The organism is Streptomyces sp. NPDC047000 (assembly GCF_040644295.1).
GTDB lineage: Bacteria > Actinomycetota > Actinomycetes > Streptomycetales > Streptomycetaceae > Streptomyces.
In genome coordinates this window covers 1-57,671 of record NZ_JBEYWE010000032.1, presented here as the reverse complement: position 1 = coordinate 57,671, position 57,671 = coordinate 1, and the positions used below count along the sequence as shown (strand labels likewise).

At 73.5% G+C, this 57,671-nt stretch carries 38 protein-coding genes (1 of these 38 running past the window's edge); 17 read left to right on the top strand and 21 right to left on the bottom strand.

What is annotated here, in order from left to right; translation table 11 throughout:
* Positions 1-1,418 carry the 3' portion of a glycoside hydrolase family 78 protein gene (locus ABZ862_RS33210; RefSeq protein WP_360966500.1) on the top strand. The gene continues 1,177 nt to the left of window position 1, outside the view, so only the last 1,418 of its 2,595 coding nucleotides appear in the window; its start codon lies beyond the left edge, outside the window; its stop codon occupies positions 1,416-1,418.
* Between the two features lie 629 nt (positions 1,419-2,047).
* On the top strand, positions 2,048-6,046 hold the full coding sequence (locus ABZ862_RS33205) for an amino acid adenylation domain-containing protein (protein WP_360966498.1): 3,999 nt from the start codon (positions 2,048-2,050) through the stop codon (positions 6,044-6,046).
* Positions 6,047-6,073: 27 nt separating this feature from the next.
* On the opposite strand, the gene ABZ862_RS33200 is transcribed toward ABZ862_RS33205, so the two are convergent.
* From ABZ862_RS33200 to ABZ862_RS33190, 3 genes are all read right to left on the bottom strand, one after another.
* Positions 6,074-6,346: a DUF5302 domain-containing protein gene (locus tag ABZ862_RS33200; protein ID WP_360966495.1), complete on the bottom strand. Its 273-nt coding sequence runs from the start codon at positions 6,344-6,346 to the stop codon at positions 6,074-6,076.
* 70 nt (positions 6,347-6,416) lie between these two features.
* On the bottom strand, positions 6,417-7,826 hold the full coding sequence (locus ABZ862_RS33195; RefSeq protein WP_360966492.1) for a DEAD/DEAH box helicase: 1,410 nt from the start codon (positions 7,824-7,826) through the stop codon (positions 6,417-6,419).
* 151 nt (positions 7,827-7,977) lie between these two features.
* Positions 7,978-8,982, bottom strand: a complete 1,005-nt coding sequence (locus tag ABZ862_RS33190) for an alpha/beta hydrolase (protein ID WP_360966489.1) — start codon at positions 8,980-8,982, stop codon at positions 7,978-7,980.
* Between the two features lie 289 nt (positions 8,983-9,271).
* Here ABZ862_RS33190 and ABZ862_RS33185 point away from each other — a divergent pair, with 289 nt between their 5' ends.
* Entirely contained in the window at positions 9,272-9,748 is a 477-nt protein-coding gene (locus ABZ862_RS33185) for a cupin domain-containing protein (protein WP_360966486.1), read from the top strand.
* On the opposite strand, the gene ABZ862_RS33180 is transcribed toward ABZ862_RS33185, so the two are convergent.
* On the bottom strand, positions 9,745-10,359 hold the full coding sequence (locus ABZ862_RS33180; protein ID WP_360966483.1) for a helix-turn-helix transcriptional regulator: 615 nt from the start codon (positions 10,357-10,359) through the stop codon (positions 9,745-9,747). The genes ABZ862_RS33185 and ABZ862_RS33180 overlap by 4 nt on opposite strands.
* Before the next feature lie 223 nt (positions 10,360-10,582).
* The gene (locus ABZ862_RS33175) at positions 10,583-13,522 is read right to left on the bottom strand and encodes a BTAD domain-containing putative transcriptional regulator (protein WP_360966480.1); all 2,940 of its coding nucleotides are present in this window, start codon (positions 13,520-13,522) and stop codon (positions 10,583-10,585) included.
* Positions 13,523-13,630: 108 nt separating this feature from the next.
* On the opposite strand from ABZ862_RS33175, the gene ABZ862_RS33170 reads away from it, so the two are divergent.
* The 3 genes from ABZ862_RS33170 to ABZ862_RS33160 all read left to right on the top strand — a co-directional run bounded on the left by ABZ862_RS33170 (position 13,631) and on the right by ABZ862_RS33160 (position 18,972).
* On the top strand, positions 13,631-14,656 hold the full coding sequence (locus ABZ862_RS33170; protein WP_360966477.1) for a M28 family peptidase: 1,026 nt from the start codon (positions 13,631-13,633) through the stop codon (positions 14,654-14,656).
* 229 nt (positions 14,657-14,885) lie between these two features.
* Complete coding sequence (locus ABZ862_RS33165; protein ID WP_360966474.1) at positions 14,886-18,029, top strand: BTAD domain-containing putative transcriptional regulator; 3,144 nt, start codon at positions 14,886-14,888, stop codon at positions 18,027-18,029.
* A gap of 124 nt (positions 18,030-18,153) precedes the next feature.
* A complete protein-coding gene (locus tag ABZ862_RS33160; protein ID WP_360966471.1) occupies positions 18,154-18,972 on the top strand; it encodes an alpha/beta fold hydrolase in 819 nt (272 codons plus the stop codon).
* Positions 18,973-19,057: 85 nt separating this feature from the next.
* Here ABZ862_RS33160 and ABZ862_RS33155 read toward each other — a convergent pair whose 3' ends face one another.
* From ABZ862_RS33155 to ABZ862_RS33090, 14 genes are all read right to left on the bottom strand, one after another.
* Positions 19,058-20,422 (bottom strand): FAD-dependent oxidoreductase, encoded by a 1,365-nt coding sequence (locus ABZ862_RS33155; protein WP_360966468.1) that lies wholly within the window; start codon positions 20,420-20,422, stop codon positions 19,058-19,060.
* A 62-nt stretch (positions 20,423-20,484) separates the two neighbouring features.
* Entirely contained in the window at positions 20,485-21,126 is a 642-nt protein-coding gene (locus ABZ862_RS33150) for a hypothetical protein (RefSeq protein WP_360966465.1), read from the bottom strand.
* A gap of 96 nt (positions 21,127-21,222) precedes the next feature.
* Positions 21,223-22,554 (bottom strand): cation:proton antiporter, encoded by a 1,332-nt coding sequence (locus tag ABZ862_RS33145; RefSeq protein WP_360966462.1) that lies wholly within the window; start codon positions 22,552-22,554, stop codon positions 21,223-21,225.
* A gap of 25 nt (positions 22,555-22,579) precedes the next feature.
* Complete coding sequence (locus ABZ862_RS33140; RefSeq protein ID WP_360966459.1) at positions 22,580-23,551, bottom strand: chlorinating enzyme; 972 nt, start codon at positions 23,549-23,551, stop codon at positions 22,580-22,582.
* Positions 23,548-24,408, bottom strand: coding sequence for a thioesterase domain-containing protein (locus ABZ862_RS33135; protein WP_360966456.1), 861 nt, complete (start codon positions 24,406-24,408; stop codon positions 23,548-23,550). Before ABZ862_RS33135 ends, ABZ862_RS33140 begins: the two co-directional genes overlap by 4 nt.
* Positions 24,405-25,190, bottom strand: coding sequence for a thioesterase domain-containing protein (locus tag ABZ862_RS33130; protein WP_360966453.1), 786 nt, complete (start codon positions 25,188-25,190; stop codon positions 24,405-24,407). Before ABZ862_RS33130 ends, ABZ862_RS33135 begins: the two co-directional genes overlap by 4 nt.
* 30 nt (positions 25,191-25,220) lie before the next feature.
* Positions 25,221-26,495, bottom strand: coding sequence for a cytochrome P450 (locus ABZ862_RS33125; protein ID WP_360966450.1), 1,275 nt, complete (start codon positions 26,493-26,495; stop codon positions 25,221-25,223).
* Positions 26,492-28,753, bottom strand: a complete 2,262-nt coding sequence (locus ABZ862_RS33120) for a non-ribosomal peptide synthetase (protein WP_360966447.1) — start codon at positions 28,751-28,753, stop codon at positions 26,492-26,494. Before ABZ862_RS33120 ends, ABZ862_RS33125 begins: the two co-directional genes overlap by 4 nt.
* Positions 28,754-29,007: 254 nt before the next feature.
* Positions 29,008-30,363, bottom strand: coding sequence for a cytochrome P450 (locus tag ABZ862_RS33115; protein WP_360966445.1), 1,356 nt, complete (start codon positions 30,361-30,363; stop codon positions 29,008-29,010).
* A gap of 175 nt (positions 30,364-30,538) precedes the next feature.
* Positions 30,539-31,375 carry a hypothetical protein gene (locus ABZ862_RS33110; protein WP_360966442.1) on the bottom strand — a complete coding sequence of 279 codons (837 nt, stop codon included), beginning with the start codon at positions 31,373-31,375 and terminating at the stop codon, positions 30,539-30,541.
* Between the two features lie 71 nt (positions 31,376-31,446).
* A complete protein-coding gene (locus tag ABZ862_RS33105; protein ID WP_360966439.1) occupies positions 31,447-33,021 on the bottom strand; it encodes a carbamoyltransferase C-terminal domain-containing protein in 1,575 nt (524 codons plus the stop codon).
* The gene (locus tag ABZ862_RS33100) at positions 33,015-33,797 is read right to left on the bottom strand and encodes a thioesterase domain-containing protein (RefSeq protein ID WP_360966437.1); all 783 of its coding nucleotides are present in this window, start codon (positions 33,795-33,797) and stop codon (positions 33,015-33,017) included. Before ABZ862_RS33100 ends, ABZ862_RS33105 begins: the two co-directional genes overlap by 7 nt.
* Positions 33,798-33,857: 60 nt before the next feature.
* Complete coding sequence (locus ABZ862_RS33095) at positions 33,858-35,153, bottom strand: cytochrome P450 (RefSeq protein ID WP_360966434.1); 1,296 nt, start codon at positions 35,151-35,153, stop codon at positions 33,858-33,860.
* Positions 35,150-37,129 (bottom strand): non-ribosomal peptide synthetase, encoded by a 1,980-nt coding sequence (locus tag ABZ862_RS33090; protein WP_360966431.1) that lies wholly within the window; start codon positions 37,127-37,129, stop codon positions 35,150-35,152. Before ABZ862_RS33090 ends, ABZ862_RS33095 begins: the two co-directional genes overlap by 4 nt.
* Positions 37,130-37,499: 370 nt before the next feature.
* On the opposite strand from ABZ862_RS33090, the gene ABZ862_RS33085 reads away from it, so the two are divergent.
* Entirely contained in the window at positions 37,500-38,498 is a 999-nt protein-coding gene (locus ABZ862_RS33085) for a TauD/TfdA family dioxygenase (protein ID WP_360966428.1), read from the top strand.
* A 168-nt stretch (positions 38,499-38,666) separates the two neighbouring features.
* Here ABZ862_RS33085 and ABZ862_RS33080 read toward each other — a convergent pair whose 3' ends face one another.
* Together ABZ862_RS33080 and ABZ862_RS33075 are read right to left on the bottom strand one after the other, a co-directional pair.
* Complete coding sequence (locus tag ABZ862_RS33080; protein WP_360966425.1) at positions 38,667-39,638, bottom strand: D-2-hydroxyacid dehydrogenase; 972 nt, start codon at positions 39,636-39,638, stop codon at positions 38,667-38,669.
* Positions 39,639-39,644: 6 nt separating this feature from the next.
* Positions 39,645-39,854 (bottom strand): MbtH family NRPS accessory protein, encoded by a 210-nt coding sequence (locus tag ABZ862_RS33075; protein ID WP_360966422.1) that lies wholly within the window; start codon positions 39,852-39,854, stop codon positions 39,645-39,647.
* A 263-nt stretch (positions 39,855-40,117) separates the two neighbouring features.
* Here ABZ862_RS33075 and ABZ862_RS33070 point away from each other — a divergent pair, with 263 nt between their 5' ends.
* The 10 genes from ABZ862_RS33070 (at position 40,118) to ABZ862_RS33025 (ending at position 57,521) form a co-directional block, all read left to right on the top strand.
* Entirely contained in the window at positions 40,118-40,756 is a 639-nt protein-coding gene (locus ABZ862_RS33070) for a phosphopantetheine-binding protein (RefSeq protein ID WP_360966419.1), read from the top strand.
* Positions 40,757-40,800: 44 nt separating this feature from the next.
* The gene (gntD, locus tag ABZ862_RS33065) at positions 40,801-41,826 is read left to right on the top strand and encodes a guanitoxin biosynthesis L-enduracididine beta-hydroxylase GntD (protein WP_360966416.1); all 1,026 of its coding nucleotides are present in this window, start codon (positions 40,801-40,803) and stop codon (positions 41,824-41,826) included.
* Positions 41,827-41,875: 49 nt separating this feature from the next.
* Positions 41,876-43,069 carry an alanine--glyoxylate aminotransferase family protein gene (locus tag ABZ862_RS33060; protein WP_360966413.1) on the top strand — a complete coding sequence of 398 codons (1,194 nt, stop codon included), beginning with the start codon at positions 41,876-41,878 and terminating at the stop codon, positions 43,067-43,069.
* Positions 43,070-43,261: 192 nt separating this feature from the next.
* A complete protein-coding gene (gene vioD / locus ABZ862_RS33055) occupies positions 43,262-44,383 on the top strand; it encodes a capreomycidine synthase (RefSeq protein WP_360966410.1) in 1,122 nt (373 codons plus the stop codon).
* The gene (locus tag ABZ862_RS33050) at positions 44,383-48,261 is read left to right on the top strand and encodes a condensation domain-containing protein (RefSeq protein WP_360966407.1); all 3,879 of its coding nucleotides are present in this window, start codon (positions 44,383-44,385) and stop codon (positions 48,259-48,261) included. The genes vioD and ABZ862_RS33050 overlap by 1 nt, the downstream gene beginning before the upstream one ends.
* Positions 48,262-48,298: 37 nt before the next feature.
* Entirely contained in the window at positions 48,299-49,045 is a 747-nt protein-coding gene (locus ABZ862_RS33045) for an alpha/beta fold hydrolase (RefSeq protein WP_360966404.1), read from the top strand.
* 71 nt (positions 49,046-49,116) lie between these two features.
* Positions 49,117-50,928, top strand: coding sequence for a non-ribosomal peptide synthetase (locus ABZ862_RS33040; RefSeq protein ID WP_360966401.1), 1,812 nt, complete (start codon positions 49,117-49,119; stop codon positions 50,926-50,928).
* A 49-nt stretch (positions 50,929-50,977) separates the two neighbouring features.
* On the top strand, positions 50,978-52,660 hold the full coding sequence (locus ABZ862_RS33035) for a PhpK family radical SAM P-methyltransferase (RefSeq protein ID WP_360966398.1): 1,683 nt from the start codon (positions 50,978-50,980) through the stop codon (positions 52,658-52,660).
* 224 nt (positions 52,661-52,884) lie between these two features.
* A complete protein-coding gene (locus ABZ862_RS33030; RefSeq protein ID WP_360966395.1) occupies positions 52,885-56,250 on the top strand; it encodes an amino acid adenylation domain-containing protein in 3,366 nt (1,121 codons plus the stop codon).
* The gene (locus ABZ862_RS33025; RefSeq protein ID WP_360966392.1) at positions 56,247-57,521 is read left to right on the top strand and encodes an MFS transporter; all 1,275 of its coding nucleotides are present in this window, start codon (positions 56,247-56,249) and stop codon (positions 57,519-57,521) included. Before ABZ862_RS33030 ends, ABZ862_RS33025 begins: the two co-directional genes overlap by 4 nt.
* Positions 57,522-57,671: the final 150 nt, after the last annotated feature.

The window sequence follows — 57,671 nt, the reverse complement described above, 5'->3', positions numbered from 1 at the left end:
TCACGCTGCACGGCTTCCGCTACGCCGAGATAACCGGCTGGCCCGGCGAACTGACCGCTGACAGCGTTGTCGCCCGCGTCCACCACACCGACATGCGCCGCACCGGCTGGTTCGAGTGCAGCGACCCCCTGGTCAACCGCCTCCACGAGAACGTCGTCTGGAGCATGCGCGGCAATTTCGTCGACATCCCCACCGATTGTCCCCAGCGTGACGAACGGCTCGGCTGGACGGGCGACATCCAGGTCTTCGCGCCCACCGCGAGCTACCTCTACGACTGCGTGGGCATGCTCGACTCCTGGCTCGCCGACGTCGGTCTGGAACAACTCCCGGACGGCACCGTCCCCTGGTACGTGCCCGTCATCCCCGGCGAACCGATGTGGACCCCCATCCAGCCCGGCGCCGCCTGGGGGGACGTCGCGACCCTCACCCCGTGGACGCTGTACCGGCGCTTCGCCGACCTCGAACTCCTGCGCCGCCACTATCCGACGGCCAGGGCCTGGGTCGATCTGATGACCCGGCTGGCCGGCCCGACCCGGTTGTGGGACACCGGCTTCCAGCTCGGTGACTGGCTCGACCCGGCCGCCCCGCCGGACGATCCCGCCGCCGGCCGCACCGACCGCTACCTCGTGGCCACCGCCTACTTCGCCCACTCCGCCCACCACCTCGCGCTGGCGGCCGGGGAACTGGGGCTGACCCCCGAAGCCGAACGGTACGCCGCGCTGGCGGACGAGGTCCGTACGGCGTTCCGCGACCGCCATGTGCTGCCCTCGGGACGTCTCTCCAGCGACAGTCCCACCGCCTACGCGATCGCCCTCCGCTTCGGTCTGCTCACCGAGCAGCAGCGCCGGCCGGCCGGAGACCGGCTGGCGGAGCTCGTCCTCGCCGACGGCGCCCGCATCGCCACCGGCTTCGTCGGCACCCCGCTGATCTGCGACGCGCTCACCGACACCGGTCACCTCGACATCGCCTACCGCCTGCTCCTGCAGACCGAGTGCCCGTCCTGGCTGTATCCCGTCACCATGGACGCGACCACCGTCTGGGAGCGCTGGGACAGCATGCGGCCGGACGGCACCCTCAATCCGGGCGGCATGACGTCCTTCAACCACTACGCCCTGGGCGCGGTCGCCGACTGGCTCCACCGGGTCGTGGGCGGCATCAGCGAGGACGCCCCCGGCTACCGGCGCATCCTCTTCCGCCCACGCCCCGGCGGAGGGATCACCTGGGCCCGCACCCGCCACGAGACGCCCCACGGCACCGCGGAACTCGGCTGGAACCTGCGCTCCGACCGTCTGCTGGTCGAGGTCACGGTCCCGGAAGGGTGCACAGGCAGCGTCGAGCTGCCCGGATGCCGGCCCGTCTCCGTCGGCCCCGGGCACCACAGCCTCGACACCGCAGAACTGACGGAACAAGCCGCCTGATCCGGGCCGGCCCCGGGACGCGGGGATCCGGACGCGCCGCCGCCTCGGGAGGGAAGGACTGCGGGCCGCACTCCGGGCCCGGCCGGTGAAGCGGCCGTCGGGCAAACAGCGTTCCGCCATCCGACGGTGTGGCGTTGGTCACGGTTGACCACTCAATCGGAGCACATTTAGCATCGACGCAAATGATCCACCGCACGGGCAGCCGATCACAGAGAAGCGTCCGCATCCGCCACTCCGTATCCGTCACTCCGCATATCCCTCACGCACCTTCATGGAGTTGGAGTCCTGACAGACAGATGCCGCATTGCGGAGGCTCGCACGAAATGCCGCCGAATCCGCGGACATCAGGTTCGGAATCCGGGACGGGCCGCTCTCCGCATCCTGTGCACAGCGGCACAGGAAGGGCGCTGAGCAGGCCGGACGACCGATCGCCCCAGCCGGGGTCCCGCCAAAGGACCCGGACCCGCAGACAATTCCACCACATCACACTTTGACCGCAACGCACACATCCCGGACGCCGTCGGCCTGAAAACGCGCGCCGGATCGAGCGCCGGTCCGCGTGGACCACCGATATTCCGGGAGCACCGGAACCGATTCCCGCCGCGTTCCCTCTCCGCGAAGGACAATCCGTGTCTTTACCTCGCATCGCAGTCGGTGATCATTCCGGCGAAGAGACGAAATCCGCCCCTCTGTCGCTGTCACAGGAACGTCTGTGGGTCATGGCGCGCATGGACGGGGACGCCAGCGCCGCCTACAACGAGCCGATGCCCTTCGACATCCGGGGGCCGCTGGACCGGGACCTGCTCGTCAGGGCGCTGCATCGGCTCGCGGCCCGGCACGAGGCTCTGCGCACCCGGCTGGTCCCCTCCGCGGGTTCGGCGCTCCAGGTCGTCGATCCGCCGGACACGGGGTTCCCGGTGACCTTCGAGGATCTGACGGGACTCCCGGACGCGGACGAACGGTTCGCGCGCATCCGGTCGAAGACGGAGGGCACCCCGTTCCGGCTGGGCGAGGAGCCCATGGCACGCGGTTGTCTGATAGCGCTCCGGCCGGACCACCATGTGCTGATCCTGGTGGCGCATCACATCGTCTTCGACGGCTGGTCCCGCTCCCTGCTGCTGCGGGAGCTGGGTCTGGTGTACTCCGCGCTTCAGCGGGGCCAGGACGCCTCGCTGCCCGAACTGACGTGGCAGTACAGCGATTACACCCGCTGGCAGTGGGAGTGGATGGCGGGGGACGAGCACGCCTCGCACGCCGGCTACTGGACCGGCGCACTGGACGGCGCCCCGGCCGTGATCTCCCTGCCCACCGACCGCCCCCGCCCGCCCGAGCAGGACTTCCGCGGCGACCGGCTGCCCGTGACCGTCGACGAGGACCTGACGCGGGCCCTGCGCACGCTCGCCTCGGACAACGATGTCTCCCTCTACGCGACCGTCCTCACCGGCTGGTCCGTGCTGCTGTCGCTGCTCTCCGGGCAGGACGACGTCGTGGTCGGCGTCCCCACGTCGAACCGCCGGCGCGGGGACGTCGAGGGGCTGATCGGCTTCTTCGTCAACACCCTCGCCCTGCGCGCGGACCTCTCCGGCTCGCCCAGCGTCAGGGAGGCCCTGAAGCGGGTGAACCAGCGGATCCGTGACGCCCTCAAGCACGTCGATCTGCCCTTCGAACGGGTCGTCGAACTGGTCAACCCACCGCGGAGTCCCGCCTTCACCGCCCTGTTCCAGACCATGTTCGCCTGGGTCCCCTCCATGCGGAAGGAACTCGAACTTCCCGGTCTGGAGGTCGAGTTGCGGGAGGACGCCGCCCACGTCCCGGCGAAGTTCGACATGGTGCTGGCGCTGGCCGACGAGGGCCGGCAGCTCACCGGGGAGATCGACTACGCGGTGGCGCTCTACGACCGGGCGACGGTCGAACGGTGCGTACGTCAGTTCCTCCGCGTGCTGCGTCTGATGGCCGAGCGGCCCGACGCCCGGATCGCCGACCTGACACTGCTCGACGAGGACGAGCAGCGGGCGCTCCTCGCCGGCTTCAGCACCGGGCCCGCGGTGCCCGACACGGCCTCGGCCGGCCTGCTGGAGCGTTTCGCCGCGCAGGTCCGCGAACGGCCCGGACAGTGTGCGGTGGTGGCCGGGGACGCGGAGCTGGACTACGCGGAGCTCGACCGCCGGGCCAACCGTCTCGCCCATGCGCTGATCGCCCGCGGCGCCGGTCCCGACCGTGTGGTGGGCCTGCACGCCGGACGTACCTCCGAACTGGTCGTCGGCGTGCTCGGGATCCTCAAGTCCAAAGCCGCCTACCTGCCCCTCGACCCCGGCCAGCCCCGGGAGCGGCTCACCGCCATGGTGAGCGACGCCGCACCGGTGCTCGTGCTGACCGACCGGAGCGACACCGCGGACGACGGCGGACAGCCGTGGGAGCACCTGGCGAAGGTGGCTGCGGAGGGGACGCACGACGAGGCGCCGCCCGTCGACGCGGACCCGGCCCGGCTCGCCTACGTGATCTACACCTCGGGATCGACCGGCCGCCCCAAGGGCGTGGCGGTGACGCACGGCAGCGTCGTCAACCTCTTCGACCACTGGCGCGAACTCATGGGGGACGCCCCCGGCGAGGCGTCCTCGGCCTGGTCGAGCATCGGCTTCGACGCGTCGGTGCACGAACTCCTCGTCCCGCTGACCACCGGCGCCGTGCTCCACCTGGTTCCCGACGAACTCCGCGGGGACCCGCGGGCCCTGCTGGACTGGATGCGCGAACGCAAGGTCACCCAGGCGTTCCTGCCCCCGTCCTTCGTCCTGTGGATCGGCGAGGATCCGGCCGCCCGGCTGGCCGGATCGAGCCTGCGCCAGCTCCTCACCGGGGTGGAATCCCTGCCGGAGAGCACCCTGCACCGCATGCGTGAGCTGCTGCCCGGCCTGCGCATCTGCTTCGGTTACGGCCCGACCGAGGCCACGCTCTACGCCACCGCCTACACCGACCCGCAGCCGTACGAGCGGTCCTGCCCCATCGGGCGGCCGCTGCGCGGCACACGCCTGTATCTGCTCGACGACCGGATGCGCCCGGTACCCGTGGGGGTTCCCGGGGAGGTCTACCTCGGCGGAGCGAGTCTGGCCCGCGGCTATCTGAACCGCCCCGACCTCACCGACGAGCTCTTCCTGCCCGACCCGTTCGTCCCCGGTGAACGGGTCTACCGCACCGGCGACCTGGCCCGCTGGCTGCCGGACGGCAACGCCGAGTACGCCGGCCGCCGCGACGACCAGCTCAAGCTGCGCGGCTTCCGGATCGAACCCGGTGAGGTCGAGGCGGCGCTGCTGGCGGTCCCCGGGGTGCGGGAGGCCGTCGTCCTGGCCGACCGCGACACACCCGGTGGCCCCCACCTGGTCGCCGGCGTGGGATGCGACGCCGGGGCCACGCGGACGTCGTACGAGTGGCGGGCGGCCCTCGAGGACCGGCTGCCGGACTACATGATCCCCGCCGTGGTGGCCGAGTTCCCGCGGCTGCCGCTGAACCGCAGCGGCAAGGTGGACCGGACGGAGGTACTGCGCGCCACGGCGGGAGCCCGCGCGGCGCGGGTCAACACGGCCGCCCCTCGCGACCATGTCGAGATGGCGCTGTACCGCGTCTGGAGCGGCGTGCTGCTGCACCAGGACATCGGAATCGGTGACAACTTCTTCGAACTGGGCGGCACGTCGATATCGGCGATCAAGATGGTGTCCGCCGTCCAGGACGAACTCGGCGTCGCGCTGCCCGTCCGGGACGTCATGCTGCACCCCACCATCGAGGCGCTCGCCGAGCGGGTACGCGGCAACGGCGCCGATGCCGCGCAGGCCGCGGAACCCGGCAACCTGGTCGAATTCCGTGCGGGCGACGGCCGGCGGCGCGTGGTGTGCGTCCACCCCGCCGGCGGCACCGCGTTCTGCTACCTGCCGCTGTCCGCCGAACTGGCCGACGGCATCGGCGTGGTGGGGCTCCAGGCGCCCGGCATCAATCCCGGCGAGTCCACCCTGCCCGGGGTCGGGGCGATGGCCGAGGAGTATCTGCGGCTCGTCGCCCCCCGCCCCGACGAGGCACTGGTGCTGTGCGGGCTCTCCTACGGCGGTCTGATCGCGTACGAGATGGGCCGCCGCCTGATGGCGGCCGGACACCGGAAGGTGAGCGTGGTCCTCCTCGACACCCACGGCGCCCAGGACGGCGGGCGGTCCGCCGCGACCGCGCCGGTCGGCATGGAGGAGTTCCGGGAGAAGCTGGTGCGCTTCAACGGCATGTACCCGGGTATCGACGACGACCAGGTGGCCAGGTACCTGAACGTCTACAACCACCACCGCGAGACGGCGGCCGGCTACGCCGTACCCGGATCACCCGCCCGTGTCGTGCTGATGCAGGCGACGGCCGTGGAGGACGAGGAGGAGGACGCCGAGGAGGCCGCCGCCCGGCTGCGGGCGTTCTGGCGGCGTCGCGTCAGCGGCGAATTCGTGGTCGAGCCGGTCGCCTGCGGGCACTGGGACATGCTGGAGAGCGACGAACTGCCCCGTGTCGCCGCCGTCCTCACCGCCGAACTGCACCGGCTGACCTCCGCCCCCGGCGAGGACGGGACGGAGCGCACACCACCGGCGGTCACGCCGGACGCGGGGTGAGGCGGCAGGATCGCGGGGCCGCGCGCGTCAGCCGCCGCTCTTGCGCCTGAACGACCGCTGGCTCGCCGCCGGGCCGTGTGCCGCGCGCACCTTCGACGCGTCGGGGCCGGCGCCGGCCTCGGCGGCGTCCGTCTGCGCGCCGCGCTTGCGTGCCAGGGCCTCGCGGAACTTGCGCTTCAGGTCGTAGTTGCCGTCGCTGTCCGGCGCCACGCCGTCCGGCGCCGTGGGGGACGTCTCGGGGGCTGCGGACTCCGGGCCTTCCGGGGCTGCGGGCTCCGGGGCTGCGGGCTCTGCGGTCATGGTGACCTCCTGGTTCGGGGGTGGGCAGGCACAGCTTGTCATGCCGGGCGCGGTGCCCGGCACCGGCGCGTCATCCCGAGCGGCGTACGAGGGCCGCCTTGCGTGCCTCGGCGAGCTTGCGGGCCTCGCCCGCCTTCCGGGACGACTTGCCGCCGGCGCCGCGGGAGGTGTCCTTGCCGGTGCCGAGACCGCGGAAGGGCGCGTTGGTGTTCTTGGGCCGGGGGACGGCGGGGCCGCCGTCGAGGGGGATCCCGGAGGGAGCCCTGGCGCCGGTGATCCGGCTCAGCTCCGCCTCACCGGACCGCACCTTGGTGACGGTCGCCTCGACGCCGGCCTCGGCCAGCACCCGGCTCGTCTCGCGGCGCAGGCCCGCCGGCACCAGCGTGACCACGGTGCCGGACCCACCGGCCCGGGCGGTGCGGCCCGCCCGGTGCACGTAGTCCTTCGGGTCGGTGGGCGGGTCGACGTTGACCACCAGATCGAGGTCGTCGACGTGCAGGCCGCGGGCCGCGACGCCGGTCGCCACCAGGACGGTGATCCGGCCGTTCTTGAACTGCGCCAGGGTCCGGGTGCGCTGGGGCTGCGACTTGCCGCTGTGCAGCGCCCCGGCGTGCACCCCACCGGCCCGCAGATGCCGGGTGAGCAGGTCGACGGCGTGCTTGGTGTCGAGGAACATCAGGACGCGGCCGTCACGGGCGGCGATCTCGGTGATGACGGCGTAGCGGTCGGGGCCGTGGACGACCAGGAGGTGGTGCTCCATCGTCGTGACCGTGCCGCCGGCGGGCGGGTCGACCGCGTGGACGACGGGGTCGTGGAGATAGCGGCTGACCAGCTGATCGACGTCACGGTCCAGAGTGGCCGAGAAGAGCATCCGCTGGCCGTCGGGGTGCACCTGGTCGAGGATGCCGGCCACTTGCGGCAGGAATCCCAGGTCGGACATCTGGTCGGCCTCGTCGAGCACGGTGATCCGTACTCTTCCCAGCCGGCAGGCGTTGCGTTCGATCAGGTCGTGCAGGCGTCCGGGCGTGGCGACGACGACCTCGGCGCCCTCGCGCAGCGCGGCGATCTGCCGGCCGATCGGCGTGCCGCCGACGACCGTGGCGGTCCGCAGCCGCAGCGCCTCGGCGTACGGCGCCAGCGCCTGGCCGACCTGCTGGGCCAGTTCCCGGGTGGGCACCAGGACCAGGGCGAGGGGCTGTTTCGGTTCGGCGCGCCGGCCGGCCGTACGGGTCAGCAGCGGCAGGCCGAAGGCGAGTGTCTTGCCCGACCCGGTGCGCCCGCGCCCCAGGACGTCGCGGCCCTCCAGGGCGTCGGGCAGCGTGGCGGCCTGGATCGGGAAGGGGTCGCGCACCCCTAGTCCGCTCAGTGTCCGCAGCACCTCCGGCGGCAGTCCCATGCTGCCGAAGGAGACGGCCGGGGGCGCGGTCCCGGGTCGGGCGGGAGCGCCGTGAGCGATGCCGGAGTCATCTGGATGTTCCATGAGCAGCCTTCCGCAGGGGCACGTACCGAGGAAGGCCCGGCAGGAACGAACGGCCCGCGCACGAGCGGAACCGCGCAGGCACCATCGCCCACCGCGACGACCACGCAAACGCATCACGGTAACACGTACGGGGACGGCGCCTGCCGCGGTGCTAGTCGAGGAAGTCGAGGAGCCGGTGTGTCATCTCGGCGGGGTGCTCCTCGTAGATCCAGTGGCCCGAGTCGGGGACGACCGCGCCGGTGACGTCGTCGGCGTACGCGCGCACCTGGTCCGGGACCTTGTCGCCGAGGCTGTTGCTCGCGCCGATGGCCAGCACCGGCATGGTCAGTTTGTTCCTCCGGTAGACCCGGTTGTCCGCGACGTCCGCCGGGAAGGCCCGGAACCATGCGAAGCTCGCGCGCAGATGCGCGTCGTCACGCAGGTACGAGGCGAACTCCTTCACCTGGGCGGGTCCGACGGCGTCCTTCTTCACCTCGAGGGCGTCGATGAATCCGCCGACCCAGGTCTCCTCCCTGCCGTCGACCATGTTCTCCGGCAGCCCGTTCCTCACGTCGAAGAAGCCGAAGTTCCAGACGCCGGGGCCCTGCGCGGTCAGCGACGGGAACGTGTAGAGCCCCTTGTCGGGGATCGGTGCCTCGCTCAGCACCAGTCGGTGGACCTGGCGGGGGTGAGCGGCGGCGTAGGCGTACGCCACCATGGTGCCGATGTCGTGGCCCACGAGGCGGATGTCCCTGTCCAGGCCGATCGTGTGCAGCAGCCCGTGGACGTCCGCGGCCATCGTCTTCTTGTCGTAGCCGCCGGCCGGGGCGTCGCTCCTGCCGGCGCCCCGCAGGTCGGGAGCGACGACGGTGTAGTGCTTGCTCAGCTCGGGCAGCAGGTCGCGCCACTCGTACCAGGTCTGCGGATAGCCGTGCAGCAGGACGAGGGTGGGGCCGTGACCGCCGCGCACGTAGTTGATGTGCACGTCCCCCACCAGGACTCTCCGCTCGGTGAAGCCGGCGGGAACGCGCCGCTCGGAGCCGACGTACGCCGTCGGGGTGCCGCTGGCCGCGGAGTCCTGCACGCCGAGGAACAGGGCGGTGAACGCGGTGGTCACCGCGAGGGCGAGCAGCGCGCGGCGTGAGCGCGCGGGCGGACGGGACGCGGGTGATCGCATGGGGGTTCCTTCGGGCGGACCGCGGAGTGCGGCGCGGTGGGTGAGGGCGCGGGGTGGCGCGGTGCCTGGCGGCCACCGGCGTTGCGGACGTCGTGACCCGGGCCGGCGGACATGACGTTAGGGGGCGGTGCCGGGCGCCCGGCCCACGTACTCACGTAGTCGGGAGCGGGCCGGTTTCCGCGCGTCGGGCCTGGCCGGCGGCTCGCCCCGGGTCGGCTACGGGATCGCGTGGGGTGCTCGGGCAGGGATTTTCCTAACTTCGTCCCGCAGACAGGAATGGAGCACGCACATGACCGACTTCACCGACTTGACCGTCCCGGGCGCGACCGGTGAGCCTTTCTGGTTCCTCGGCGGACAGACCCGGGTCCGCGTACCGGGTGCCGTGACGGGCCGGGCGATGAGTGTCCTCGAGTTCTCCGAGACGCAGGGGCAGGCGCCTCCCCTGCACATCCACGACGGGGAGGACGAGGTGTGGATCGTCCTCGACGGGGAGATCAGCTTCTTCGTCGGCGACGAACGCCACGACCTGGGCGCGGGGGAGATCGCGTACGGGCCGCGGGGCGTTCCGCACAGTTATCTGGTGCGCTCGGCGCGGTCGCGGCTGGCCGCCGTGTTCGCGCCCGCCGGTATCGAGGAGTGGTTCCGCAGGAACGGGTCGCCCGTCACGGACCTGGACGGCGCGCCCGCGCTCTTCGACCTCGACGCGATCGTCGCGTCGGCAGGGGAGTTCGGGCTCCGGGTCGCCGGACCTCCGCCCGGGGCCTAGGCCGGGCCGCCCTGCCGCGGTCTGCCGGACCTGGCCAGCAGTGCGGCGAGTTCCACGCGCGACCTGACCTCCAGTTTCTGGAAGACATGGCGGAGGTGGTAGTCGACCGTGTGGGGGGAGAGGAAGAGCAGTGTCGCGGTCTCCCGGTTGGTGAGTCCCCCGGCGACGTGCCCGGCGACCCGGCGTTCCGCCGCCGTGAGCGTCGCCCATCCGCGGGCGGCCGTCTCCTCCGCCCGCGGGGGCAGCTGCGGGGGCTCGTCGCGGTGGAGCCAGACGACGGCACCCAGCAGGGTCCTGCCGTCCCGGACCGCCTGGCAGTGGTCCGCGCGTACACCGGAGGGCAGGACGACGCCCGAGCCCGTCCGCTCGGACGGCTCGCGCAGTTCCCGGCTCGCCCATTCCCACAGTGCGGGCCGGTCCGCGGTCCGAAGGATCCCGGCGGCGGCGGAGTTGACGAACATGGTCCTGGAGTCGACGGCGGCGATCGGGCCCTTGATGTCGCGCCGTGCCCGCAGGAAGTGCTGGTGCAGGGCGCGGGACGTGGGACCGGTCTCCCGGGGGAGGCGCCGGGGTGTCTCGTGGGCCACTCGTCCGGCGTGCACGGGCGTCATGGGGCGATACGTCCCTTCCGTACGGGTCGGGTCAGGTCGCCTCTGCCGCATGGCCCCTGACGGACTCTCGGGTGTTCTCCTGCGGCGTTCCCGGCCGTGGGAGGGGGGAGGCCGGGTGCCGTGGGGTGACGGTACGCGGGGCGGGGTGCGCAAAGCGTGCCGGGAAGGTGAACGCCCCGGCGGGTGGGCGTTCACGTCTGCGGCGGTGTGTACGACCCCGGTGTCAGCCGCGGCGGGTCGACCCGGTGCCGGGTCCCGTGCCGTCGGGGCGCCGGAGCTTGTCGCGTACGGTCCCGGCGTCGGGGTGCGCGATCGTCTCGAGGATCTCGAGAGCCTGCCGCCAGGCGGCCGCCGCCCGTTCCGGGGAGCCGTCGGCCTCCCATGTGTCACCGATGTGGACGAGGGTGTCGGCTTCCAGGTAGTCGTCGTGGATCTCGCGGTACGCCGCCAGTGCGCGTTCGTAGCAGGTGAGGGCCTGCGGATACCGGCCGAGGTGGTGGTGGGCGTAGCCGAGGCTGTCCCAGGCGGCGGCCTCCCCGTTGCGGTCGCCGAGGTGCCGGTTCATGGTGATCGCCCGACGGCAGTCGGCGAGGGCCTTCTCGTACGCGCCGAGCAGGATGTGGGTCCAGCCGGTCTCGTTGAGGATGCCGGCCTGTCCGCCGAGGTGACCGGCCGTCGTGTACAGGGTGTGCGCCTGGCGGTAGTGGTCGAGCGCCTCGTCGTGCAGGCCCTGGCGGTTGGACTGGAAGGCCAGGTAGCGGTGGACGCGCCCCTGGCCGGGCAGGTCACCGGCGCGGGCGAACAGTTCCAGCGCGGTGGACAGGTGCTCGCGTGCCTCGGCGGGGCGCTCCAGACGCCCGTTCACGAAGCCCAGGGCCCGGTGTGCGTGGGCGCGTCCCGGCAGGTCGCCCCGTTCCTCCGCCGCGTGCAGCGCCGCGGTCTGCGCGCGGAGCTGGTCCTGCCAGCGGCCGTGCCGGTCGAGGAAGAGTTCCAGTGTCGCGGCGAGCTGCCAGCAGTGGAGGCCCCAGCCGGTACGGGCGGCCTCCTGCACCGCCGCGAGGAGGACCGGACGTTCGGTGTTCAGCCAGCTCGCCGCCTCCTCACGGCTGCCGAACGTCACCGGGGCGGCCCCGGCGGCGGCCGGTGAGGACAGCGCGAGGCGTTCCCGGTGGGGTGCGAGCAGGCTGTCCGCCCGGTGCGCGGTGTGCAGCAGGTGGTCGAGCAACCGGTGCCGTGCGGCGTCACGTTCCCCGGGGGTGTCGTGCGACTCCGTGAGTTCCGCGGCGTAGGCCCGCAGCAGTTCGTGTGATCCGAAGCGGCCCGGGGACCGCTGCACCAGCAGATGGGCGCCGACGAGTTCGGCGAGCAGCGGGCGTACGTCCTTGAGGGGCAGGGACAGCAGAACGGCCGCGGTCGCGGTGGACGCGTCGGGGCCGGGATGGAGCGACAGGAGGCGGAACAGCCGCGCCGCGCCCGGGGTGAGGGCGTCGTAGGACCAGGAGAACGCCGTACGGGGGTCGGTGGTCCGGTCGTCGCGGGTGAAGGCGGCGAGACTGCCGCGGGCCTCGCGCAGTTCTCCGGCGACGGACGAGAGGCTCCGGTCCGGGCGGACCGCGGCACGGGCACCGACGATGGCCAGGGTCAGCGGCAGACGGCCGCACAGGGCGACGATCTCGTCGGCGGCCGCCGGCTCCTCGGCGACCCGCCCGGTGCCGAGCCGCGCGGTGAGGAACTCCCTCGACTCCTCGGCGGTCAGCAGGTCGAGCGAGAGGGGATGGGCGCCGTCCACGACGACCAGCCCGTGCAGACGGCTGCGGCTCGTGACGACGATCAGGCAGCCGGGGGAGCCCGGCAGGAGGGGGCGGACCTGCTGTGTGTCGCGGGCGTTGTCGAGCAGCACCAGGACGCGGTGACCGGCCAGCAGGCTGCGGTAGAGGGCCGCCTGGGCGTCGAGACCGTCCGGTATGCGGTGGGCGGGGACGCCCAGGGCGTCGAGGAAGCCGCGGATCACCTCCGCGGGATCCGCGACCGAGCCCGACGGGTCGAAGCCGCGGAGGTCGGCGTAGAGCTGGCCGTCGGGAAAACGGCCGGCGATCCGGTGGGCCCAGTGCACCGCCAGGCTGGTCTTGCCGACGCCCGCCATGCCGCCGATCGCGCTGATCACCACGGTGTCCGGCCGCTCGCCGGGCGGCGACAGGAGTGCCTCCACCCGGTCCAGTTCGGCACGACGACCGGTGAACACGTCTATGTCCGGGGGTAGTTGTGCGGGTCGGATCCGTATCGCGCCGTCTGCCGGGGCCGTTCTCCCGGTGCCGGGCTCCGGCGCGGGGGCACCGGCGGGGGCCGGTCGGGAGGCGTCGTCCTCCGTGCTGTTCCCGGCCTCCGGCAGGCCCGGCGGCGCCAGGGCGGCCCTGCGCGGCAACCGCTGCTCGGCGGCCCGCAGTTCGGGGCCGGGGTCCAGGCCCAGCTCGTCGGCGAGCCGCCCGCTGACCTGCCGGTAGGCGTTCCGTGCCGCGGCCCGGTGCCCGGTCGCCGCCAGCACGGTGACGAGCCTCGCGTGGAGCACCTCGTCCAAGGGGTGCGCCGCGGCCGTCTGCCTGAGGACCGGCAGCAGTTGCCCGGCGAGCGACGGTCCGGCCTCGAGGGCCGCCGCGGCGGCTTCCTTCACCGCGGCCGGATGCTCCCGGTCCACCGAGGCGAAGGCGGGGTGCGCGCGCACCTCGGGGGCGATCCCCGACGCGGTGGGGCCGTGCCACAGGGCGAGTGCCTCGATCAGGGTCTCGGCGGCCCGGGCGGGGTCGCCCGCGTCCCGGGCCGCACGCGCCTCGTCACGAAGGGTACGGAACCGCCGGAGATCGAGCTCCCCCGCACCGAGCACCAGACGGTAGCCGCCGGAGCCGTGGACGAGTCCGCCCGGCACGGCACGTCCGGACCGGTCCGCGTCGAACAGCGCGCGCAGCGCGCCCGCATGACGGCGCACCACGTTGGCGGAGCTGACCGGCGGGTACTCGCCCCACAGCACATCGACGATCTCGTGGAGCGGGACGGGCTCCCCCGCCCGGGTCAGGAGCAGGGCCAGCAGCGCTCGTCGCTTCGGCGGCCCCGGGTCGAGTTCTGTTCCGTCCCGCCAGACTCTGACCGGCCCCAATACAGTGAAGCGCACGGTCCGGAGTCTATGACGCGGGCCATGGGCCCGGACCGGCCCACGCCGCCTCCGCCACTGCGGGCCGGACCGGGCAGCGGTGCCCGGCACTACGGACGGAGTCCCCGGATGATCGAGTCGACGGTACGCCTGCTGGCCGGACGGGCCGACCCGGCCCGGCTCCGGCACGACGTCGGTGTGCTGGCGGCCCGCCCCCGCAGCCGGGTACGCGCGCCGGAGGCCATGGCCGAGGCGGAACGTCATGTGACGGACGAACTGTCCGCCGCCGGATGGCGGGTCGAGCGGCAGCCGTTCGACCTGCGGTGGCAGCCGGGTGCGACCGACCGGCAGGGGCACCGTCTCCTCCCCCTCAAGCTGCGCCTGCACTGGCGGCTGACCGGCGCCAACCTGCTCGCGCGGCTCCCGGGGCATCCGCGGCGGCCGACGGTGCTGATCGGCGCGCACCTGGACTCCGTGGACCAGAGCCCGGGAGCCGACGACAACGCCTCCGGTGTGGCGGTCCTGCTGGAGACCGCCCGGCTGCTCGGCACGCTGGAGGAGCCGCCGCCCGTCACCCTCATGTGCTTCGACATGGAGGAACTGGGCCTGATCGGCTCGCGGTTCGCCGCCCGGCAGTTCGCCGGCCGGCGTGGGGAGGTGGCGGGCATGATGTGTCTGGAGTCGGTCGGGTACTTCGCCCCCGAGCCGGGTGGTCAGCGGCTGCCCGCGGGTTTCGGGCTGGCCTTCCCGTCGGCCGCCCGCGAGGTCCGGGCGAACCGCTTCCGCGGCGACTTCACCCTCGTGGTCCACCGGCGTTCCTCACAGGACGCGGCCGCGCTGTGGCGGCGCGCGGCCGGGTGCGCGGGTCCGGCACTGCCCGGCCTCCCGTCGATCGCCCTCCGTGACCGCCGTCCCGAAGGACCGCTGGGTCTGCTCATCGGCCTGGCGGTGCCGCCGGCGAACCACCTCGGGCGCAGCGACCACGCCTCGTTCTGGAACCGCCGGATCCCGGCACTCATGCTGACCGGTACCGCCAACTTCCGGAACCGGCACTACCACCGCCCGACGGACACGGCGGACCTCCTCGACTACGAGCGGCTGGCCACGGTCACCGCCGCGACCGCGGCCACCGCGCTGCACTGGCCGCATACCTGAGGTGACGTCATGACGCTTGCCGTGTAAGCCCTTTGCCGGTATCTCCTTGCCGCGGCCGCCCGGCCCGCCGTCCCGCGCGGCCTGCGTCCGCTCCGCGGGCCGGGGTACTGTGGGCGCCGGGGAGAAGGTCCCTGACGACGACGCGTCCGGACACCCGTCAGCCGCGAGCGGGATGGGCCGGGGGCCGGGATCCCGGGACGGGGAGTTTCACGACCATGGTGCTCCGCACGTGCAGCAGGACAAGGGCATGTCCGGGCACCGGCTCGCGCCGCGCCGGTCGTCCGGCCGGGCCGACCGCCGGATGACGCACGCGGACGCGCCGCAGGGACCACCGGCCGGGCCCGCGGCCGACTCCTCCGGCCGACAGGGGAGCGGTCTTGGGGAGGAGCCGGTGCGCTTCGCCGTGCTGGGTCCGCTGCGTGCCTGGCGGGCCGGTGCCGAGCTGCGTCTGGGACCCCCGCAGCAGCAGGCGTTCGCGGCGCTGCTCCTGGCGAACGCCGGCCGTCCCGTCACCGTGACGGAAGCCGTCGGCATGCTGTGGGGGCAGGATCCGCCGCCGAGCGCCGTCAATGTCGTACGCCGCTACGCGGGGGCGCTGCGTCGCGTGCTGGAGCCGGGGCTGCCCCGGATGGCGACGGGGAGCTGGCTGCTGCGCGAGGGCGGCGGATACCGTCTCGACGTCGACGTCACCACGCTCGACCTGCTGCGTTTCCGTGAGCTGCGCGCGCAGGCGCGTGCCGCGGACCGGGCGGACCGTCCCGCGGACGCCCTCGGGTCGTACACGCGGGCCCTGGCGCTGTGGCGCGGTCACGCGGCGGCCGGGATACCCGCCGAGGCCCGCGGCCACCCGGTGTTCGCGGCACTGGACGGCGAGCGTCTGGCCACGGTCAAGGAGGCAGCCGGCACGGCGCTGCGCTGCGGCCGCGCGGAAGCGGTGCTGCCCCAGTTGCAGGGTCTGGCGGACGGCCATCCCCTCGACGAGCCGCTGCACGGCCTGCTGATCCGGGCGCTGGCGCTGACGGGTCAGCAGGCCCGCGCCCTGGAGACGTACCAGAGGATCCGGACCCTTCTCGCCCAGGAGCTGGGCGTCGGGCCCTCCGCCGAACTGCTGGCCGCTCACCGCGAGGTGCTGGGCGCCCGGTCCGCGCCCCCTCCCCCGGCGCCCCTCGCGGCCCCGGCCGGTGAGGGTCCGGCGAGCCGGACCGCCGCGTCCGAGAAGACCCCCGCGGCTCGCCACGACCTGCTCGTGCCGCTGCCCCGCCCGGCCCAGCTGCCCGCCGCCTACGAGCACTTCGCAGGCCGTGCGGCCGAGATCGAGCACCTGCTGCGCCGTCTTCCGGCGGCCCCGGGCCCTGACGGGCCCGGGGCCGCCACGGTGATCAGCACGATCGGCGGTATGGCCGGAGTGGGCAAGACGACCTTGGCCGTCCAGCTGGCCCACCGGGTGACGGACCGGTTCCCGGACGGCCAGCTCTACGTCAATCTGCGGGGATTCGACCTCAACGGCGCGGCCATGGACCCGGCGGAGGCCGTCCGCGGCTTCCTGGAGGCCCTGGGAGTGAGCCGCCGGCAGATGCCCGACGGCCCGGAGGCCCAGGCGGCTCTCTACCGGAGTCTCCTCGCCGACCGGCGCGTCCTGGTCCTGCTGGACAACGCGCGCGACGCCGCCCAGGTACGTCCGCTGCTGCCCGGCGCCCCGGGCTGTCTGGTCCTGATCACCAGTCGCGACCGGCTGACGAGCATGGTGGTGTCCCACGGCGCTCACCCTCTCACCCTCGGCCCGATGTCTCCGCAGGACGCCAGGCGGTCGCTCGTACGACGTCTCGGTGCCGGCCGGGTGGCCGCCGAACCGGGCGCCGCCGACACGATCGTCTCCCTCTGCGGAGGACTCCCGCTGGCGCTGGCCGTCATCACGGCCCGCGCCCTGATGAACCCGGCGTTCTCCCTGTCCGGCATCGCGGCGGAACTCCGGGAGGCGAACGGAAGCCTGGACGCCTTCGACGGCCTCGACGCGACGGCGGACGTACGGACGGTGTTCGGCTGGTCGTACCGGATGCTGACCGGCGAGGCGGCCCGGCTGTTCCGGCTGCTGTCCCTGCATCCCGGACCGGACCTCGGGACGCACGCGGCCGCCGCGCTCGCGGACCGCCCGGTCCCCCGGGTCCGGTCGCTGCTGGCCGAACTGACCCGCGTGCACCTCCTCACCGAGGAGGCCCCGGGCCGGTACCGCTTCCACGACCTCCTGCGCGCGTACGCGAACGAACTCGCCCGCGCCGGGGACGGTACGGGGGACGGCGAGGAGGAACGGCGCGGCGCGCTGTGCCGGATGCTCGACCACTATCTGCTCACCGCGCACGCCAGCGCCTCCCTGCTCGATCCGGCGGGTGTCTTCCCCTCGCCGGCCCCGTCCCCGGCGGCGTCGGGGACCCCGGTGGCGCTGGGGGACGCCGGGGCCGCCCTCAGCTGGTTCAGCACGGAACGCCTCGTCCTGCTGGAGGTGACGAGGCAGTCGGTGGACGAGGGGCTCGGCGGCCACGCGTGGCAGCTGGCGCGGCTGCTGGACCCGGTGCACGAACGGTTCGGGCACTGGCACGACTGGGCGGACCTCCAGCGCCTCGCCCTCACCGCGGCCCGGCGGCTCGCCGACCCGGTCGGCGTCGCGCACGCCCACGGCGGCCTCGGACGCGCCTGTTCGCTGCTGCGCCGCTACCCCGAGGCGGAGGACCACCTGCGCCACGCCCTGTCGCTGTTCGAAGCCCTGGGCGACGACCTCGGGCAGGCGCACACCCGCCGCGCTCTCGGCTGGGTGATGACCCGCACCGGGAGGCACCGCGAGGCGATACGGCACACCCGGCACGCCCTGGACCTGTACCGCATCGCCGGGCATCCGAGCGGGCAGGCCGACGCGATGAACGCGATCGCCTGGTACGAGACGGTGCTGGGCGACCACGAGGCGGCCGTGGCCGACGCCGTACGGTCGCTCCTCCTGTACCGGAGGATGAGTGACCGGGGCGGCCCGAACGAGGCCAACACCTGGGACACCCTTGCCTACGCCCATCACCGTCTGGGCAACTTCGGCCGGGCACGGACCTGTTATCTGCGAGCCGTGGACATGCTGCGCAGGAGCGGCGACCGTTACAACGAGGCCGGCAGCCTCACCCGGCTCGGCGACACCTACGCGGCGGCCGGCGACGACGCGGCCGCCCGCGCGGTGTGGGCGCAGGCGGCGGACATCCTCGCCGAGATCGATCCCCCGTGGGCGGCCGAGGTGCGGGCGAAACTCCGGAGCGAACTGCCGGACGGGTCGGACCGGGCGGACCGGGTGGACGGGGTGGCGGCTCCGCCGGACCGCTGCCCGGTACCGCCCCGGTGATCCACCTCGGCGATCCGCCCCGGCGATCCGTCTCGACCACGCGCTCACGTGGGGCGGAGGGACCGGGACTTCCCTAGCGTCGTCCGTGCATGCGCACTCCTTCCGAACCCCTGAGGAGCACCTGATGACCGAGCCGCGAACCCGTCCCGCGACGCCGGTGCCCGTGGTGCTGATCCACGGTCTGTGGCTGCACGCGACGTCCTGGGCGCCCTGGAGCGACCTGTTCCGTACGGCGGGTTACGCACCGCTCGCCCCCGGCTGGCCCGGGGAACCCGCGACCGTCGAGGAAGCCCGAGCCCATCCGGACCAGGTCGCAGGCCACGGCATCGACGACGTCGTCGAGCACTACGCGAAGATCATCGACGGCCTGGACGGCAAGCCGGTCCTGATCGGGCACTCCTTCGGCGGCATGATCGCCCAGAAGCTCCTCGGCCAGGGGCTGGCGGCGGCCGCGATCGCCATCGACGCCGCACAGATCAAGGGCGTCCTGCCGCTGCCCCTCTCCGCGCTCCGCTCGGCGCTGCCGGTGTTCCGGAACCCCGCGAACCGTCACCGCGCCGTGTCCCTGACCGAGGAGCAGTTCCGGTTCGCGTTCGGCAACGCCCTACCGGAGGAGGAGTCCCGGGAGCTCCACGCGCGGTGGGCCGTCCCCGCTCCCGGAAAGCCCCTCTTCGAGGCCGCGGCCGCCAATTTCAACCCGCACTCGCCCGCCGAGGTCGACACCCGCAACGGCTCACGCGGTCCGCTCCTGCTCGTCACGGGAGGCAGGGACCACATCGTGCCGGAGGCCGTGACCCGGGCGACCCTCAAGCAGTACCGGCACTCCGACGCCGTCACGGAGCTGCGGGAGTTCCCGGACCGGGCGCATTCGCTGACCATCGACCACGGCTGGCGCGAGGTCGCCGACGCGTGCCTGGAATGGCTGGCTGCCCGGTCGCTCTGAGCCCCGGTCGCTCCGAGCCCCGGTCCCTCCGAGCCCTGGTCGCCCGCGCCGCGGTCCCTGCCCTCACCTGCCCCTCGCGCGGTGCTCACGCGCCGCTGGCGCGGAGCATGTCCTCGCGCTCGACGAGCTTCACGCGCTCGCGGCCCTGGGGCTCGCCGAGTGCCCGCTCCGCGGCGTCGAGGCGGTGCCAGCCCTCCCACGTGGTGAAACGGACGCCGCGCCCGGTGAGGAACGCGTCCACGGCTTCCGGCGCGGGTGCGGCCGGCGTCTGGAGGCGGCCGTTCGCGTGGTCGTCCAGCAGTCCGGCGACGGTCTCGTTGGCGTCGCCCTTGGTGTGCCCGATCAGGCCCACCGGGCCGCGCCGGATCCAGCCGGTGACATACGTCGAGGTGAGGTGGCCGCCGCCGTCCTGCACGACCCGGCCGCCCTCGTTCGGGACCGTGCCCGACTCGATGTCCCAGGGCAGCTTCGGAAGCCTGTCGGAGAGGTAGCCGACCGCGCGGTAGACCGCGGAGACGTCCCAGTCCCGGAACACGCCGGTGCCCCTGACGTCACCGGTGCCGTCCAGCACGGTGCGCTCGGTGCGCAGGCCGGCCACCCTGCCGTCCGCGCCGAGGATCTCGACGGGCGCCTCGAAGAAGTGCAGGAACAGCTTGTGCGGGCGCTCGCCGACGTCCCGGACGGCCCACCTCTCCAGGGTCCTGGCGACCATGTCGGCCTGCTTGTCACGGCGCCTGGTCTCGACCGAGCCGGCGTCGTAGTCGATGTCCCCGGGATCGACCACGACCTCGATACCGGGTGAGTGGTCCAGCTCCCGCAGCTCCAGCGGGGAGAACTTCGCCTGCGCGGGGCCGCGCCGCCCGAACACGTGGATCTCCACGGCCTTGTTGGCCTCCAGCCCATGCTGGACGTTCGGGGGGATCTCGGTCGGCAGCAGTTCCCGGGCCGTCTTGGCGAGGATGCGCGCCACGTCCAGCGCGACGTTGCCGACACCCAGGACGGCGACCTTCCCGGCCTCCAGCGGCCAGGTGCGCGGCACGTCCGGGTGGCCGTCGTACCAGGACACGAAGTCGGCGGCGCCGTAGGAGCCGTCCAGGTCGACGCCCGGGAGGGACAGTTCGCGGTCGGCCGTCGCACCGGTGGAGAAGATCACGGCGTCGTAGAACGCGCGCAGGTCGTCCAGGCTGATGTCGGTGGGGTAGTCGACGTTGCCGAAGAGGCGGACCTGCGGCTTGTCGAGCACCTGGTGGAGGGCCGTGACGATGCCCTTGATGCGGGGGTGGTCGGGGGCGACACCGTAACGGATCAGGCCGAACGGGGCCGGCATGCGCTCGAAGAGGTCGACGGACACACCGGGATCGGCGGCGGCAGCGGACTTGAGCAGCGCGTCGGCGGCGTAGATGCCGGCGGGGCCGGCTCCGACGACGGCCACCCTCAGGCTACGGGGCATGTTCAGGTTCCCTTCAAAAGACGGCGGACGGCTTCTGCGGCGGACGGGGTCGGAGAGGGGGCTCACCCGGTGCGGACGCCCGCGACGCACAGCACCGCCAGCCCGCCCGGCGCGCCCGCCAGGGCGAGGATGTCGGGCCCGGCGGACGGGGCGGGCCAGGTGCTCGCGACGTCCAGGACGTCCCGGTAGAACGCGGCGTGCCGGTCCGGCATCCGGCCGTCGAGCCGGAGTTCCAGGTGCTCGTCGCCGTCGTCCGGGGCCGTCCACGACGGCCGGGTGCCGGCCGTTCGGGAGGGCCGGGGTGTGCAGGGCACCCAGGTGCGTCCGTCCGGCAGGAACCCGGTGTGCGGGGCCGCGGGCAGCAGCGTGCAGGTGACCGGGCCGATGCCCGAGACGACCGGATGGCCCTGGGCGGAACGGGTGACGGCGGCTCCCGCCGCCAGCGCGGCCTCCCGTACGGCGGTCACGTCGTCGCACCTCACGCCGACGTCCCCGGCGCGCCGGTGGTGGGGCCGTGTGAAGCACGCCGCCCAGCCCGAGGTGACGACCACCCCGGCCCCGCCGCGGGTCAGCAGCACGGAGCTGCGGTCCACCTCGACGCAGTCCGCCACCCGGGTGAACCCGAGGCCGGAGACGAGCCGGTGGATGACGGGGCTCTTGTCCCGTGTGTAGATCTCGACGTGCGACACGTCCCGTGCCGTCATGGGGTCGCTCCTTCCGGTGTCTGTCTGCTCCCCGGTGTCCGTCTTCTCCCGCGGTCCGGGCCGGTCCGGGCGGTGGCGGGCCGGCCGCCGAGCGGCTCAGGACCTGACCGGCTCGCCCGCGAACCGGCGTTCGCGTTCGGTCTCCGTGTCCGTCCGGACGACATGACGCGTCGTCCGCCGCAGGATCGGCGGCGCCATCACCGAGGTCACCAGCGCCACCAGGACGACGACGGTGTACGAGGCCGTGTCGAGCACGCCGATACCGAGGCCGACCGAGGCCAGGACGATCTCCACGACCCCGCGCGCGTTCAGTCCGGCGCCGACGGCCAGCGACTCGTGGTGGCCGGAGCCGCTCAGCCGGGCTCCCGCGTAGCCGCCCGCGAGTTTCGCGCCGACCGCGACGGCGAGCGTGACCAGGGCGGCGGCCAGGACCGGCGGGTCCGCCAGTGCCGACAGGTCGGCCTGGAGTCCCGCACCGGCGAGGAACAGGGGCGCGAGGACCGCCATGACGAACGTCCGCACGGTGTTCAGGAACAGCGGTCCCGCCGGGCCCGCGGACCCGATGACGATGCCGCACAGGAAGGCGCCGAGAATGGGCTCCATCCCGAGCGCGTGGGTGCCGGCCGCCGCGAGGACGAGCAGGACGACGACCACCGCGACGCCCGGACCGCCGGGGTTCTCCGACCTCTCGACCAGCCGGAGCACCCGGGCGGTCACCGGTCGCGCCACCCACATCGTCACGACCAGGATCAGGATCAGACCGCCCACGGCCCGGACGGCGGTCCCCGCGTGGAACCCCGCGGTCGCCGTCGCGGACACGACGGACAGCAGCAGCCAGCCCGCGATGTCGCTCACGGCCGCCGCTCCGATGATGAGCTGGCCCACGTCGCGGTGCAGGAGCCGCATGTCGAGCAGTGTCTTGGCGATCACCGGGAGCGCGCTGACCGCGACGGCGACCCCGATGAACAGCGCGAAGGTGGTCCGGCCGCCGTGCTCGCCCCGTAACTCCCCCGGCAGGACGAAGCCGAGGGCCGTGCCGGCCACCAGGGGCAGCAGGACGCTGCCGACGCTCACGGAGGTGACGGCGGCCCGCCGGTCGCGCAGCAGCCTCAGGTCGATGTGGGCGCCGGTGATGCCCACCAGGAGGAGGGCTCCCAGCTGGGCCACGGCGCCCAGCAGGTGCGTCTGGCCGGGGTCCGCCGGGAACAGCCGGTGCGAGACGCCGGGGGCCAGATGACCGAGCACGGACGGGCCCGCGACGATGCCGGCCGTCAGTTCGCCCACCACGGGCGGCAGTCCCGAGCGGGCCGCGAGCCGTCCGAGGACGGTCGCGAGGGCGAGCAGGATCCCGATCTGCAGAAGCAGGACGAGCATCTGGTCGTGCGGGATCGCCGTGCCGGCCGCGGCACCGAGTGTCGGCATGTCCATTTCTCCGGTGCTCCCTCTCCCCCGGTCAGGCGACCGTGGCGCGGTCGCGGTCGCGGACCGGGAAGCGGAAGCCGCGCCGGGACGTCTCGACGAAGCGGTTGTGGCCGTACTCGTCGCGTCCCGAGACCAGGACGTTGCCGAACCGCTCCAGGGACGCGGTGCCGCCGAACTCCTCCAGTCCCTCCGAGTGCGGGTACACCCGTACGGACGTCGGCAGGTAGCGGCCGGCGAACCCGAGCCGCATCTGGTTGGTCAGGCCCGCGTGCGGGTGGGAGGCGTGCATGAGGGTCGACCAGAAGATCACGAACTGGCCCTGCCGCATGACCTGCGAGACGGCGGCGGACTCGTCGGGGCGCCAGTCGGGGTCCTTCTGCAGCTGCCGGTAGTCGTAGCCGAAGAAGCCGCGGCGTACGCCGTCCTTCTCGCGCCGGTTGATGGCGTCCGGGTCGTAGGACATGGTCTTGGACTCGTCGTAGTTCATCGTCCGGTGCGAGCCCGGGATGAACTGGAGGCAGCCGGTCTCCACCGTGGCCGGGGTCAGCGCGGTCCACACGGTGACGGTGCCGCCGAACCCGGCGTCCTCGGGCCAGACGATCTGCGGGTGCTTGGAGCCCGCGACGTTGGAGAAGTTGTCGGCCTGGTGCCAGTCCGTCCCCTCGTCACCGGGGTACTTCGGGAAGAACTCGCTGCGCCAGCACAGCGTGTCGCGGCCCAGGATCGAGGAGACCCGGTCGACGATCTCCGGCCGGGTGATGTGCGCGGACAGGAAGTCGATGTCGAGGTGACGGTCGTAGTTGGAGAGGTTGGTGACCCCGGAGGCGCCGCTGTCCGCGCCGTACACGGCGAGGTCCGTGTCGAGGAGGTCCGCGCGGAGCAGACGCAGGTGCCGCTCCGCCTCGTCCTCCTCGTACAGGTCGAAGGGGCCCAGGTAGCCGTCCCGGTGGAACTGCTCCAGTTCGGCGTCGGACAGTGAGAAGTCGGCGGGCTGTGCGTTCACGGTGTCTCCAGTCGGTACGGACGAACAGGAACGGGGGTCTGGATGCCGGGCGTCCGGTCGGCGGCCCGGACGGTGTCCGCGGCGGCGTCCCCGGCGCACGGACCGGGCAGCTCCGCGAGGTCCGAGGCGATCGTCCCGGCGACGGCGGGCAGGGAGCCGGTGATGAAGAAGTGGCCGCCGGGCAGCACGGTCTGGCGGAAGGCTCCGAGGGTCTCCATCCGCCACGCGCCCATCCGTTCCGGCGAGGCGGGCCCGTCCTCCGCGCCGGAGAACGCGCGGACGGCCATCGGCAAGGCCGGCCGGGCACGGTAGGGCCGGGTCGCCACGACCGTCAGATCGGCGCGCAGCGTGGGCAGCAGCAGATCGAGCAGGTCCGGGTCGTCCAGCACGTTCTGCGCGGTGCCGCCGAGGTCGCGCAGGTACGCGACGAGGCTGTCGTCGGACTCGTTCCAGGCCGGCACCTCGCGCTGCAGGTACGGTCCCGGGCTCGCGGCCACGAACAGGGCCCGGGGCAGGGGCAGTCCGCGGTCGCGCAGGGCGTGCGTGAGGTGGTACGACACCTGGGCGCCCATGCTGTACCCGAAGAAGGCGTACGGCAGGTCGAGGCGCGGGCCGAGGGCGTCGGCCAGGTCCTCGACCAGGGGCCCCATACGGTCGTAGGGGCGCTCGGCGATCCGGTTCTCGCGGCCCGGCAGCAGCACCGCCTCGACGGACACGTCGGCGGGCAGGTGGTCCGGCAGTTCCCGGAACATGCCCGGTCCGCTGCCCGCGCAGTGCAGGCAGATCAGCCGGAAGCGGGGCTCCCCGCCGGGGTTCAGCCGCCGTATCCAGCGGTCCCGGCGGATCCCGGCGGTCATCGCGCGTGTCCCGCGGCGGTGGGCAGCAGGCCGGCCGAGAACACCCGCAGCAGTGCGCCGGGCGCCTCGGTGAAGGTGTAGTGCTCGCCCTGGAGCAGTTCGAAGACGGTGTCGCCGCAGACGTCCCAGCCGCCCATGCTCCGGTAGGGCACCTCGAAGTCGCCGCTCCAGCCGATGGCCGTGAGCGCCACCGGCAGTCGCGGCGGATCGGGCACGTGGTAGCGCTTGTTGGCCTCGATGTCCGCGCGCAGGATGCCGAGGGTGAGGTCGATCAGGCTGGGCAGCGGCTCGCCTCCGAGCCTGATCATCAACTGTCCCAGTTCCTCGCGCAGTTCGTCGTCGGTCAGGCGGAGGAAGCGTCCGCGGGGGCCGTGCTGGGGCGCCACTTGGGAGGAGAGGAACAGCCCGGTGGGACGCGGGTGTCCGTCCCGTACGAGGTGGACGGCCGTCTCGTAGGCGGCCAGGGCCGCGCCGCAGTGCCCGAACAGTCCGTAGGGCCGGTCGAGATACGGCAGCAGGGCCCCGGACAGCTCACCGGCGAGTTCCTGGTACGTCGCGGGGGGCCGCTCACGGATGCGGTTCTCCCGGCCGGGCGGCTGGACCGGGCAGATCTCGACGCCGTCCGTGAACCGCGGCCACTGCCGGTACATGCTCGCCCCGCACCCGGAGTACGGGACGCAGAACAGGCGGGCCCGCGCGTCCGCGGAGGGCTCGCGGATCAGCCACGGGGTGTCCGGGCGCTGGGGCGGACGGTCGGTCCGCGGGTCCGGTGGGCTCGGCATCGTCACCCTTCCTCGGGTCGGGTCGGCTGGTCAGTAGCCGACGCGTCCGCGCCGGGCGCGCAGCCGGGCGGTGATCGGCAGGTGGGTGTACCCGGCCACGAAGCCGGAGTACAGGCGGCGGGGCGGGCCGGCGATCTCGAAGGACTCGAACCGGCTGAGGAGTTCGGCGAACAGCAGGCGCAGGGTGACCTTCGCGACGGTGTGTCCCACGCAGAAGTGGACTCCGGCGCCGAAGGTGATGTGCCGGTTGGGCCGGCGCCTGATGTCGAAGACGAACGGGTCCTTGAAGACCTCCTCGTCGAAGTTCGCCGAGTTCAGCCAGGTGACCAGCGCGTCGCCGCGGTGGATGCGGGTACCGCGCAGGAGCACGTCGCGGGTCGCGTAGCGCAGGAAGTGGCCGGCCGGTGAGGCCCAGCGCAGGGCCTCCTCGGTGGCGCGGACGGTCAGTTCGGGGTGGGCGGCCCAGTCCTCGAACACCCCGGTGTCCGTCTGGGTGGCCATGACGGTGCTGGCCACGTGTCCGGTCGTCACGTTGGCGCCCAGCAGGAGGCTGTAGCAGTTGGACATGACCTCGCCCGGCGACATCGTCCGGCCGCCCAGGTCGAGGGTCAGCAGGAAGCTGAGCAGGTCGTCGCCGAGGGCCTTCTCGCGTTCGTGCGCGAGGTCCTGGAAGTAGGCGAACAGTTCGCGGTGGGCGGTCTCCAGGGTGGCCGTGGGGCCGGCCGGCAGCATCAGCCGGGGGTCGTCGGGTGCGACGCAGGCGCTGGTGAAGCCGGTCAGCTGCGCCCAGTCGGCCTCCGGGATGCCCATCAGCACTCCGGTGACGGCCATCGGCAGCAGTGTCATGGCCTGCCCGAAGTCGAAGACCCCTCCGTCGGCGAGCGGTTCGACGACCCGCCGCACGGTGGCGCGGATGCGTTCGCGGTGCGCGTCCACCGACTTCATCGACAGGGCCCGTTGCAGGGGTTCGCGCATCGCCGCGTGCCGGGGCGGGTCGGTGACGGCCATCTGTTTGCCGCCGGCCGGGTCGTCGGTGCCGAGCATGCGCAGCAGGTTGCCGTGCTCGGAGGTGAACGCCGTGTGGTCGCGCAGGACGCGGTCGCAGTCCCGGTACCTGGTCAGCGACCAGTAGCCCAGGCCGGACGGCGTCGTGCGCCTCTCGACGGGCGCGTGCCGCCGCAGGTCGCGCCAGACCGCGTGGGCGGCGCGGCCGTCGTCGGTGTGCAGGGCCGGGTCCGCGGGGTCCAGCCGCCCGGCGTGCGCCGGGCAGCCGGTCGGGGACCCGGCCGGTGCGGGTGCGCTCACTGTCCGAGGCCCTTGGCGAACTCCGCGACGGTCGGCCGGAGATAGAACTCGCGGGCGGGGACGTCGATGTCGTGGGACCGCTTGAGCGTGCCGAGGACCTCCGCGACCGTCAGGGAGTGACCGCCGAGGTCGAAGAAGTCGTCGTCGACCCCGATCGGTTCGATCCGCAGGACGGATCCCCACAGTTCGGCCAGCCGGCGTTCCATGGCGGTGCGCGGGGCGGTGAACGGGGTGCGTACGTTGCGCGGGGCCCGGGACACGGCGGGCAGCCGCAGGCGGTCGACCTTGCCGTTGGGCTTGAGGGGCAGTCCGGGGCTCACCAGGACGGCCCACGGCACCAGATAGGCGGGCAGCGTGGCGCGGAGCCTGTCGCGCAGCAGGACGCCGAGCTCTTCGGCCTGCCCCCGCGAGGTGTCCGGGGTGTCCGCCTCCGGGGAGGGCACCACGTAGGCGAGGAGCCGCTTGCCGCCGGTGCCGTCCTCCTGCGCGACCACGACGGCGTCGCGCACCTCCGGGAAACGGGCCAGTTCGGCGGCGACGTAGCCGGGTTCCACCCGGTAGCCGCGGATCTTGACCTGGTCGTCGACGCGGCCGAGGAACTCCAGTTCGCCGTTGTCGTCCCAGCGGGCCAGGTCGCCGGTGCGGTACATCCGGGCGCCCGGCACTCCGGAGAAGGTGTCCGGCACGAAGCGCTCCGCCGTGGCTCCCGGGCGGTTCACATAGCCGTGGGCCAGGCCGTCGCCCGCCGCGTACAGTTCGCCGCGCACACCGGGCGGCACCGGCCGCAGCAGGCCGTCGAGCACGGCGACCCGGGTGCCGGTGACCGGGCGGCCGATGGGGACGCCTCCCGTCCCGGGAACGTCGCGGCTCGTGCGGCAGGTCGTGAACGTGGTGTTCTCGGTGGGGCCGTAGGCGTGGGTGAAGGTGAGACCGGGGTGGGCGTCCAGCAGGCGTCGCAGATGGCCGGGGGACATGACCTCGCCGCCCGCGATGAGGTGCCGCAGGCCGCCGAAGGCGTCCAGGTGGCCGCTGACGAGCTGGTGGAACAGGCCGGTCGTCAGGAACAGGACGCTGACCTTCTCGCGCCGCAGCACGTCACCGAGCCGGCCGACCTCCAGGGTGCCGGCCGGCGCGACCGCGAGCCGGCAGCCGTGCACCAGCGGCGCCCAGATCTCCAGGGTCGAGGCGTCGAAGGCGACGGGTGCCAGCTGGAGGAACACGTCCTCGGGTGAGACGTCCATCCAGTCGGGGTCGCGGACCAGGCGGGAGACGGCGCGGTGCGACACCATCACGCCGCGTGGCCGGCCGGTGGAGCCGGAGGTGAAGCTGATGTAGGCGGTCGAGTCCGGGTCCTGCGGGGCCGGGGCCGCGGACGGTGCGTCCGGGGCCTCCCCCGCGGTGCCCTCGGTGGCCGGGTCGATCACCGGGAGGCCCTGCGGTGCGCGGTCGCGCAGCCCCTCCTCGGCGACGAGGACGGTCGCACCGGCGTCCGCGACGAGCCCCGCCCAGCGCTCGGCCGGGTCCTGCGGGTCGAGGACCATGTAGGCCCCGCCGGTCTTGAGGATGCCGAGGAGGGTGACGACGAGGTCGGGCGAGCGGCGCTGGAGGACGGCGGCCACGCGGTGCGGGCCGAGTCCGGCCGTGCGCAGCCGCCGGGCCAGCCGCTCGGCGCGCGTGTCGAGTTCGCCGTACGTCAGCACCTGGTCGCCGCGGCCGACGGCCGGTGCGCCGGGTGCGGCGGCGGCCCGTTCGGCGACCAGTTCGTGCACGCAGCGGGCCGGCGGCGGGGTCCGGTCGGCGCGGCCGAGGGCCGCGAGGTCGCGGCTCTGCGCCGATGTCGCCAGGTCCAGGGCGGAGACCCGGCGGGCCGGGTCCTCCGTGCCGCAGCGGGACGCGGTGTGCGCGGCGGCTTCGAGGCCCGGGGCGCGGGCGCCGTGGACCAGGAGGGTCACGCTCTCCTCGTCGAGCACGAGCGTGTGGTCGCTGTCCGGGGCGTCCGCCCCGGTCTCCTCGTCCCCGGCGGCCGGGAGTTCGTCCAGCGCGGCCGACGCGCGGGCGGCCAGCACGGCGAACGAGGGGTCGTCGCCCAGGCCGAGGGTCACGGTGCCGGAGCGCACGGCGCCGTCGGCGGTGACGTGACAGGCGACGGTCACGTCGTCCTGGCCCGTGCGGCGGTGGACCACCGCGGCGAGGGAGGCGAGAGCACGCGGTGCCGTCGCGGTCCGCGGGGCGGCCGTCCTGCTCATCAGTTCGGTCATGGGCGTCCTTGTCGGGGGAGGGCGGGAATGCGGCGGTGCCGGAATTCCGGCGGACCTAAGAGAGTGCGGACGCGGATTTCCTGCCACCCGCGCTCGCCGTGTTCCCTGTTTTCTACAATCCTCCGGAAACGAGCGTCATTCACAGAGGATTCAGAAGGGGATGAGAATTGCGCGGGTGTCGCGTCAGCGTTTCGTTGAGTCACGTTCCCGCACGTCAGCCGTTCTTTTCGAGTTCTCTCGCGGAAGTCTCGTCGTCAGGGGGACGGTGGGGTGAACCGGACCGGCAGCGAGGTGACTCCGTAGAAGGAGGTGATGTCGGGGAACCAGGAAACGGCGTCCCGGTCGCTCACCCGGTAGTCCGGGATCCGGGTGAGTATTTCTTCCAGCATCACGGTGAAGAGGGCGCGTGCCAATGGCGCGCCGAGGCAGTAGTGCGAGCCCGCGCCGAACGCCAGATGTCCGGAGGTGTCCCGGTCGAGGTCGACGGTGTCGGGGTCCGGGAAGACCGTCTCGTCCCGGTTGGCCGAGGCCCAGCTGACGAAGACCCGCTCCCCCGCGCGCAGTGTGCGGCCGCCCAGTCCGGTGTCCCCGGCGGCGGTCCGGCTGGTGCCCTGCACCGGCGACATCCAGCGGGCGTACTCCTCCGCGGCCCGCGGGATCAGCGCCGGGTCCGCCACCAGCCGGGCCTTCAGGGCGGGATGCTCCGCCAGGTGCAGCAGGGCCGTCGCGGTGAGCGAGGACACCGGGTCGATGCCCAGCAGGATGAGGTACAGCATGGACAGGATGTCCTCGTCGGAGACGGGCTCGCCGTCCACCGTGGCGTCCAGGAGGAGCGGGAAGAGGCTGCGGTCGGTGCGGGAACAGCCCTCTTCCCGTCGCACGTCCAGCTCCTCCACCAGGACCATGGTGATGCGCTGGGCGTGGTCGCGGGCTCCCGGCAGGTCGTGCGGCGCGGCCAGCAGCGCCCGGTGGACCAGCGAGACCAGCTCCGGCCAGCGGTCGTCCGGCAGCCCGAGGTCGCGCATGGTGGCGATGCCCGGCACCCGCTGGGTCACCGCGGTGACGAGGTCGCAGGCGCCCTCGGCGACGACGGCGTCCACGCTCTCCCGGGCCAGCCGGCGCAGTTCCGGCATCCGTTCGCGCACCCTGCCGGCCGAGTAGAACGACGAGAGCAGTCTGCGGAACTTGAGGTTGCGCGGTGAGTCCTCCTCCAGCGGTACGAGCCTGCCGGTCTGTCCCAGGGGCGGGATGGTCACGCCCTGGAGGGTTCCGTCGGGGAGGACGTGCCCGGTGCGGAACACTCCGTCGCGTCCCGCCTCCGACGCCTCCGCGTGCCGCCCCGCGACCCAGAACCCGCCCCAGGCCCGGCTCCAGGGCAGGGGGCACCGGGACCTGAGGCGGGCGTAGGCGGGGAAGGGGTCCTGGGCGAGGGACGGGTCGTGACTGTCGAAGTCGACGGCGTCGGACCGCGCGGCGGGCAGAACCGGGCAACCGGGTGCCCCCACACCGGAGACCGCGCCTCCCGGGTCGCCCCCGGGGGCACTGCCGGCGGCACTGCCGGCGGCACCGTTCCCGGTGTTCGTGAGCTGGTCGTCGAGGTCAGCGTCCACGTCTCGTTACCTCCCGTAGGCCTGTCGCCTGTCGCGGCACCGGCACCCCGTGGGCATCGCCAGGGCCCGCCTCCCCTGTCGGGGCATCGACGGCGTCGCGCGTGAGGGGCGAACGCTCGGGAAGGCGGGCCCTGGACATCTGGCGCGGCCGCTGCGGCCGCGGGTCATGGGGCCGTCAGGTCCAGCTCACGACGGTGTGGGCGTCGGTGAACCCCATGATGAAGGAGACCGTCGTACGGTTGCCGGTGCTGGCGTCCACCGCGTGCACGAACGCGCCGTTGAAGGCGTAGACGTCGCCCTCGCGGATCTCCAGGCGGAGTTCCTCGAAGTCGGCGAGGTCCTCGGCGGTGTAGGGCAGTCCCGTCAGCTCGATGCCGAGCGAGCGCCGGGTCGCGTCGTCCGGGCGGATGTTCCAGATCACCAGCCGTCCGCCGGCGGTGTGTTCGGTGCACATGTTGACCGCGCAGATGTCGTGCTCCAGGACGTGCTGGATCTCGAAGCCGGCCTGCCGCGGGTCCTTGCACTGGGCCTCGTCCTCGTGCGGGTCGAGGGAGAAGTCGCCCTCCTTGTCCCAGGCGCGGATCAGCGCGGCGCAGGCCTGACGGCCGTCCATCTGCGCCACCCGCAGGGACGCGCCCTCCTGGCGCAGGGCACCGTTCACGCCGTCCCGGAACCGGTGCCAGGGCGATCCGGGAGCGTCGATGACCTCACGGACGTGGGCGGCGACGGCGGCGGACTCGTCGAGGTAGGTGCCGGCGTCCTTGTTCCAGTGGTAGGCGCCGACGTAGTGCGACGGTTCGCCCTCACGGTGCTGGCGCGCCGGGCTGGCCCAGAACCGCTCCGTCAGCTCCTTGCGCGCGGCCGGGGGGATGACGTCACGGAAGATCACTCCGAGTCGGCGGCCGTGCAGGACGTCCAGGACCAGTCCGTAGTCCAGTTCGTCGCGCTCCTCGAAGCGGAAGAACTCCGGACCGGCCTGCTGTCCGCTCAGCCGTACCTTGCTCTGCTGCATCGGTCTTCCCTCTTTCACACGTACGCGAGTGCTGGTGCGGGGACACGGGTCGGGGCGGGTGCGGCCCCGGATCAGGGCTGCGGGACCCGCCGGGTGACGAAGGTGTCGCCCACCACGTAGCCGTCGAGGTCGTGCTGTTCGCCGTAGCGGATCAGGTCGCTGGTCCGGTTGATGAAGCCGCGACCGGAGAAGTTCAGCGAGGTGTTGCACAGCACGCTGAAGCCGGTGATGTCGCGGAAGGCCGTCAGCAGGCTCGCCACGCCCGGGTTCTGACGAGGCGTCACGGTCTGTGCGCGGGCCGTGCCGTCCACGTGGGTGACGGCCTTGAGGGCCTCGGAGCGCACGGTGCTGAAGTAGAGCATGTACGGGTCCGGGACGGAGCCCTCGAACCAGCGGCCGGCGTCCTCCTCCAGGCAGATCGGCGCGATGGGGCGGTAGCCCTCCCGCTGCTTGATCTTGTTGAGCCGGGCGGTGGTCTCCGCGCTGAACGGCGCCGCCAGGATCGACCGGTTGCCCAGCGCCCGCGGTCCCATCTCCCAGCGCCCGCGCGCCCAGCCGATGATGCCTCCGCCGGCGATGAACCGGGCCACCTCGGCGTAGTCCAGGGGCCGGCTCTCGTAGTGCTGCGGGTCGAAGGCGGTGTCCTCGACGAAGTCGTCGCCCGCGTAGACGTCCCACTCCACGGACGCCGTGCCCGTGTAGTACAGCTGCGCGTCGATCGCGGTGCCCAGCGACGAGCCGCTGTCGTTGGGGCACGGCGGGACGAACACCTCCGGGAACAGGCCGCATTCGGCCCAGCGGCGGTTCCACTCGCAGTTGAGCGCGCAGCCGCCGGAGATCAGCAGCGGCAGCCCCTCGGTCAGGTGCTCCTGGGCGTAGGCGAGGAAGCGGCCGAAGAGGGCGTCGGAGAACTTGGCCGCGAGGTCCTTGTACTCCTGGGACTCGACGCCGATGTTGCGGAACGGCGTCCAGCCCATCTCGTCCTTGCCGAGGGTGGTGATGATGCGTTCCTGCGCGAGCAGGAAGTCGATCAGTTCCCGCTCGTCGGCGGTGGTCCCGGTGGGGCGGGCGAAGCCGGTCAGGGCCATCTGCTTGCCGGCGTCCTGGAGTCGCAGGACACCCTTGTTGGCGGTGAACCCCCGGTCGGCCAGGGCGAAGAGGTAGGCGTACTTGTTGCCCGGGTCGGACATGACGTGGCGCAGGTGGGTGACGGCGCCGCTCTCGTCGATCCGGTAGAAGGACCCGATGTTGCCCTCCCAGACCAGGCAGTAGTACGGCTGCCCGGCGGGGAAGGGGGAGAGCCCGTAGGCGGTCATGATGTGCGAGCGCTCGTGGGTGGAGGAGAAGACCCGCACGTCCTTGCCGAGGAACCGGCCCGGCCGGTCGGTCACCGATCCCTCGCCGACGCCGAAGTAGCCGGTCTGCGAGGGCGGTTCCTCGGAGTACGTGCCCTTGACCCAGCCGCCCACGGCCACCGCGTCGGGCAGCCGGTCGAGCCGCTCGGTCGCGGCGAGCAGCACCTCCGCGGTCAGCGAGTCGTAGCGCGGGAAGGAATCCTTCTCGGCCTCGAGCGAGAACAGCAGGCGGCCGTCGTCGATCGCGGTGACCGCGCTGTCGTGCCCTTCCTTGAACGACAGGATCAACATGTCTCTTCGCTCCTTCCGCCGGCTGGTCCTGTGGACGGCCGGTCCGCGGTGACGCCGTCGGCCAGTAGCCGCAGCAGCTTCTCGGGCCCTTCGATGAAGCCGTAGTGGCCGCCGTCGAAGACGACCTGTTCCGTCTCGCCGCACGCCGCCCAGCCGGTCATCCGCTCCGGTTCCATGCCGATGTCGCCGCTCCAGCCGATCGCGGTGATCGGGCACGGCAGGCGCGGTGGATCGGCCAGGTGGTAGCGGCGGTTGACCTCGATGTCGCCGCGCAGCACACCGAGGGTCATGCCGATGAAGGTGGGCAGCGGGGTGCCGCCGGACTGCACGATCAGCGTGCGCAGTTCCTCGGTCAGCTCCTCGTCGTCCATCTGGAGGTGGCGGCCGTACGGGCCGTCCTGCGGCGCCACCTCGGAGGAGACGAACAGCCGCTCAGGAGGCCTCGCCCCGCGGCCGACGGCGTGCAGGGCCGTCTCGTAGGAGGCGAGTGCCGCGCTGCAGTGCCCGAACAGGGCGTAGGGGCGGTCGAGATGGGGGGCGAGGACCTCGGCGAGCACGCCGCCCAGTTCCTGGTAGGTCCGGAACGGCTGCTCCCTCAGGCGGTTCTCGCGTCCCGGCAGCTGTACCGGGACGAACTCCACGCCCTCGTACACGGAGGGCCATCGGCGGTACATCGAGGCGCCGCATCCCGAGTAGGGCAGCAGGAACACCCGGGCGTGCGCGTCGGGCGACGGTTCCCTCAGGAACCATCGTGGGGGTCGAACGGCGGTGGGCATCGGCCGGCGGACCTCGCCTTCGGTTCGGCGGACGGCCGCCCGGCAGCGGGCGGCCACGGATCAGTAGGCGGGCTTGCGCACCCGCGTCCTCGGACGGGCGGTGATCGGCATCTCGGTCCACCCGTAGATCGTGTGGGAGTACAGCCGCTTGCCGGGTCCGGCCGGGGCGAAGCCGGTGAACCGGCTGAACAGCTCGGCGAAGAAGAGCCGCAGGGTCACCTTCGCGACGGTGTGGCCGACGCAGTAGTGCGGGCCGATACCGAACGCCAGGTGCTTGTTGGGCCGCCGGGCGGCGTCGAAGACGAACGGGTCGGGGAAGACGTCCTCGTCGCGGTTGGCGGACGGCAGCCACACCGTCACCGCCTCGCCGGCCCTGAGGGGCGTGCCGCCCAGGACCGTGTCCCGGGTGACGTAGCGGACGAAGTGCGTGGTGGGCGTGGCCCAGCGCAGCGCCTCGTCGACACCGCTGACGATCAGGTCCGGCCGGTCGGCCCAGCGGTCGAGGGCCTCGGTGCCCATCAGTTCCGCGAGGGTGCTCACCGGTACCTGGGCCGTGGTGACGTTGGCGCCCAGCAGGAGGCTGTAGCAGTTGGAGATGACCTCTCCCGCGGTCAGCGGGCGGCCGTCGATCTCCATGCGCAGGAGCAGGCTGATGAGGTCGTCGCCGGGGTGGGAGCGCCGGTCGTGGACCATCTCGTGGAAGTAGGCGAACAGGCCGCGGTGGGCCATGTTGAGGACGCGGTCGATGCCGCGCTCGTCGCGGTAGCGGGGGTCCTCGGGCGCCACGGAGGCGGTGGTGAGGTCGATCAGCCGGCCCCAGTCCTCCTTCGGCAGCCCCATCAGGACGCCCGCCACGGCCATCGGCAGCCGGTTGGCGTGGGCGGCGAGGTCGTAGGGGCCTCCGTCGCCCAGCGGCTCGAGCAGCTCCGTGACCACCGCGCGGATCTGTCCGAGCCGCTCCATGGTCGGTTTCACGGCCAGGGCCCGCTGCAGCGGCTCGCGCAGCGAGGTGTGCCGGGGCGGGTCCGTCGCCGCCATCTGGTGGCCGCCCGCCGGGTCGCCGCGGCCGAGCAGATAGAGCAGGGTGCCGCGCTGCGAGGTGAACGTCGCGTGGTCGCGCAGCACGCGGTCGACGTCCGCGTACCGGGTGACGGACCAGTAGGGGTGGCCGTCCTTCTCGTGCCGGGTCACGGGGGCCCGGCGGCGCAGCTCGGTCCAGACGGCGTGCGGGTCGCGGTCGCTGTAGAGCGCGGGGTCGGCGAGGTCGGCGAGCGGTCCCAGGGCGGCGCGGTCCTGGTGGGCGGGGCATCCCGGGGGGACGGGCGCGGCCGGCGCCGCGTGCGGTGAGACGGTCACGTCCGGTTCTCCCGTCCGGCCAGGGCGTCGCCCACGGCCTCGCTCAACTCGGCCACGGTGGAACGCAGATACAGCGCGGTGGCCGGTATCTCGACGCCGAGGTCCTTGTGCATGAGGTCCAGCAGCTCGGCCGCGAGGAGCGAGTGGCCGCCGAGGTCGAAGAAGTCGTCCTCGATGCCCACGGGCGCGGTCCGCAGCAGCGTGCTCCACAGCTCGGTGAGGCGCCGCTGGAGCGGGGTGGCCGGGGGCACGTAGGCGTTGGTCACGCCGCGCGGGCGCGGGCCTTCGGTGCCGAGTGCCGCGCGGTCCACCTTGCCGTGCGCGGTGACCGGCAGCGCGGTGTGGACGAGGACGGTGTCCGGTACGGCGTAGCCGGGCAGCTCGGTGGCGAGCGCGGCGCGCAGCCCGGCGGCGAGGTCCTGGCCGGCCGGGCCTCTCGGGACGACGTGGCCGGTCAGGCGGGTGTGGCCGGTGCCGTCCTGTTCCACGACGACGACCGCGCGGTCGACGCCGGGCAGGCGGGCCAGGGCGGCCTCGACGGCGCCGGGCTCGACCCGGTATCCGCGGATCTTGACCTGGCGGTCGGTGCGTCCGGCGAACTCCAGGTTGCCGTCCGGCAGCAGCCGGGCCAGGTCGCCGGTGCGGTACATCCGGGAGCCCGGCGGTCCGAAGGGACAGGGCAGGAACCGTTCCGCGGTGGCGGCGGGCCGTCCCAGGTAGCCGCGGGCCAGGCCCGCGCCCCAGGTGTGGATCTCGCCGGTGGCGCCGGGGGCCACGGGGTCCATGTCCTCGTCGAGCACGGCGACGCCGGTGCCGGCGACGGCGGTGCCGATGGGGACGGCGCCGGGGGGTGCCTCGCCGGTGGTCCAGCGGGTCGTGAACGTGGTGTTCTCGGTGGGGCCGTAGCCGTTGGTGAACGTCAGGTGCGGCCAGGTGTCCAGGAGCCGGGTGACGAGCGCGGGTGAGGCGACGTCGCCGCCGGTGACCACGTGCCGGATCCCGGCGAAGACGGCCGGCCGGCTCTCGATCAGCTGGTGGAGCAGGCCGGTGGCCAGGTTGACGACGGTCACCCGGTGGCCGGTGACGGTGTCGGCGAGCGAGCCGAGGTCGACGGGGCCGCCGCCGGGGTGCACCACGAGGCGGGAGCCCGCGCAGAGCGCGCCGAAGATCTCCAGTGTGGAGGCGTCGAACGACACCGCGGACACCTGGAGCACGCGGTCCTGGGGCGTCAGGCGCAGCCAGTCCTGTGCCGTCACGAGGCGGTGGACGCCGCGGTGGGTGACGCCGACGCCCTTGGGTGCGCCGGTGGAGCCTGAGGTGTAGCAGACGTAGGCGAGGTCGTCGGGCGAACCGGCGCGGACCGCCCGGCTGCCGCTCCCGTCGTCGTGGCATCCGCAGCCTTGGCTCTCACCGCCGTGGCACCCGCAGCCGCGGCTCTCGGCGCCGCAGCACCCGTCGCCGCGGCTCTCGCCGTCGCAGTTCTCGCCGTCGTCGTTCGCGGCGGTCTCGTGCGCTGCCGCGCCGGCCGGTGTCACGGTCTCCAGCGTCGCGGGCAACCGGCCGGCGAGCGCGGGCGTCGTCACGGCCAGCCGTGCCCCGGCGTCGGCGGCGAGTTCCGCGAGCCGCCGGTCCGGGTCGGCGGTGTTGAGCGCCAGGTAGGCGCAGCCCGCCTTCAGGATGCCGAGCAGGGTCACGATCAGGTCGGCCGAGCGGTCCATGAGGACGGCCACGACGGCGTTCTCGCCGTCCGTGCGGGCGCGCAGCCCGGCGGCGAGCCGGCCGGCGCGGACGTCCAGTTCCGCGTAGGTGAGCGTCTGCCCGCCGCAGGTCACGGCCGGCGCGTCCGGGCTGCGGCGGGCCTGCCCGGCGATCAGTTCGTGGAGCAACGCGCCGCCGACGTCCGCCGTGTGCGGACCGGGGCGACCGGGCACGGAGCGTGACTCCGCCGGGGCGTCGGCCACAGTGCTGTCGATCAACTCCAGACCACCTCTCACCCTCCAAGGAGCGTGTCCGCCGAGGGGACGGCCCGATGCCGTTCCCGCGGAATCCGCTTCCGTGAAATGACTCTAGGCGGCGCCGCCCGCCCGGAAATCCGTCGATCGGACCACCGCGGTCCATGTTTTCCGTTGAGTCCGCACCCACGTTCTGTTGGGACGACGGCAGTGAATGCGCGGGGCCCCGACGGCGAAGTGCGTAATGCGCGCGAATCCCTTGACCGGCGGTTCGCCGTAATCGGATGGTGTCCCTGAACCAAGGCCGGTCCGGCCTCCTCACCGGTGAAATCGCCCGGTGTTTTCCGGGCGATCCGGTCTCCATCAGTGAAAAGGTCCCCGAAAGGTTGACCGCATGCCGACGCAGGAAACAAGTCGCGCGGACCGGACGCTCGGGAAGGATCTCCTGCGGGCGGCGCGGACGCTGGCCGCCGGCGGTGCCACGGGCGACACCGTGCTGTCCGTTCCGGGTGCGGGGCTTCCCGAGGATCTGGCCGCGGGCCTCGACGACATCGTCCGGCCGCCCGATCCCCGCGTGGGGCACCGGGTCGTCAAGGGGCTGCTCCGCCACGACGACCCGGGCCCGACGCCGTTGCACTGGCGGGCCGCCGATCCCTCGCGCGGCGCCGTCTTCGACATCGCGCTGGCGCTGGTCGCCGCCCGCCTCGGGCGGGTGTTCGGCTGGCGCAATCAGCAGGAGGGCCGGATCGTGCACAACATCCTGCCGAGCCCCGGTCAGGAACGTCTCCAGGTGGGGGCGAGCAGCGTGGTCCCGCTCGCCTGGCACACCGAGGACGCCTTCCATCCGCAGCGGGCCGACCTCCTGCTGCTGGCCTGCGTCCGCAACCCGGACGACGTCGGCAGCAGGCTCTCCGGCGCCACCGGGGCGGCCCTGTCCGCGGCCGAGGTGGAGCAGCTGCGGCGGCCGCTGACCGTGGTGCTGCCGGACGACAGCTACTCCGACCAGGAGGCCGAGGGGCGTCCGCCGGTCGGTGTCTCCACGCTCTGGCGGCGCGGCGGGAACGCCCTCGGCATCCGCTACGACCCTTCCTACACCCGCCGGCTGACAGGCGATCCGGCGTTCGCCGCCGCCTACGACCGGCTCGGTCACGCACTCGAGGAGAACGGCCGGGTCGTGCCGCTGGAGCCGGGCGACCTGCTGGTCATCGACAACGACGCCGTGGTGCACGGCAGGCTGGCCTTCACCCCGCGCTACGACGGAACGGACCGCTGGCTCAAGCGCGTCCTGGTGCGTTCGCCGCGGCCCCGGCCGGCCGGCGAGCGGCACGAGCACGGGTACGGCCAGGAACAGGTGGACGCCCAAGAGCAGGTGGGCACGGCCCGGCAGGGGTGAGCGAGAGGGAACAGGGCCGGGGCCGCACACCTGTGGTGCGGCCCCGGCCCTGTGGTGCGGGACCGGGGCCCCGTAGCGGGGCCCCGGTCCGGTCGTACGAATCACCGCAGGACCGGGGCCCGCCCTGCGTCGGGCCCCGGTCACACCGCTCGTGCCGCCCCGGGTGCGTCAGTAGCCGCGGGCCGGGTCGACCACGTTGCGCAGCGGCCGGCCCGCCCGGAAGCGGATCACGTTGTCCAGCAGCAGGTCGAGGCACCGTTCGTCGGTCCCGGCCGTGGCGTCGGCGCTGTGCGGGGTGATCAGCACGCCCGGTTCCGACCAGAGCGGTGACGACGGGGGCAGCGGTTCGGCGGCGAACACGTCCAGCGCCGCCCCGCCCAGCCGTCCGCCGCGCAGCGCGGCCACCAGCGCGGCCTCGTCCACGACCGGGCCGCGGCCCACGTTGACCAGCACGGCGCCCGGCCGCAGCAGCGCCAGTTCGGCGGTGCCGACGAGTCCCGCCGTCTCCTCGGTCAGCGGTACGGCGACCACGAGGACGTCGAGTCCGTGCAGGAACTCCGCCAGCCGCTCACGTCCGTGGACGGTACGCAGCCCCGGGAGCACGTCCTCGGAGTCCGGCCGGCCGGCCGTGCCGCGCCGGAAGCCCGTGACCCGGGCGCCGAAGGCGTCCAGGAGACGGGCGGTACGGCGGCCGATGTCGCCCAGGCCCAGCACCCCGGCCCGCCGGCCGCGCAGTTCGGCGGCGACGGGCACCTCCCACGTCCGCTCCCGCTGGGCCGCGAGGGTCCGGGGAAGCGCCTTGAGGTGGGCCAGCAGCACCGCCAGGACGTGTTCCGCGACCGCGCTGCCGTGCGTGCCGGCGCCGTTGGTGACCGTGAGGCCGGTCCTGGCCGCGTGCCGCAGCACCGCGGGCGGTACGCCCACGGCGGTGGTGTGCAGCCAGCGGCACTCCGGGCGGTCCGCGAGGAACGCGGCCACCTCGGCGTCGTCGCCCCGCCACAGGAGCGCGCCCGCGCAGGGACCGGACGCCGCCCGGTCACCCGGTCCCCCGTCGGTCAGCGGTCCCGGCCACAGCGCGGCGACCCGTTCGCCGGCCCGCGGCGGCAGCCCGAACAGCCGCAGACCGGCGTCCCGTTCCACGGCCGCCTAGCCGTGCGTCCCGGCGTGCCGGCGCACGCTGAGCGGGCGCATGTCGGTCCACACGGTGTCGATGTGCGACAGGCACTCCTCGCGCGTCCCGGACAGTCCCTCCGTACGCCAGCCCTCGGGCGGTGTGCGGTCGGCGGGCCATATCGAGTACTGCTCCTCGTCATTGAGGACGACCGCGAACCGCTCGGCTTTTTCCTGGTTTTCCATCACGGAGTTTCCTTTTCTCACTTCGTCCGGTGCCCGGAGACAAGAAACAGAGAACGTCCCATGAGCCTAGTCAATGCGTTCCCACCGTCGACAGCGCTGCGTCCGGGGTGCCGTCAGCGGATTGTTGAGGGCTTTCCGCGAAGCTCTGAGCGGTGCTGGTCCGGCCGTTCATTGACCCTGCGTCCCGGGTGTTCCTAGGGTTTTCGGTGGCTGGACGAAGCAGCGACGAGGCAGTGACGAAGCAGAGAGTCTGGGGCAACCGAATGGATCGCACCAAGCATGTGCTGGACACCTGCGCGGCCGGACTCCGCCGCCATCCCGCGGTGCTCGAGGCGGTGGGCGCCACGCTCGGCGACGGTGAGCCGGTCGTGTACGTGCTCGTCGCGCAGGGTCACTCCTTCGACGGGGAGGAGCTGCGCCGTCATCTCCGGCAGGGCGCCGGGCCCGTCCCGGAGGACGTCGCGCTCGTCCGGGTGCCGGAGCTGCCGCGCGCCGGGGACGGGTCGGTGGACATCGCCGGACTGCCCGTGTACGGCGTCCTCGGCGGTCTGCTGCCGCTGTGGCGGGAGGCGTTCGGGAACGACGGCATCGGCCCGGACGACGACTTCTTCGCGCTGGGCGGCTACTCGATGCTCGCCGTGCGGCTGGTCGGCCGGATCGCCGACCGCTACGGCGTCGACCTGCCGCTGGCCGACTTCTTCGACCTGCCGACCGTGCTGGACGTGGCGCACCGCCTGACCGCACTGGGGGCGAGCCCGACGGCACCCGCCGTGGCACCGCGCGCGGAGGACGAACTGAGCCTGGAGGACCTCCTCGCCGACGTCGACCGGCTCTCCGAGGAGCAGGCCCTCACCCTGCTGGGCCTGGAGAGTCCCCCGGCCGACGACACCGCACGCGGCTGACCGCCGGCACAGCCCGGCACCCGGACCGTCCCACGGAGAAGAGCATGTACCGGATAGATCTGACCGACGCCGACCGCGAACCGGTCGAAGCCCTCCTCGACGAGCTGCTGGCCGTACGGGCGGCCACCGACGAGGAGCTGCTCGACGCCGTGGCCCTGCGCGCGCAGGAGCTGCCGCGCCCGCTGCGGGCCCGGATGAACACCTTCCGCCTGCGGGAGCCCTCCGGCGGCTGCGTGATCGGCGGACTGCGCGTGGACGACGACCGGATCGGCCCGACACCGTCGCGGTGGGGCGAGGCCGACGCCGGCGGCCGCACCCGCCGCGAGGACCTCTTCCTGCTGATGTGCGCCTCGCTGCTGGGCGACCCCATCGCCTGGGCGACCCAGCAGGACGGGCGCCTGCTGCACGACGTCGTACCGATCGAGGGCCACGAGCACGCCCAGCTGAACTCCTCCACGGCCGAGCCGCTGACCTGGCACACCGAGGACGCGTTCCACCCCTACCGCGCCGAGTACGTCGGGCTCATGTGCCTGCGCAACCCGGACGCCGTGGAGACCACCTACGCGCTCTTCGACGATCTGCGGCTGGACGAGACGACCCGGCGCACGCTGGCCGGCCCGCACTACGTGATCCGTCCGGACCATTCCCACCAGCCGGAGAACCGCACGGCGCGCGGCGGCCCCGACGCGCCCGCGGACCTCCTGGAGCGCAGCATCCGCAGGATCGAGCGGCTCACCTCCGCGCCCGACCGGGTGCCGGTGCTGTTCGGCGACCCGCGCGCCCCCTACGGCCGCCTCGACCCGTACTTCATGGACCGGACCCCGGAGGATCCGGCGGCGGCCGCCGCGTTCGAGACCCTCGTCGGGGAGATCGACGCCCGGCTGACCGGTATCGCCCTGCGGCCGGGAGAGGTGCTCTTCATCGACAACTACAAGGCCGTGCACGGCAGGAACCCCTACCGGGCCCGCTACGACGGACACGACCGCTGGCTGCGCCGGGTCAACGTCGCGCGCGACCTGCGCAAGTCCCGGGACGCCCGGGTGAGCGCCGGCTCCCGGGTCATCTTCTGAGCTCTCCGCGTCCCCGTGCCCAGGCACCGGCGAAAGGCATGACCGCCCCATGAGGAAATACCGGCTGATGGTCCCGGGCCCCACTCCGACACCCCCCGACGTCACCGCCGCCGCGGTGCTCCCCGTCGAGGACGAGCGCACCCACGCCTACGCCGAGGTGTTCACCAGGGTCCTCGGCAACCTCCGGCGGACCCTGCGCACCCGCAACGACGTGCTGCTGTTCACCTCCAGCATGACCGGCGCGTTCGAAGGCACCCTGCAGAACCTGTTCGCGCCCGGCGACCGCGTCCTGGTCGCCTCCAACGGCGCGTTCGGTGAGCGCTGGATCCAGATGGCCACCGCGTTCGGGCTGGACGTCACCGAGGTGCGGCACGCCTGGGGCGAGCCGCTGGACCTGGCCCGGATCGCCGGGGCGGCCGCCCTGCCGGGCCTCAAGGCGGCGCTCGCCGTGCACTGCGAGACCTCGACCGCGATGGTCAACGACATCCGCGGGTTCGCCGCCGCGAGCGCGCCGCTGCTGACCGTGGTGGACTCGGCCTCCGGCGTCGGCGCCTGCGAGCTGCGCACCGACGACTGGGGTGTCGACGTCGTCGTCGGCGGCTGCCAGAAGGCGCTGATGACCCCGCCCGGCCTGGCGTTCACCAGCATCGGCGAGCGGGCCTGGGAGCAGCACCGGCACGCCCGGCTGCCGCGCTTCTACTTCGACTGGGACGAGACCCGCGAGGCGCTGCGCGCGGACGTCCCCCGTACTCCGTGGACCCCGGCGGTCTCCCTGATCAGCCAGCTCGACGTGGCGCTCCGGCAGATCCACGCCGAGGGCCTGGACAACGTGCTGGCCCGGCATGTGCGGCTCGGCCGGGTGGCCCGCGCGGGTGTGCGCGGGCTCGGGCTGCGGCTGTTCTCGCCGGACGAGGACCGCCACAGTGCCGTCACCGCCGCCGAGCTGCCCGCGGGCGTGGACGCGGGCGCGCTGGTGGACCTGCTGCTGGACCGGTACGCGCTGCAACTCGCCGGTGCCCAGGCCCCGCTGGACGGCCGTGTGCTGCGGATCGGGCACTGCGGCTTCATGGACGAGTTCGACGTGCTGACCGCGTTGTCCGCCGTCGAGCTGGGGCTGGCGCAGCTGGGCCATCCCGTGCGGCCCGGCGGCGGGGTGACCGCCGCGCTCGAGGTCCTGCACGGCCGGCCGGGGCCGCGCCCGGTGCCGGACCCGGGCGTGCGGGACCGGCAGCCGGTGCCGTGAGCGGCGACCCTCCGCCGCCGCACCGCCCGTCCGCACCCGGCACCCGCCGCACCGGCACCCGCACCCGCCTTGACCCCGCCCGCGCCCGCCTTCGCCCCACCCGGTATCCGCCCGGTGTCCGCCCCGCGTCCGCTCAGGACCCGTCACGGGAGCGCCGGGGAGCCGGTCCCCCTCATGAATCAGGAGCACGCCATGCATCTGCCACGCGCCGCCTTGGAGGACTGGATGCGTGACTTCTACTTCGACACCGCGATCGACCTGGGCAGCAGCGGCGTGCAGTGCTGGTCCCTCGGCGAGCTGCGGAGGCTGCTGGGCATCACCGCCGAGGAGCTGGACGGCATCGCGCTGGACGACAGTCCCTCCTACGGCGGCCCCGCCCTGCGCCGGGCGATCGCCGACCGGTTCGCGGCGGGCGACACGGACCGGGTGATGGCCACGCACGGTTCCACCGAGGCGATCTTCGTGGTGATGAACGCGCTGCTGTCCGCCGGCGACGAGGTCGTCGTGGTGGACCCGGCCTACCACTCGCTGACGTCCGTCGCCGAGGCGATCGGCTGCCGGCTGGTGCCGTGGCGGCTGCGTCCCGAGACCGGCTTCCGGCCCGACATCGGCGAACTGCGCGCCCTGGTGACCCCGCGCACCCGCATGATCGTCGCGAACTTCCCGCACAACCCCACCGGCGCCCACCTCACCCGTGAGCAGTTCGACGAGCTGCTCGCCCTCGTGGACGGCCATGACCTGCACCTGGTGTGGGACGCCGCGTTCGCCGAACTGGTCCACGGGCACGAGCCGTTGCCGGACCCCTCGACGCTCCACGACCGCTGTGTCGGCCTCGGCACCATGTCGAAGGCGTACGGGCTCCCGGGCACCCGCGTCGGCTGGTGCCTGGCGGCGCCGGAGATCCTGGCGCGTCTGGTGCCCCTGCGCGACGCCCTGACCATCTGTGTGTCGCCGCTCACCGAACATCTCGCCGCGCGCGCCCTCGACGGTGCCGACGTCCTGCTGGCCGACCGTCGCGCGCAGGCGTCGCGCAACCTCGAACGGCTGGAGGAATGGGCCGGGGACAACGCCGACCTGGTGTCGTGGACCCGGCCGTGGGGCGGTGTCACGGCCTTCCCCGCCTTCCCGGGTGTCGCCGACACCGAGGACCTCTGCCGGGAGCTGGGCCGCCGCCACGACGTCCTGCTGGTCCCCGGCTCCGGCTTCGGCCACCTCGACCGGGTGCGGCTGGGCTTCGGCGGCGCCGAGGACCGGTTCGCCGAGGGGCTGACCCGCCTGCGCAAGGCGCTCGCCGAACGGCGGGTGGCGTGCTGATGGAGGTCTCCGAGATCCTCGCGCGCCTGAGCGAACTGCCGCCGGAGCAAAGGGCTCTGGTGGAACGGACGCTGGCGGGACGGACGCTGCGCGAGCCGGACGGCGGCCCGCGGACCTGTGAGACCTCGGTGACCCAGCAGGGGCTGTGGCTCATCGACCGGATCTCCCCCGGCGACCGCCTCTACACGATCGGCTGGCGGCTGCGGCTGACCGGCCGTCTGGACACCGGCGCGCTGGCCACGGCGGTGGACACGCTCGTCGCCCGGCACGCCGCCCTGCGCACCACGTTCACCGACGAGGACGGCCGGCCGCTCCAGGTCGTGCAGCCCCGGTCCGGCGTCCCCGTGCCCGTGCCCGTGGACGACCTGCGCGCGCTGGAGGACGGGGAACGGGAGCGGCGCACGGACGCGATCTGCGCCGCCGAGGTCGCCCCCTTCGACCTCCGGAAGGGCCCGCTGGCCCGCTTCCGGCTGATCCGCCTGGCCGACGAGGAACACCTCCTCACGATGGTCGTCCACCACATCGTCTTCGACGCCGTCTCGGTGGACGTGGCCCTGCGCGACCTCTCCGGGGTCTACAACGCGCTCGTCGCGGGCGGGACGCCGCCGCGCACCCCGCCGCCGCCCCAGTACCCGGACTTCGCCCGCTGGCAGCGCCGTCACCTCACCGGTGACCGGCTGGACCGGCTGATCGGCCACTGGCGCGGGGAGCTGGAGGGCGCGCCGGGGCTGCTCGCCCTGCCCGCCCTGCGGCCCCGGCCCGCCGAGCAGTCGCACGCTGGGGCCGAGTACACCGCCGTCCTCCCGGCCCGACTGGCCGAAGGGCTGCGCGCGCTGGCCCGCGGCGAGCGCTGCACCCTGTACACGGTCCTGCTGGCCGCCTTCCAGGTGGTGCTGTCCCGCTACAGCGGCCAGCGGGACCTCAGTGTGGGGACCGTCGTGCACGGCCGGGTCCGCGGCGAGTTCGAGCAGATGGTCGGCTACTTCGTCAACACGCTGGTGCTGCGCGCCGACCTGTCCGGCGACCCGGGCTTCCGGGAGCACCTGCGCCGTACCCGGTCCACGTTCCTGTCCGCCTACGACCACCAGGCGCTGCCGTTCGACCGGCTGGTGGAGGAGCTGGCGCCGCACCGCGGGCTCAGCCACAACCCGCTCGTCCAGGTCGTGTTCGAGTCGCACGACGAGGACGAGTGGCAGCGGCGGACGCAGTTCACCGGGCTGACGACGGGACAGCTCCTGCCCATCGAGCTCGGCCGCTCGAAGTTCGACCTGAACGTGTCGGCCGTCGAGCGTGACGGCACCATCGACGTGACCGTGGAGTACGCCACGGACCTCTTCGACGCGGCGGGCGTCGCCCGGCTGGTGGCGCACTACCGGCGGCTCCTGGAGAGCGTCGTGGCGCGGCCCGACGCTCCCGTGGGCGAGCTGGACATGCTGCTCCCGCACGAGCACGCGCTGTTCGCCGCGCGGCCGGCGCAACCGCCCGCTCCGGCCTGTCCGCACGACCTGGTCCACCGGCAGGCGGCGGCGACGCCCCTGGCCCCGGCCGTCTCGGACGGCGGACGTGAGGTGTCCTACCGGGACCTCGACACCGGCGCCGAGCGGCTGGCGCGCCGGCTGGCCGCGCACGGCGTCGCCCCGGAGACGGTCGTGGCCGTGGCGCTGCCGGCGTCGCCGGACCAGGTGCGGGCCGTGCTGGCGGTCCTCAGGGCGGGCGGGGTGTGCCTGCCGCTCGATCCCGGGGCGTCCCCGGACTCGCTCGCCGCCGTACTGGCCGACGCGCGTCCCGCGCTGGTGATCACCGGCCGGACGGCACCCCGCGCGCTGCGGGACGGCGCGGCCGTCCTCGCCCTCGACGACCTCGACGCCCTCGGCGTCGACGAGGATCTCGTGGGCGCCGCGCTCCCCGGCCGGGTCCCGGTCGGCGGGGCCGCCTTCCTGCTGTACACCGGCTCGGACGACGGGCCGCCGCGCGGTGTCCTGCTCACGCACGCCGGCCTCGCGAACGCGTTCCGCCACGCGGCCGCCGCGCTGTCCGTCACCCGGGACGACACGGTCGCGGGGCACGGCGCCCCGGGCACCGCCCTCGCCCTGTTCGAGACCTTCACGGCGCTGACCGCCGGCGCCCGGCTGGTGCCGCGGCCCGGTGACACGCCCGGCGGCGGCCTCCTCACCGCGACCGGTCCAAAAACCGGCGAGCGGGCCCTCGCGCTCAGGGAAGACGCCCTGTTCGGCGGGGACGACGGCCGCCCGGTGACCGCGGGGTACGGCCCGACCGAGACCTCCGTCCTCTCGCTCGTCGCCGCCGGCCGGGCGGACCCGGCCGGCCGGCTCCCGGGCGGCGCCGTCCCGGGCGTCCACGCCCGGGTGCTCGACGCGGACCTGCGCAGGCTGCCGCCGGGCGCCCACGGCGAGCTGTACATCGGCGGCGCGGGCCTGGCCCGGGGCTACCACCACGGCCCCGCCCGCACCGCGGCACGGTTCCTCCCGGACCCGTACGGGCCGCCCGGGGCACGGATGTTCCGCACCGGTGACCTCGCCCGTCTGGACGACGAGGGACGGGTCGTCGTGCTCGGCCGCGCCGGCCACCGGGTCCCGGTGCGCGGGCTGCCCCTGGAACCCGGTGCCGTCGAGGCCGTGCTGTCGGCCCACCCGGACGTGGCCCGCGTGGCGGTGTCCGTGCCCGGCACCGCCGACGGGCCCCGCCCGGTGGCGCATGTGGTGGCGGCCTGGGGCGTGGTGCCGGACCCGCAGCGGCTGCGCCGGTACGTGGCGGACCGCCTCGCCGCCCATATGGTGCCCGCCGCGGTCCTGGTGACCGACCGGCTGCCCACCGCGCCGGACGGCCGCCTCCACCGTGCCGCCCTCCCCGTGCCCGGCCCCGCGGGAGGTGCCGGGCGGGAACCCGGGACGGCCCGCGAAGCCGTGCTGCGCGAGCTGTTCGCCGACGTCCTCGGTGTGCCGTCGGTCGCCCTCGACGACGACTTCTTCGACATCGGCGGCCACTCCATGCTGGCCGCCCGGCTGATCGCCCGGGTGAGCGACGCCCTCGGCGTCGAGATGGGGCTGCGGACGCTGTTCGAGGCGCCGACGGTGGCGGAACTGGCCCGCGCGCTGGGACACACCGACGAGCGGTCCGGCGGGGACGACCTCGACGTCGTCCTGCCGCTGCGGCCCACCGGCGACGGCACCCCCGTGTTCTGTGTCCATCCCGGGATGGGCCTCGGCTGGTCGTTCGCCGGTCTGGTCCGCCATCTGCATCCCCGGCACCCGGTGTACGCGCTCCAGTCGCCCGGCCTGGCCGAGGGCGCGGCGGCCGTCCCGGAGACCGTCGAGGAGACGGCCGACATCTATCTGCGGCACATCCGCAAGGTCGCGCCGCACGGCCCGTACCACCTCGTCGGCTGGTCCTCGGGCGGCCTCATCGCCCACGCCGCCGCCGTCCGGCTGCGCGAACAGGGCGAACCGGTCGGCGTGGTGGCGGTCCTCGACGGCTACCCGCTGGCCGGCCGCGCCGCGGCCCTGCCCGGCCGGGAGGAGGAACTGGCCGACCTCCGGCTGGAGACGGCCGGCCTGGAGGTCGGCGAGGAACTGCGGTCCCGGCTCACCGACGTCTACACGGCCGTGGCCCGGGGAGCACGCCGGCACGTCCCGCGGCGCTACGACGGCGACCTGGTGCACGTCGCCGCCGCCGACCGGCGCGACGGCGGGGCCTTCGTGCCCGACCTGTGGCTGCCCTACGTCGGCGGCACGCTGGTGCGGCACGTGGCGGACTGCACCCACGAGGAGATGACCCGGCCGGAGATCCTCGCGCACATCGGCCCGCGGCTGGCGGAGCACCTCGACCGCGCGGACCGCTTCGACGGAGCGACCCGGTGAGCCGGGCGCACGACCCCATCGACCGGAGGCAGCCACCGTGGCAGGCAAGCCCTACGTTCTGACCGGCACCGACCCGGACAAGGCGTCCTGGCGCGTCCTGCTGGTCCCGCACTCCGGGGCCGGAGCGTCCAACGGCCGTGTCCTGAGCCCGCATCTGCCGCCAGACTGGCTCCTGGCGACGGCCCGGCTGCCGGGCCGCGAGTCCCGGGTCCGTGAACCGGTCGGCGACCTGGCCTCGCTCGCCGCCGACGTGGCGGCCACCGCCCGCGCCCTGCCCGGCACGGCGCCGCTGCTGGTCGTCGGGGTGTGCGCCGGCGCGGTCGTCGCCCTGGAGGCGGCGCGCCTGCTCCAGGCCACCGACCCGGGTCTGGTGGCCGGACTCGTCGCCGTCTCCTACTGGTCGGTGGACCGTCCGCCGCACACCACGCGGCTGCTGCCCGACGGCGACGACCCGGAGGAACTCATGGCCGCGGTACGCGGCTTCGGCTACGTCCCGGAGCACGTCGCCGAGGAGGACATGGCCCGCACCTATCTGCCGCTCATCGTCGCGGACATGCGGGCCGTGCAGGACCACCGCAGCGGGCCCGACCCGGTGCTCACCGCTCCCCTGCTGGTGGTCTCCGGCCACGACGACCCGCTGTGCCCGCCCGAACGGGTGGCCGGCTGGGAGCCCTTCGCCGAGCGGACCCGGCAGGCCCGTGTCCCGGGCGGACACATGCTGCTGGTCGAACGCCCGGCGGAACTGGCCGGGACGATCGCGAAGAACCTGGACCACTTCCGGTGAGCCCGGCCGCACACCGCGGAGCGGCGCCCACGGCGCCGTACGACGCCACACGACGAGAAAGGTGCACGGTGATGGATGCGACCGAGGCAGCGGCCGAGGGGCGGCTCGACCTCCGCCTCCTGCGGCAGTGGGAGCGTGAACCCGATCTGCCCGCGCTGGTGCGGGGCGACGACGTCGTCACGGCGGGCCGGCTCAGGGAGCGCGTGCTGGAGCTGGCCGGGGCACTGCGCGAGCGGGGGGTGGGCGCGGGCGACCTGGTCGCGGTCTACCAGCCGCGGTCGGTCGAGTTCGTGGTGTCCGTGCTCGCCGTGGTGTTCGCCGGCGCGGCCCACGTCGCCTTCGACCCCGGCGACCCGCCCGAGCGGACCCGCCACGAGATCGAGGACTGCGCCCCGCGTCTCGTCGTCACCACCGAGGAGGGCGCGGCCCGGCTCGCCGCGCCGGTACCGGTCCTGACCGCCGGCGCCCACCGCCCGGCCGCCGCCGCGCCGTGGCGGCCGGACGGCACACCCGACGCGCCCGCCGTCGTGCTGTTCACCTCGGGATCCACCGGCCGTCCCAAGGCCTCCGTCATCAGCCATGCCGCCGTGGCCTCCCGGATGGACGCCTTCCAGAGCGGCCACCCGATGGGCCCGGGCGACCGCGTGCTGCACCACACGACCTGCACCTTCGACCTCTACCTCGCCGAGCTGTACTGGCCGCTGCTGGTCGGCGCGGCCGTGGTGATCGCCGAGCCGGGGCGGCAGCGCGACGCGGCCCACCTCGCCGGGCTGATCCGTGACGCCGGGGTCACCACGTTCTGCTGCGTCCCGTCGCTGCTGGAGCTGTTCCTCCTGAGCCGCGACCCCGCCGAACGCTACGACGGACTCCGGTACGTCATCGCGGGCGGCGAGGCCCTCCACCCGGACCTGGTCCGGCGTTTCCACGCCCGCTCCACCGCGTCGCTGACCAACATCTACGGGCCCAGCGAGTGCACGGTCTTCGCCACCGCGTGGACCTGCCCGCGCGATCCCGACCCCGACCTGGTGCTCATCGGCCCCGAGGTGCCCGGCGCGACCGTGCTCCTGCTCGACGAGCACCGCGTCCCGGTGCCTGAGGGGCAGCCGGGCGAGGTGTACATCGGCGGCGTGGGCGTGGCCGACGGGTACCTCGGCCGCCCGGAGCTGACGGCGGAACGCTTCGTCACCGGCGTACCCGGCGCCGAGGGCCGGCTGTACCGCACCGGGGACCTGGCGCGCCGGCACCCGGACGGCGCGCTGGAGTTCCTGGGCCGGATCGACCACCAGGTCAAGATCCGCGGGGTACGGGTGGAGACCGGCGAGATCGAGGCGACGGCCCTGCGCTGTCCCGGGGTGCGCCAGGCGGCGGTGGTCGCGGCGGGCGACGGGAGCGACAAGCGGCTGTACGCCTTCGTCGTACCGGAACCGGACGCCGATCCCGCGGCGCTGCCCGCCCAGGTGCGCGAACGGCTGCGGGAGTGGCTCCCGCAGGCCATGCTGCCGTCCGCCGTCGCCGTCCTCGACGTCCTGCCCCTGACGCGGAACGGCAAGCTCGACCGGGAGGCGCTGTCCGAGCGGGCCCTGGCCGAACGCCCCGCCCCGTCCGCCCCGGTCCCGGCACCGGCCGACCTGTCCACCGCCGGCGGTATGGAGGACCTGGTGACCGGGATCTGGCGCACGGTGCTGGGCGTGCCCCGCCTCGCCCGGGACGAGGACTTCTTCGACATCGGCGGGGACTCCTTCCGCGCGGTCCAGGTGATGGGTGCCGTGCAGGACGCCCTCGGCCGCAAGGTCCCGCTCGACGTCCTGCTGCTGCGGCCCACGGTCGAGACGTTCTCGGCCGGGCTGCTGGCGCTGACCCGGGACGGCGGGCCCGCCCGCTGACCGACCCCCCTCCCGTCGTCCGTCCTCCCGAACAGACCGGAGCACAGCCATGGCCACCTCATCCGACCTGGACTGCCTGATCATCGGCTACAACGACGTGCCGTTCTCCCAGCAGTGGAACCGGGTCAGCAACCGCGGCCCGCGCGATCCCGAGCGCCTCATGTTCATGCGCGACCACCTGCTGTTCGACGGCGAACGGCTCCCCTACATGGACGTCATGAACAAGGTGCTGCACCGGGCGGGCAAGATGACCCCGGACGTCTACATCCACGGCAGCGAGACGCCCAACCTGGCCGCCCACTACCTGGCCAGCTTCCTGATCAGGCACGGCTTCTCGGCGGAGTGCAGCAGTCTCTTCGGCTGCGAGCAGGACCGTATCCGGGACATCCTGCTGACCCGCCGCCCGCGCGTGGTGGCGATCACCACGACCTACTACATCATCCCCAACCCGGTCGTGGAGATCACCCGCTTCATCCGCGAGGTGCTGCCCGGGACGACCATCGTGGTCGGCGGTCCCCTGGTGGGCAATCTCCTCAAGGACCTCGAACGGGAGGAGCTGTCGGAGGTCCTGTCCTGGATGGACGCCGACGTCTACATCAACGAGTCCCAGGGCGAGTGGACCCTCGCCCAGGTCGCCGCGGCGCTGCGCGAGGGCGGCGACCTCAAGGACGTGCCGAACCTCCTGCTGCCCACCGGCTCCGGCGACTTCAGACTCACCCGCATCCAGGCCGAGGCCAACGTCCTCGACGAGTGCGCCGTCGACTGGTCGCTGTTCGGCGGCGGCCTCGGACCGACCGTCCACACCCGCACCGCCCGCAGCTGCGCCTTCAAGTGCAGCTTCTGCGACTACCCGATCCGCGCGGGGGCGCTGACCCTCGCCAGTGTGGAGACCGTGGAGCACGAGCTGCGGCAGCTCGACCGGATGGGCGTCAAGCAGATGGTGTTCATCGACGACACCTTCAACGTGCCCGGACCCCGGTTCAAGGAACTGTGCCGGATGATGGCGCGCAACGACTTCGGGTTCCAGTGGTACTCCTTCTTCCGCGCGGGCACCGCCCGCGACGAGGAGACGTACAACCTGATGGCGGAGAGCAAGTGCCGCGCGGTCTTCCTCGGCATCGAGGCCGGCGACGACGGCATCCTGCGCAACATGTCGAAGGTGGCCACGCTGGACCGCTACCGGGTCGGCATCGAGCGGCTGCACGCGCGCGGCATCGACACCTTCGCCTCCTTCATCTCCGGGTTCCCGGGCGAGACGGAGAAGACCGTCCAGAACACCATCGACTTCATCAACGAGGTCGGCCCGACGTTCTGGCGGACGGAACCGTGGTGGTACAACCACCGCGCACCGGTGCAGAAGCAGGCGGCCGAATTCGGCCTGACCGGCCGGGAGTACGACTGGCGGCACAACACGATGGACATCGACGGCGCCGTGGACGCCTGCCACGCCCTGTTCGACCAGGTGACCAACTCGCTGTGGATGCCGGGCTACAACTTCGACTTCTGGGCGCTGCCCTATCTGCTGGGCAAGGGCCTGGAGATGCCGGACATCATCGAGTTCCACAAGCTGGCCCGGCAGATCATGGAGTTCAACGACCGCACGGACACCGGCCCGGCGCCGGAACTCATCGACCGGATGTACCACGTGTTCGACAACGCGCCGCAGATCACGGGGAAGTTCCGCCCGCCGGCCGGCCGGGAGCCCGTGCCCGCCCTCGCCCTCCGGTCCTGAACGCCCCGGGCCCGCCCCCGCACTGATCCCCGCACGGGCCGACCCCGCCCCACGTCCCACGGGCCCACCCCGCCCGGTCCCCCGACGGGCCCACCCGGCCCGGAAGTCCCGGGGGCGCGCCGTGTCCGAACGCCGCGACGCGCCCCCGCGCCCACCCCCACCCTCATCCCACCCCGCCCCGCCCACGTCAGTCCGCAAGCGTCAGACCACAAGGACGGAACCCCATGACCGCGCCCCAAGACCTGCTCACGCCGGGGGTGTCCCCGACCATGTCCGGCCAGAGCGCCGGCGTGCACGACGTCTTCGCCCGGCGGGCCCGCGAGCACCCCGGGGCCGTCGCCGTCGTCCCGGTGACGGACCCGGACCTTCCCGAGGACCGCGCCGGGCAACTGACGTACGCCGAACTCGACTCCCTCGCCAACCAGTTGGCTCACCGGCTGATCGGCATGGGCGTGGGCACCGAGACCCGGGTCGGTGTCTGTGCCGAGCCGTCCGCGCGGCTCGCGGTGGCCCTGCTGGGCATCATGAAGGCGGGCGCGGCCTTCGTGCCGCTCGACCCGGAGTACCCGGCCGCACGGCTGAGCCACCTGCTGGAGCACTCCGGCGCCGACGTCGTCGTCGCCCAGCCCGAGACGGCCGGCCGGATCCCGCCGGCCGGCACCGCGCCGCTGCTGCTCGACGAGGCGTTCACCCAGCTCGCCGGACTGCCCGTGACGCCACCGCCGACCGTGGTGAGCCCGGACGGCATCGCCGCTGTCATCTACACCTCGGGTTCCACGGGCACGCCCAAGGGCGTCCTGATCACGCACCGCGGACTGACCAACCTCGCCCGGGCCGCGGCCGGCACCTTCGGCCTCGGCCCCGGTGACCGGTTCCTCCAGCTCGCCTCCGTCAGCTTCTCGGCGGCCCTGGAGGAGATCTTCCCCCCGCTGCTCGGCGGAGCGACCCTGCTCATGGCCGGTTACCGGCGCGCGCTGCCGACCGTCGGCCACTTCCTGCGGGTCCTGGAACGCTACTCCGTCACCGGGTTCGAGATCACCACCGCCTACTGGCACCAGCTGGGCGACGAACTCGCCGAGTCCGGGCTGCGGTTGCCGGCATCGGTACGGTTCGTGGTGATGGGCGGCGACCGCGTCCGGCCCGACCGGGTGCTGTCCTGGCGGGAGTCCGGCGTCCCGCTCGTCCACGTCTACGGCCCCACCGAATCGACCGCCACCGCCACCTATCACCACTCCGGCCGCACCGCGCCCCGCGCGGACGGGACGCTGCCGATCGGCACGGCCATCGACAACACCGCCGTACGCCTCCTGGACGGCGATCTGCTGCCCGTGGCCGGCGGCGAGGCCGGTGAGGTGTTCGTCGCCGGACAGGCCCTGGCCCGCGGGTACCACCGCTCGCCCGGCGAGACCGCGGCCCGGTTCCTGCCCGATCCGCACGGCCGCGCGGGCGGGCGCATGTACCGGACCGGGGACCTGGCGCGCCTTCTCCCCGACGGCCAGCTGGAGTTCCTCGGCCGCACCGACAACCAGGTGAAGATCCGCGGGTTCCGGGTCGAGCCGGGCGAGATCGAGTCCGTCCTCCAGCAGCATCCCGCCGTACGCCAGGCCCTGGTCACCGTGGAACGGCGGGACGACGGCAGTGAGAACGCCGTCCTGCGCGCCCACGTCACACCGGCGGCCGGTGAGGACCCGGCCCGGCCGGACGACCCTCGCGGCAGGCAACTGCACGCCTATCTGGCCGGGTTGCTGCCGCCGTACATGGTGCCGTCCACGGTCACCGTGCTGGACGCGATCCCGCTGACCGCGCACGGCAAGGTCGACTTCGCGGCGCTGCCGTCCGGCGCGGCCGACGCACCGGGCGGCGCGGCCGCCGGACGTCCGCTGCGGCCCGGCACGGAGGCGGACCTCGCCGCCGTCTGGCGGTCGGTCCTCAAGCTCGGACACGTCGGCCCGGAGGACGAGTTCCTGGCACTCGGCGGCAACTCCCTCCAGGCGGTGAAGATCGCGGCGCGTCTGCACCGCGAACTCGGCCTGGACATCCTGCCGAACGACCTGCTGGCCTCCCGGACCGTCGCCCAGCTCGCCGCGCTCGTCGACGGCAGGAGGACCGACGGACGGCTCGCGTCGGAGGCCGCCCGGATCGCCGGCGCGGTCGAGACCCGGGAACTGGCCCAGTGGTCGCGCAAACGCGCGGCCGTCGAGGCATCCCTGGCCCGGTACGCCGGGGGCCGCCGCGCCGCGCCGATCTCGCCCTCCCAGCAGGGCCTGTACGTCCTCAGCAAGCTCACCCCGGGCATCCCGCTCTACAACGAAGCCTGGCAGTGCCGGCTGACCGGGCGCCTGGACCGCGACGCCTTCGACCGCGCGATCGGGGAGATCGGGCGCCGGCACGAGTCGCTGCGGACCTCCTTCGGTCTGCTCGCCGGGAACCCCGTCCAGTTCGTCGCCCCGGACGCGGACATCCCGGTGCGGTACGCCGATGTCACGGGCCGCCCGCAGGACGTGACGGCCCTGCGCGAGGCGGAGATCCGCGAACCGGTCGACCCGGCCGCGCCGCCCCTGCTGCGGGTACTGGTCCTGTCCCTGTCCGAGACCGAGCACATCGCCGTGTTCACCGCCCACCACCTCATCGTCGACTTCGTCTCCGTCGATGTCTTCATGGACGAACTCGCCGCCTGCTACACGGCGTTCCGCACCGGCAGCGAACCGGACCTGCCCGCGCCGTCCCTCCAGTACGGCGACTACGCACTGTGGCAGCGCAGCCATCTGCGGGGCGAGAACCTCGACCGGCTGACGGGCTACTGGCGGGAACAACTGGCCGATCCGGAACCGGAACCGCTGGACCTCGGCTTCGACCGCCCGGCCACCGAGACCGCCGACCACCGGGGCGGCCGGCTGGCCGTGGACCTGCCCGCGGAGCTGCGGGACGCCGTGCACGCCCTGGCCAGACGTGAGGGCGTCACCCCGTTCATGGTGCTGCTGGCCTGCTTCTACGTACTGCTGCACCTGCGGTCGGGCAGTACGGACCTGTGCGTCGGCACACCGGTCGCCAACCGCGGCGGCCCCGGTACCGACCGGCTGATCGGCTGCGTCAACAACACCGTCGTCCTGCGCCGGCAGGTCGTGCCGGGCGTCCCCTTCCGCGACCTGCTGGCCCGGGTACGGGACACCTGCCTCGGCGCGTACGAGCACCAGGCGCTGCCCTTCGACCAGTTGGTGGAGAAACTGGGCCCGCGCCGGCACCCCGGCCGCAGCCCCTACTTCCAAGTACTGTTCGCCCTCGAGGACGAGAAGGCGCTGGAGCGCACCTTCCCGGGCCTGACCCTCGACCAGAACGTCATCCTGCCGACCGGCTGTGCCAAGTTCGAGCTGGTCTGCGTGGTCGAGGACCACGGCGACCGGCTGGAGGTCGGACTCACCTACCGTACGGGCCTGTTCGACGCCGGCACCGCGCAGGACCTGGCCGGCGCCTACGAACGGCTGCTCACGCGGTACACCGCCGATCCGGACCGGCCCGTCGGCAAGGCGGCGGCCCCCGGGGACGGCGGCGCACACCCCACACCCCCCGGCACCACCGTGGAGAAACGATGACATCCGAGGCGACCGCCGCACCGGACCGCCCGGCCCGGGACCGCCCCGTGGCCGAACTGGTCCGCAACACCGCGTACTGGCGGTGGGTGACGGCCACCATGCTGCACCGGCTCCCGCCCATCATGGGACCGATCGCGCTGACCCTGGCCAGCACGCACTACCTGGGCAGTCCCGCCGCGGGCGGGCTGCTGGCCGGCGTCGCCACCCTGCCCTGCATCCTGGCCGCGCCGCTGTTCAGCCGGCTGCTGGAGAGACTGGGCCGCGAACGCTGGACCCCGCGCACCCTGGCGGTGGGCGGGTCGGCCCGGCTCGCCGTGGCCGCCGGCTTCGTCACCCACGCCCCGGTCTGGGCCCTGTTCGTCCTGTCCCTCGTCGGCAACATGGCCACGTTCGGCGTCGGCGGCGCCATCCGCACCCTGCTGCGCACCACCGTCCCGCGGCGGCTCATCGGCTCGGCACTCTCACTGGACGCGGTCCTCGTCGAACTCGTCGTCGTCGGGGCACCCTTCGTGGTGGTGCTCTGCGCCCTCCTCGGCCCCGCCTACGCCCTGGCCGCCATGGGCGCGGCGATGCTGGCGAACGCGCTGCTGCTGTGGCCCCGGCCGAAACCGGTGCGGGAGAGCGAACCGGAGGAGGCCGCGGCCGGCACCGGCGAGGACGACGGGATCGCACCCGACGTACCGGACTCCGCCGGCCTCTGGCGCAACCCCGCCTTCCTGTTCTGGGCCCTGGTCACGATGGCCTTCGGTCACTTCCTGGGAACCGCCGAGGTGGGCGCGCTGCCCAGGGTGGCGCTCGACGGCGGCGGAGCGGGCGAGGCCGCGGTCCTCACCGGTGTGCTCGGCGCGGTCAGCGCCCTGGCGGGCCTCTGCTACGCCTGGTACGCGACCCGGATCGGCGTCGGGCTCACGGTGCGCGCCGTCGCGCTGCTGCTCACGATGACGGCGGCCACCCTGGTGATCGCGACCGTCCCGGGGTGGTGGGGACTGGTCACGGGATTCGCCCTGCTGGGGTCGTGCGCCGCGCCGCTGAACTCCGTGATGACGGAGGCGCCCGGCTATGTGATCCCGCACTCCCGGATGCCGGAGGGCTTCAGTGTGCTCGTCGCCGCGCAGAGCATCGGCTACTCGCTGGCCGGCGGCCTCCTGGCCGTGGTGAGCGTCCGCCACATGCTGCTGCTGGGTCCCGCGACGGCGGTCGTCGCGCTGGCCGGCGCGGTGCTGCTGCGGCCCGCGCGGGTGTCAGCGGCCCTCGCCGCGGCCTCGCGGTGACGCCGTGCGGTGACAGGGTCCCGGAACGACGGAGCCGGTGGCCCGCCCCCTCGGGGTACCTGGACCTGGCGGTCCACGCCGGCGACCGCACCGGCTGCGGCCACGTCGCCGAACTCACCCTGCACAGACCGCTGGTGATCCCGGACGAGG

What these genes read in the sequence shown, in the direction of transcription:
- ABZ862_RS33200 (WP_360966495.1), bottom strand. Translation starts at nt 6,346, where the DNA reads ATGACCGCAGAGCCCGCAGCCCCGGAGCCCGCAGCCCCGGAAGGCCCG.
- ABZ862_RS33195 (WP_360966492.1), bottom strand. Translation starts at nt 7,826, where the DNA reads ATGGAACATCCAGATGACTCCGGCATCGCTCACGGCGCTCCCGCCCGA.
- ABZ862_RS33190 (WP_360966489.1), bottom strand. Translation starts at nt 8,982, where the DNA reads ATGCGATCACCCGCGTCCCGTCCGCCCGCGCGCTCACGCCGCGCGCTG.
- ABZ862_RS33185 (WP_360966486.1), top strand. Translation starts at nt 9,272, where the DNA reads ATGACCGACTTCACCGACTTGACCGTCCCGGGCGCGACCGGTGAGCCT.
- ABZ862_RS33180 (WP_360966483.1), bottom strand. Translation starts at nt 10,359, where the DNA reads ATGACGCCCGTGCACGCCGGACGAGTGGCCCACGAGACACCCCGGCGC.
- ABZ862_RS33170 (WP_360966477.1), top strand. Translation starts at nt 13,631, where the DNA reads ATGATCGAGTCGACGGTACGCCTGCTGGCCGGACGGGCCGACCCGGCC.
- ABZ862_RS33160 (WP_360966471.1), top strand. Translation starts at nt 18,154, where the DNA reads ATGACCGAGCCGCGAACCCGTCCCGCGACGCCGGTGCCCGTGGTGCTG.
- ABZ862_RS33155 (WP_360966468.1), bottom strand. Translation starts at nt 20,422, where the DNA reads ATGCCCCGTAGCCTGAGGGTGGCCGTCGTCGGAGCCGGCCCCGCCGGC.
- ABZ862_RS33150 (WP_360966465.1), bottom strand. Translation starts at nt 21,126, where the DNA reads ATGACGGCACGGGACGTGTCGCACGTCGAGATCTACACACGGGACAAG.
- ABZ862_RS33145 (WP_360966462.1), bottom strand. Translation starts at nt 22,554, where the DNA reads ATGGACATGCCGACACTCGGTGCCGCGGCCGGCACGGCGATCCCGCAC.
- ABZ862_RS33135 (WP_360966456.1), bottom strand. Translation starts at nt 24,408, where the DNA reads ATGACCGCCGGGATCCGCCGGGACCGCTGGATACGGCGGCTGAACCCC.
- ABZ862_RS33130 (WP_360966453.1), bottom strand. Translation starts at nt 25,190, where the DNA reads ATGCCGAGCCCACCGGACCCGCGGACCGACCGTCCGCCCCAGCGCCCG.
- ABZ862_RS33120 (WP_360966447.1), bottom strand. Translation starts at nt 28,753, where the DNA reads ATGACCGAACTGATGAGCAGGACGGCCGCCCCGCGGACCGCGACGGCA.
- ABZ862_RS33110 (WP_360966442.1), bottom strand. Translation starts at nt 31,375, where the DNA reads ATGCAGCAGAGCAAGGTACGGCTGAGCGGACAGCAGGCCGGTCCGGAG.
- ABZ862_RS33105 (WP_360966439.1), bottom strand. Translation starts at nt 33,021, where the DNA reads ATGTTGATCCTGTCGTTCAAGGAAGGGCACGACAGCGCGGTCACCGCG.
- ABZ862_RS33100 (WP_360966437.1), bottom strand. Translation starts at nt 33,797, where the DNA reads ATGCCCACCGCCGTTCGACCCCCACGATGGTTCCTGAGGGAACCGTCG.
- ABZ862_RS33085 (WP_360966428.1), top strand. Translation starts at nt 37,500, where the DNA reads ATGCCGACGCAGGAAACAAGTCGCGCGGACCGGACGCTCGGGAAGGAT.
- ABZ862_RS33075 (WP_360966422.1), bottom strand. Translation starts at nt 39,854, where the DNA reads ATGGAAAACCAGGAAAAAGCCGAGCGGTTCGCGGTCGTCCTCAATGAC.
- ABZ862_RS33070 (WP_360966419.1), top strand. Translation starts at nt 40,118, where the DNA reads ATGGATCGCACCAAGCATGTGCTGGACACCTGCGCGGCCGGACTCCGC.
- gntD (WP_360966416.1), top strand. Translation starts at nt 40,801, where the DNA reads ATGTACCGGATAGATCTGACCGACGCCGACCGCGAACCGGTCGAAGCC.
- ABZ862_RS33060 (WP_360966413.1), top strand. Translation starts at nt 41,876, where the DNA reads ATGAGGAAATACCGGCTGATGGTCCCGGGCCCCACTCCGACACCCCCC.
- vioD (WP_360966410.1), top strand. Translation starts at nt 43,262, where the DNA reads ATGCATCTGCCACGCGCCGCCTTGGAGGACTGGATGCGTGACTTCTAC.
- ABZ862_RS33050 (WP_360966407.1), top strand. Translation starts at nt 44,383, where the DNA reads ATGGAGGTCTCCGAGATCCTCGCGCGCCTGAGCGAACTGCCGCCGGAG.
- ABZ862_RS33040 (WP_360966401.1), top strand. Translation starts at nt 49,117, where the DNA reads ATGGATGCGACCGAGGCAGCGGCCGAGGGGCGGCTCGACCTCCGCCTC.
- ABZ862_RS33035 (WP_360966398.1), top strand. Translation starts at nt 50,978, where the DNA reads ATGGCCACCTCATCCGACCTGGACTGCCTGATCATCGGCTACAACGAC.
- ABZ862_RS33030 (WP_360966395.1), top strand. Translation starts at nt 52,885, where the DNA reads ATGACCGCGCCCCAAGACCTGCTCACGCCGGGGGTGTCCCCGACCATG.
- ABZ862_RS33025 (WP_360966392.1), top strand. Translation starts at nt 56,247, where the DNA reads ATGACATCCGAGGCGACCGCCGCACCGGACCGCCCGGCCCGGGACCGC.